Source organism: Azotosporobacter soli, assembly GCF_030542965.1.
GTDB classification, from domain to species: Bacteria; Bacillota; Negativicutes; order SG130; family SG130; genus Azotosporobacter; species Azotosporobacter soli.
The window spans coordinates 57,672-113,936 of sequence record NZ_JAUAOA010000001.1; the positions used below are offsets into that span (position 1 = coordinate 57,672).

A 56,265-nucleotide genomic window follows, 5' to 3' on the forward strand; every position below is an offset into this window, starting at 1 on the left:
CAAGTCAGATTCGGAAGGAAAGGTTTATAAATTTAAAAATGTCACTGTCCTTGATCCATTAACTAAACCATGAGAAATGTTATTATTTCTATGAAACCGAGGCATTCAAACAAGGGGACGGTTCCTTTGTTCGATTTTTTTACTCGTCTTATCTTTATGCCTTGTATATCATGTTTAGCCCCAGCCCGGTCACTCGCGAAATCTGCCGGAGGCTACTTCCTTTTACTTCTTTCAACTGCCGTAATATCCAATTCCGCTCTTCTTAAGGAAACAGAGGAACCATCCCCTTGTTTGCGGTTCCCTTGTTTGCGTTTGTTTGCGCCTACACCCAAGAAAATAAAGGGACGCAACGTACGCGTCCCTTTGCTTCTTCCACTGCTGCTTCTGACGCCAGCTCCAATTTTAACGCGTAGAACAGTAAACAGCCGCCCCTCATTTTTGTGCGGCTGTTCTTTTCCTCGTCCTATTGTCGCTGCTTTAACAGCCAATCATTCCAGCTCAGGTCAAGTTTCGGATTTTGTTGCACATATGCATAGAATAATTTGGTGAAGGCGGCCCGTTTTTTATACGCTTCTTTTTTCCACGGATCGTTATCCGTAGCGCTACGAATGTCCTGTCCGCCCAGTAGCCACTGGCGGATCATGATATCATCATAGCTGACCCGGTTTGCGTTATGAATCATATCGATCATCGCCATAAACGTGGTTGTTCTTCCTTCTCCGGCTTCACAATGCAGGTGAACCCAGGCATCTGCCGGAAGATTTTTATAAAAAGCGAGAAATTGCTCCACATTTTCGGCGGTTGGCGGAGTATAGTCGCTGACGGGAATACGGTAGTATTTTACGTTGTTTCGCGCTGCGAGCTCACGTTCGCTCAACGTCTGCTGCACTTGCATCATGTCGACCGCAACGACCGACTTGTCCTTGCCCAATGTAGCCACTTCAACCTCTTGCTTCGCAACGCCTGCCAATAGTTTGTTTTCTTCCGCCTCAACCACGGCAGCGGTTTTTCCGAAATTAATACGCTTATAGGCGCTGTACCAGCTCATGCCATTTCCGTTCAAGTACCCGTGCGCTTCACCGCGCAAGTCAAGAATCACGACGTCTTTTTCCGGCAATGAATATAGTATTTTCGTCAGCTCCGGCTGCGAGAAGAATCGACTGCCGGAAATACGAAGCGCATCAAGTCCTCTGCGCGTCGGCATGTATCCGTCCGCTGTGCCGAGCTTAAACGGATCCTGCGCGCGGCGGAAATTCTCCGGCACGTTGAATGAAATCGGCCGGTCGAGCTTTAAAATTTGCAGACCGGGGGCTGGTTCGGCAGCCAGCAGAAGCGAATTGTCGCTGAATAAAACTGCGCTCAAAACAAAAAATGAAAAGACAATGTTACGAACTAATGAATAATTCATCACGATCCTCCTTCAGACGTTTCTTGGCAACCTCTTTCTCTTCACGTGATTATATTGTAGTGCAACTAAGCAAACAAATGAACATTGTTTGCGAAATATTCTTTTTATTCCAAGCAATATTCAAAACCTAGTTGCCACTCCCTCCTGTTTGACAACTAGTAATATTGGGGTCGTGCGAAAAAATGGTTCACGGCATACTGCCGTGAACCATTTTTTTAGAGTTCTTATGCTATTATCAGTCACTGGGTTTTTTGAATACAAATTCTGAGGCCTTGCTTTTTATGCTTTTTTTCAAGTTTGAAAGGACGGAGCGATTTTGGCGACTTTGTTAGGTCTGTTGACTTTTCTCTACTTAATAATGTGCATCTTCATACGACATTGAAACTGTCCATGTATTATCGTCATTAAGCAATAAAGAAAACGCCAAATTTTCCTTCGCATAAACTAGTTCAATATGTCCATCTCTCATAGGTCTCTCTTTTTTCTGCCATCCTTGTTCCTTAAGCCGTTGATTATAGTATCCAATCACCTCTTCTGTCTTCATTGGATACTTATAACAACTAAAAATCCATCTCATAATTATTTTTCTTTCTAACCGATAAAAAACTACTTCTGCTCCTGGCGGCTGTTGCAACGCCTGATATTCTGCAACAAGCCGTGTTTCGCGAATTTTCCCCTCTTCACTATGCCAAACAAAGTACATCCATACGATCATCACCAAAAACCCGATGCTGAGTAGTTTTACTAATTTCATTGGCCCTCCAAATTAAGCATCCCCAACCCTTGAGGTCTAACATTAGAAGAAGAGAGGATGACCCCAAGACCATTCCTTTTTTCTTTCCCCAATTATCCTTTCAGCAACACTTCACTTATTAAAAATCTCACAACTCTTTCCTGAAACCCATCCACTCAAACCATATGAAGATGATATTACATAATAAGAATATTGCTCTCTCAATAACTTTTCTGCTAGTTCTTCTATGGTATTATAGTCCATTGGCCAAGAATAGTTTTTTTGGTTTTTCAACAAAACCTTATTGTCTTTCACAAATTGAATAATATCACATTTATTTATATCAAATATAATACTGCCGCTTAATTCCGTCTGAAAAAATGAACTAAGACATCCAAAAAAACAATGTCTATATTTCCTGTCAGCTTATTATTTTTTGTGTTCATTATAATTTTTTGATTTCTAAGATTGACCTCATACGATACTATTTCGTTATCGTGTATCTTAAACACATTATCACTCCCAGAAATTAACTTATCACTGTCTTTGAGTTTTAGCCCCTGGCGCTGAATAAGACGTTGTAAAATCACGAACCTCTACGTACATGATTTCATGACCACTGCTCTCCTGTCAAATCAACAACGCACCGCGCTCTTTATAGCGCGCCATTAAAAACTCCGACTCGACGCTGACTATGCCTTCGATTTTGCGCAGGCGCTGCAGGTAGCGTTCGACATGATCCTGATCGTCAAACAGCGCATGGACATGCAGGTGCGGGCGGCCGCTCATCTGATATACGTTGGTGATTTCTTCGCAGGCCAATAGTTCGGCGGCAATAGCGTCCATCCGTTCCCAGGTCACGTCGATGTTGAAGTAAAGCGACAAACTCTTGCCCGCTTTCAGCGGATTTACGACGATCGTAAAATGGCTGATGATGCCGTTTTCTAAGAGACGGCTTACCCGCTCGCGCACCGCGGCGCGCGTCAGGCCGACCAGACGTCCAAGTTCCGCATGGCTTAAGCGTCCGTTTGCCGAGAGGTACTGTAAGATTTGCCGGTCGATTTCATCTATGTTTTCAAAACGCATTCTTTTTCGCCCCTTTACTTTACATTGTAAAATATTAATAAATTTATTGAACGATTGTATATCTTGTATTATACTTGTGTTCATAAAACAAGTACAGACCTCATGCAAAACAAAAAGAACAGGAGCCAATATTATGACCATTATCGCTTTTAAAATTCTACTGATCTCGATGTCGGCCGGCATCATGGGCGCGATCTTAGGGCTTGGCGGCGGCATCATCATGACTCCGGCGCTGACGTTTCTTTTCGGCGTCGACATACAGCACGCGATCGGCGCGAGTCTGATTTCCGTCATCGCCACGTCGAGCGGCGCGGCGATCGCCTACATCCGCGACGGCATCACCAATATCCGCGTCGGCATGTTCCTTGAAATCGCGACCACCGTCGGCGCGATCTGCGGCGCGGTGATCGGCGGCTTAATTGCGCCGACCTTGTTGTATTCGATCTTCGGCGTCTTTCTCATTTATTCGGCGCTGATGATGCTGAAAAAAGTAAAACAGGAACTGCCCGGCGAGGTCGAACTGCATCCGTTGGCGAAAAAGCTGCGCCTGCAGGGCGACTATTATGATAAGGTACTCGGCCGCCGCATCGCCTACAATGCGGCAAACGTCTACAGCGGCTTTGGCGTGATGTACGGCGCGGGCGTGATCTCCGGCCTGCTCGGCATCGGCAGCGGCAGCTTCAAGGTCATGGCAATGGACATGTTTATGCGTCTGCCGCTTAAAGTATCAAGCGCAACGAGCAATTTCATGATGGGCGTGACCGGCGCGGCCAGCGCGGCGATCTATCTCTTTCGCGGCGATATCGACCCGATCATTTCCGCGCCGGTCGCGATCGGCGTATTGATCGGCTCTACAATCGGCGCACGACTGATGCAAAAGATGAAGAGCCGGACGATCCGTAAACTGTTCATACCGGTTCTGCTTTATCTCGGCATTCAGATGATGCTGCAAGGATTGGGGGTTTCATTATGACGACAACAGTATCCGCCAGCCGCAAGGCAGACCTTTTCGTCAGTTATACATTGCGCCTCGGCGTACTGGCCAGCGCCGCGGTCATCATCGCCGGTCTTCTCGTCTTCTTTATCAGCGGCGAAAGCGGTTATCCGGGCCATGAATATCCGACGCAAGGCGCGGCCATTCTCGCCGGAGCGCTTGCCGGCAAGCCGTTCGGCATCATCATGCTCGGTTTGTTGATGCTGATTCTGACGCCGGTTCTGCGCGTCGGCACGTCGATCCTGATCTTCATTGCCGAACGGGACTGGGTCTACACGATTATCACCGCGATCGTCTTCGTCATCCTGCTTGCCAGTCTCTACTTCGGCAAGTGACCTACGCCCGCTGTACTGAAAGCGATTTGCTTCAGCGCAGCGGGTCTTTTCTTTTTCTCTCAATTGATTTTTTCGATAACTTCACCTGTTTTATTAAATAGCAAAAGGATTTTTGCGACAATTCGCGAAATTCAAATACTAGTAAGGCATTGACCGACAACGCGACGGGAGGATTTGGCTTCATGGATTATCAGGCGCTAAAGATGCAAGACAGTGAGATCCGCAACCGCATTCTGCTTAATGAGTTGGAGCCGGAAAAAAGACAGGTGCTAAAAAAATATGCACTGCAGTGCAATGCTAATTTATATTGGGAGCGGCCCAAAGATAAATATCCGCAAAAGATTTTTTTCAGCCACAAGTTTGCCAAAAAATCTTCGCTCGTACGGATTATTTTTTATATTTACCAGCTTTGCTTTGCGAAGGTAAAATATTTTGAACGCAACTGGGATGATTTCACGCCGCTTATTCATGATTGGCGCAAAGGTTTTATCGAATGTGAATTGTACGATATGGAATTTGTCCGTCATAAATACACCGGCATCATCTTCGACTTGCGCAATTTGCAAAAGATCACCAGCATCACCGAATTTCTTGCGCTGTGCGCGTATCTCGACGAGCAAAAGAAACGCGCCGTCGCTTCCTAAAGACATGGCATACGCTCGCATTATCGTTTATGATTAACAGGAAGAGCTTTTTCTTCAGGCCCAGATAAACGAAAGTGAGGCGGACACAATGAAAATTGAGCACATTGCGTTATATACGCAACGTCTGGAAGAAATGAAAAATTTTTATACGCGCTATTTCTCCGGCCAGTCCAATGACAAGTACGTCAACGCCCGCAAAGGTTTCAGCTCGTACTTCATTTCCTTTTCTTCCGGCGCCCGCCTGGAATTAATGCAGCAGGAAGGCATCACGCCTGCCGCAACCAACAACAAACAGCGGCTCGGCCTGATCCATTTTGCTTTTTCCGTCGGCAGTCGCGCAGCAGTCGATGCACTGACCGAAACGTTGCGTACGCAGGGCTTTAAAGTCACCGGCGAACCGCGCAGCACCGGCGACGGCTATTACGAAAGCTGCATTGCCGATCCTGACGGTAATCTGGTTGAAATCACCGAGTAAATGATAAATGCGAGCCGCTCCAGTCTTGGACGGTCTCGCATTTTTTAATCAACCACGCCCTCTCATTTGACATTCCACTTAAAAAACTTTAAAATTACAACTGAAGATAGGAACGCGACAACTGCATAGTTCAAAAGACAGGCGCCCAGAAGGGCTTACGAACTGAAGAATAACTGCCTGCCTAGCAATCGCCGCTGCTGCCTAAGGGAGATAGGAAGGAGGTCATGTCTCGGTTCTGAAGGATCGGTCGTCTGTTGGCATGCATCCTCAGCAAAGGCTGAGTTTTTTTATTTTGTCGGGACGGCTTGCACCGCTTCTTAACCACACTAGCAACAATTCATTAGTTTGGGGAGGAATTTCACGATGCAATGGTTTCATGATTTAAAACTGTTTTCAAAATTGATGTTGGCCGTATTGGTTGCGGTGGCTTCCATGGCCGTAGCCGGAGCTTTCGGTTACTATTACACGCACGCGGTCAGTCAAAATATGGACCGCATGTATGAAGAACATTTACAGCCGATCAAACAATTGAATGAAGTACGCGCCAATTTTATCATTGTTCACGTGATGGTCGGTCAATTGATTGACGAACACCTGTCGCCGCAAAAACAGCAACAGCTGCAAGCAAAGATTCAAGACTTGTCGGCGCTTACGAATACGACTTTGGCGACCTATGAAAAGGGCAACCGCTCCACCGAAGAACGAAAGCATCTGGAAAAGCTAAAAACGGCCATTGAAGCGTACCGCAGTAGCCGGGAAAAAGCGCTCGCGCTTGCCAAGAGCGGCAAGAACGCCGATGCCGTCGCTTACATGAATCAGTACGTAACGGAAGATTCGATGCAGTGTACCGAGATCTTAAATGAACTGGTCAATATCAGCGCGCAGGCCAGCGAAAAAATGAACGAACAAAGCAAAGCCGCCGCGCAAACGGCGGAGCGGGTTCTCATTTCCGTGACCTTCGCCGCCCTGCTGCTCTTGACGAGCGGCGGCTGGCTGATGGCCCGCAGCCTGGCACGCCGTTTGGAAAGAGTCGGCGCAGTACTCGAAGGAATTGCCGAGGGTGATCTGACCAAAGACGTCGCGGTTTCCGGTCGCGATGAAATCGGAGAACTGGGACGCCACCTTAACGCGATGCGTAAACAACTGCATGATTTGGTAAAACAAATCTCGCTCTCCGCGCATCAGGTGACCGGCGCGGTGCAAGACATCAACCACAGCTCAGAATTGTCCGCGCAGGCGGGCGGCCAAATCTCTCTCGCCATTTCGCGCGTCGCCGAAGGCGCCGAAGATCAGCTGCGCCAAACCGACGAAACGCTGCATGCGGTCGAAGACATCTCGAACGGCATCCGTCAGGCCGCCGCAAACACGCAGGTGATCAGCCAGGCGGCCGACCGCACCGGCAACGCCGTTTCGCAGGGCGTGCAGGCGGTCGATAAGGCGGTCGGTCAGATGGATCTGATCCGCTCGACCGTCGATCTTTCGGCGCAGTGCGTCGCCAAGCTCGGCCAACGTTCGGAAGAAATCGGCCTGATCGTCGATACGATTTCCGGCATCGCCGGACAGACCAATCTGCTCGCGCTCAACGCGGCGATCGAAGCGGCCCGTGCGGGCGAGATGGGACGCGGCTTTGCGGTCGTCGCCGAGGAAGTGCGCAAGCTGGCCGAGCAATCGCAGGAATCGACCAAGCAGATTGCCCAGTTGATCGGCGATATCCAGACCGATACCAACGCGGCCGTCAGCGCGATGGAAAAAGGCACGCAGGAAGTCTCGACCGGCTACCAGGTGGTGCAGGGAGCGGGCCATTCGTTCGAAGAAATTTCCGCAATGATCGAAGAAATGGTCGGTCAGGTTTCCGAAGCGTCGCAGGTGATGGATACGATCGCCAAGCGCAGCCAGCGCGTGGTGACCGCGATGCAGGCGATCGACAAAGTCAGCCGCGCCAGCGCCGGACAGAGTCAGGAAGTCTCCGCAGCCACGCAAGAGCAATCCGCCTCGCTCGAAGAGCTGGCCTCGCTCAGCGAAGGCCTGGCCAGTATGGCGCAGGAGATGGAAAAAGGCATCCGCGCTTTCCGCGTCTAATTTCACTAAAACAAATGAAAACCAGGCGATTTCCTGCTGCAGGATCGCCTGGTTTTCTTCTTTCGTTTCTATATTCTCATCAATGAACCAAGCGCGATTTATTGCCCGAACGGCAGCGCCGCATCATACTGCGCTTCCACCAGCATCCGCCCATCAAGACGTAGATAGCCCCATTGTCCTTTTATTTTCACAGCTGCCGCACCGGCGTGAAAATTGCGCAGTTCCTCATAGGCCGCATTAGGAGGAATGATGAATTTTCCTCTCGCATCGATCACGCCCCAAGCGCCGCTTTGCTTGACCACTGCAACCTGTTCGCTAAACGGCTGCGCCGCTTCGAAACGTCCCTTGAACGGCAGATACCCCTCATGATTCATGTAGCCCCACTCGTCACCCAACTTGATTGCGGCCAAGCCGCAGCTGAAATTTCCGCCGTCGCTAAACAACAAGCGGCTGATCCGCTGATTTTGTTTATTGATGTAATTCCACTTTTCATCCTTTTTGACAACGGCCAGACCTTCGTTAAACGCGCCGAGTTCATCATAGACAGCCGGGATCACAAACTCACCCTGACGATTCACATATCCCCTTTTTTCCTTAATGATGACCAATGCCAGACCGTCTTTAAATTCGCCGGCCCCATCATACGTCAGCGGCACGATCTGCTTTCCCGTCTTATCAATAAAACCGCGCCTTACTATTTTTTGCGTCAAATCCAGCGGATTCACAATCACGCTGCCGCTGGCTACTTTCGCCGCGGTTAACAGGACGCCGCTCCAGGAAACATTGCGCTGCTGCACACGCACTTCCGCCAACCCATTCGTAAAAGGATAGACCTGATCGTAGGGCGCTGCGATTGCCAGATTCCCCTGCCGATCAATATATTGGCAGCCGTTTTCTTCTTTCACCACCGCTAAACCTTCTGTGAACGGCTGCAGATACTTGCTAAACTTTTCCGCTATCACCATTTTTCCTGTCTTATCAATGAATCCCCACTTGTCATTCAACTTCACCGCCGACAACGCTTCGGAAAAATCAGCGGCCTCCTTATAAAGGTAAGGCAAGACCGTTTTTCCCTGAAGATCGATATAACCCCAGCGATCATTCTTTTTTACCCGCGCCAAGCCTTCGCAAAATACGCCTGCATCCGTAAATGGACCGGCGAGCCTATTCTTTTCATAGGCTTTGTAATAATTCCACTCCTCGCCCTGCTTCGCTGCCAACAAGCCATTGCCAGCCGCTCTGACTTCGTCATATTCCAGCGCCAACGCTATTTTGCCGTTTCGATCATAGACGCCTTTTTTGCCGTTCAGCGTCACGCCGACAAAACCGTCCGATAGCGGCGCAATGGAGTCAAACAATAACGGCAGTATTATTTTTCCCGTTTGATCCAACAGGCCATGCTTACCGGATTTCTGCACCTCACTCAGTACCTGATTTTGACTGTTTTCCGCTGCGACAACAGGCTGTATCGCTTCTTCCGCTGCCAAGGCAAAAGCGCCGCTACAGCACAGCCACGCCGCAACGATTGCCATTCCCATCAACAAGCCGATCTTAGCACGCAAAATCAACCGCCCCCTCTTTTCCTTTATATGGAAATCATATCACGCATCGCCTTTCTTTGCCATCGTCGTAATAATAAATAAGAGCGTCCGTCATTGCTGACGGACGCTCTTATTTATTATTACGCTTTTCTTCTTACTTGCTTTCAATGAAACGGATCAGCGCTTCCACCGTTGCTTTGCTAGACGGCGGGTTTTGTCCGGTAATCAGATTGCCGTCGGCAACCACATGAACCGCAAAATTATCTTTCTTGCTGAACAGGCCTCCCTGTTCACGCAAACGCGTTTCCAGCATGAACGGCACCAGGTGGTCGAGCGCCACCGCGACTTCTTCGCTGTTGGTGAAGGAAGTGATGTTGCGTCCTTCGACAATCGGACGGCCCTGCTCGTTCAATACGCCGACCAAACCGGCCACGCCGTGGCAGACCGAAGCAATGCCGCGTCCCTCTTTGTTCAGCTTGCGCAGCGCGATTTTCAGATCGGCGCTGGCCGGAAAGTCAAACATCGTGCCATGTCCGCCGGAGAGGAAAATGCCGTCAAAATCGAGCGGGTTGATTTCGCTCAGCGCAAGCGTGTTTTCCAGCAACGCCGCTTCGGAAATTCCTGCAATGCCGTCTTCGATCGAGCGCGCGTCGAGCGGCGATTTGCCGCCTTTCGGACTGGCTACGACGACTTCATAACCGGCGCTTTTCAACGCACGGTACGGTTCGAGAAATTCTTCCAGCCAGAGGCCGGATACATGTTGATCATCGATTCTGTCATGATTGGTAACCACTAAAAGTACTTTTTTATTCGCCATTTTTTTAACCCTCGCATTCATTTTTGTTCTTAAGTGACCATTCGTCTTTAATTTGTCAAAAAAATTTGTCACAGGATTTGTTGTCCGGATAAGGCGTTTCGCCTTATCCGGCATCCCTTCGCTCCGCTACGGCAGCAGCAGGCGATGAAAGAGACTTTCCAAATTCGTTCTGACCGGTTCGGCCGATTTTTCAATCTTCATGCGCAGCAAGCTGCCCTGCCAGCAATCCCAAACCAAATCAGCCAATTGCTGCGCGGACAAATCCTGCCGGACTTTCCCCGCCTGTTGTCCCGCCGCCAATCGTTCGGCCAAAATTTCTTTGAATTCGCGTACCGCTTCCGCTAACGCCATGCGGCATTCTTCACTGGCTTCGCTGATTTCCGCAGCCAGGTTGCCGAGAAGACAGCCTTTTTTTACCGCCGCACATTCATAGCGTTCGGTAACTTCTACGAAGACCGTGCTTAAAGCCTGATAAGAACCCTCCGTCTCTGCCGCCGCCAGCATATTTTTCCATCGTCCAATGCTCGCTTCCGTATAAAAGCGAATGACTGCAACGCAAAAGTCTTCTTTACTATTGAAATAGTTATAAAAAGAACCTTTGGGCACATTGGCCAATGTGGCGATCTCTTGGATACCGGTCGCATTGAATCCTTTTTGCTCAAAGAGAGCGAGGCCGACTTCCAGGATAGTCTGTTTTGTTTTTTCTAAGTCTGCACTTTTTTTTCTTGCCATGGCTTTATTATACAACTGGTCATATTGTTTATCAAGTCTTTTTTACATTTTTTTATGATGCGGTCGTAAGACTGTTTGCCAGCATACCGATTACAATCACCAACAAGCCGATGCAGCCCAGCGTCGTCGGGAGCGCATCGCCCAAAAGCAGGCAGCCGCCCAGCAGCGAAAAAACGACTTCGCCCGCTTGCGTCGCTTCGATCACCGCCAGTTTTTTTGCATTGTGCATGACCATTGTAGTCGCTTTGAAAAACAAAAGCGTCGCCACGACACCGGAAAAAAGCGCGACGATCAACGATTGCATCGCCTGCGACCAACTGAAGAGCCCGCTTTGCAAAAGCGCCGCGCCAGCGGTGAGCAGCCAGAACGGCATACTGCAGAGCGTCATGCCGAATACGCGCTGCGTCGTGTTGAGTTCATCGCGGCACAGCAGCATCATTTTCCGGTTGCCGAGCGGATAGGCGACCGCCGCCACCAGTACCGCCAAAATATAAAGGTAATTTTGCCCCATGTTTTCTCCTGCCGCTTTTTCCATCTGCAGGACAAAGACGCCGATCAGGATAAAAGCGGCAATCGCGAGATTTTTTCCCGGGATGCGCACGCCCCAGAGCGGACTCAGCAAAATTCCGGCCACAATCGTACATTGCCAAAGTCCGGCGATCAGCCAGGATTCGCCGTAATTGGCCGCAAAGGTCAGCGGCAGGTAAAAGAGGCCGAAACCGACGCTGCTCCAGAGCAGCCAAGCCGCCGGTTCATTCTTTATCGCCCGGTAGACTTGCGTTGTTTGCCTGCGCCGATATACAATCAGAAAGAGAAAAGGCAACATGAACAGATAGCGCAGCGCCGCGCTCCACAGATAACTGTCGCCGGCCGCGTTCATGCTTCGATTTAAAATAAAAGTCACCGCAAAAAATAAAGATGCCAAAATTCCGTAGCCGATTGCCTGTTTCATTTTCGCCTCCGCATTTTTATTTTTGTTCATCATAACATACAAAACTACATCATACAATACAAAAGGATGGTTTCACGCATGGATGATATTACCTTACTCGTCGGCCGCAATTTGAAAAAACTGCGCAGCAAACACGACTTGAGTCTTGACGCGATCAGCGAAGCGACCGGAATCAGCAAGGCCATGCTCAGCCAGATCGAGCGGGGCAAATCGAACCCGACCGTGTCGACGCTTTGGAAAATCGCCACCGGTCTGAAGGTTCCGTTCTCGACGTTTATGGAACAAAGCGACCTCAGCTACGAAATCATTTCCGCGGATACGCTCACGCCGGTTTTGGAATGCGACGGGCTGATGAAAATTTATTCCTTTTTCCCCTTTGACGCCAACAAGCATTTTGAAATTCTTTCGATTGAACTGCAGCCGGGCGCGACGCATCATTCGCCCAACCACGCCGAGGGCGTCGAGGAATATATCTTCGTTTTTGCCGGCACGCTGCAAATCGGACTGGGCGCGGAAAAAATCACGCTGCAAAGCGGACAGGCGTTAAAGTTCCTCGCCAACCAACCGCACGCATACGCCAACACGCAAGACACGCTGTGCCGCTTTCAAAATTTGATTGTTTATCAGAAATAAGAGAGGCTGTCTCAAAATAGGTTTTCCGCCTATTTTGAGACAGCCTCATTCTTTTTGTTTTATTCAGGTTGCTTAAAAGGAGTCTGCTTAGCAAATCAAACTTGATCATGTTGTATTCATTCTGAGTTTTAGCTCTATCCGCAACAGTGGTTTTTCCAGAACGAAAGGGCTTCGTGGCAGACATGGCCGAAATAGCCTGCACCAGCCACCATTCCAGACACAATGCGCCATCCGGGCGCAGTGTCTGCTCGCGGCGTCCATGCCGCGAGTACTGTCTGATTTGTCTATTTCAACCTGTCTGCCGATATACTCGCCCTAAACGTTCTCAAAAAACCACTGCCGCGGGGCTTGGTAGGCCGACGTAACAACGCGAAAGGATTGCTTCGCAAAATCCTGATGATGTAAGAAAACTTCGTAAAACGCTTATCGAGTTAATACGAATAAACGCTGCATCATTGATGCAATTTTATCTCTTCCAATAAATCATCGCACAGCAGACTTTCTTTAAAACGTGCGCGATTGATTTCAAGATCCACGACCTTGGCAATTTCTTTTTGCTCTTCCCCTTCGGCCAGCATCTGGCCGTCGGGATTTACAATCAAACTTTTCCCGATAAACTCCGCATCCATATCCGCTTCCTGTTCAAAGCCGATGCGATTGCAGAGAACCAGCGCCGTCCTGTTTTCAAGCGCTCTCACCCGCGCAATCTCCTGCGTTGTCGCTGCGCCGAAATTCGCCAGTACGCAAAGCAGATCGGCGCCTTGCAAAACAAGCTCCCGCGACATTTCCGGAAACCACAGGTCGTAGCAGACTTGAACGCCGAGACGAATACCGGCGACGTTAAAGACGGGGCGTTCGTGCCCGCGGCTAAAAAACTTTTTCTCATAGCGGGTGAGATGAATCTTCCGGTATTTGCCGACATAGCCGTTACGATCGACCACCACGACGCTGTTAAAAAGTTCGCCGTTTTCTTCTTCCGCGACTCCGGCGACGATTGCGCACGAATAGGTTTTCGCAATTTCGATCAGTGAATTCGTAGTCGGTCCGCCGGGAATCGCTTCCGCATACGCAAGGGCCTCTGCTTTTGATTCATATAAATAACCGGTTGTACAAAGTTCCGGCAACACCAAAATATCGACTACCGCCTGCTTCAGAACTTTCACTATTTTTTTCAGGTTTTCCGCTTTATTTTTTCGCAGCACCTGTTGTTGAAAAAAAGCCACTCGTTTCAAACCGTCTCCACCCATCGCCGTTTTTCTTTACTATATCACAGCAAGCGATAAAAACGGTATGGCGTAATTTTAATGCGCGGCAACAGACGCATTTTTCTTGTGCAACACATTGCCAGGCATAAATAGCGCGATAACGGCAAGCGCCAACAAAATCCAGGCGACAAAATGGTACGCGTCGCGGTACGCCAAAATGCTGGCCTGATGCATCAATTCCTGATAAATGTGCCCCAGCGCGGCATTGGACGCCTGCGCCGCGGGCATACCCGACTGAACATAGGTTTGCACATACGCGGCCAGCGCGCTGGCGTAGCCGGGATCGGCACTGGTCAAATGCTGTACCAGCGCCGACTGTTCGACTTGCTGGCTATGAATCAGCTGATTGGTCACCAGTGAAATGCCGATGCTGCCGCCGAGATTGCGCATCAGCGAAACAATCGCCGACGCATTGCTGCTGTCTTCGGCGCTGACTTCGGAAAACGCCAACGTACTGGCGGGAACAAAAAGAAACGGCAGCCCGATCGTCTGCAGCATCCGTACCAGCACAAACGTCGCATAATCGGTCTGCGGCGTCACCATGCCGGTAGCCCACATGCCGACCGCACTGATCAGCATGCCGAAAGAAATCAGATACTTGGCCTTGACTCGCGTGACCAACTTTCCTACCACCGGCATCATCAAGAGCGTCACGGCGCCCGCAGGCGATAAAACAAGTCCGGCTAACGTTGCATTGTAGCCATAATTCGACTGCACCAGCATCGGCAAGAGCGTCGCACTGGAATAGAGTGCAAAGCCGACAAAGAAGATCATGATGCAGGGCATCGAAAAACTCGGTTTGGCAAACAGACTCAGTTTAACGATTGGTTCCTTTTGCTGACGCAGCCAGAGAATGGACAGAATCAACCCGGCGGCGGCAATCGCTGCAAAAATCAGGATAAAGGAGCTGTCAAACCAGTCTTCCTGCTGTCCCTTGTCGAGAACGATTTGCAGCGCGCCAAGTCCCAGCGCAATCAAACCAAGACCGATATAATCGACCGAGCCTACGTCACGCTTTTGCGCGCTCGGCGGATCCTCCACCAGTAACTTCACCAGAAAGACCGCAAGCAAGCCGATCGGCACATTCATAAAAAATATCCAGCGCCAACTGAAATTGTCGGTGATGTAACCGCCGAGGCTCGGCCCGAGAATCGGCGCGAGCAGCGTCGTGATCCCAGTGATGGCAAAAGCCATGCCCAGTTTGGCCGGTGGAAAGCTATCCTTGATGATCGCTTGTTGCGCCGGTTGCAAGCCGCCGCCCGCCAAGCCCTGCAGCAAACGGAAGACGATCAGCATCGGCAGCGAATTGGCGATGCCGCACATAAACGAAGTAAAGGTGAAACCGATGATGCAGGCGATGAAAAATGCCTTGCGTCCCATCAAACCGGACAGCCAGCCGGAGAGAGGCAGGACAATGCCGTTCGAAACGAGATAGGAGGTTAAAACCCAGGTACTTTCCTCCGAACTTGCGCCCAGCGAACCGGCAATGCTGGAGAGCGCAACATTGGCAATCGTCGTATCGAGCACTTCCATAAACGCGGCAATCGAAACGACCAGCGAGACAAGAATCGGATTGGACGATGTTTGTTCGGCTTCCGTCATAACAATCTTCCTGCCTTGGCCGTGTGTACCGTCGGAATGACCGACATGCCCGGCCCAAGGTGAATACCGTCGTCCGGCAACGTATCGAGCGTAATTTTGATCGGCACCCGCTGCACAGTCTTCACAAAATTTCCGGTGGCATTTTCAGCCGGGAATAAAGAAAAGCGCGCGCCGGTTCCGGCCTGAAAGCTGTCGATTTTTCCCTGCAATTTTACGTCTGGGTAGGCATCGATCACAATATCGACCGTTTGTCCGGGGCGCATTTGTTCGAGTTGCGTTTCCTTGAAATTAGCCGTTACCCATAGCTCCGTTCCAACAAGCGAACCCAGTTGCTGACCGATTTGCACATAATTTCCCGCTTCTACGCTGCGTTTCGTGATCCGTCCGTCAATCGGCGCAACGATCTTCGTGTTCGCCAAATCGGATTCCGCCTGCGCCAGATCGGCTTCCGCCTGTTTCACCTGCGCCATCGCTTGCGCACTGCTGCCTTGCGCTGCGCCAACTACGCTGCCTGCCGTATTCGCAGAGCGGTAATTAGCCGCCACTTTGTCGAGCGAAGCGCGATCCGATTGCTCGGAAGCCACCGCCTGATCCAACTGTTGACGCGAGCAGGCGCCGGTCGAAAACAACTGTTCCATACGCTGCCGATCCGCCGCCGATTTTTTCCAGACGGCTTCGGCCGCGGCAACCTGCGCTTCCGCCGAATCGACATTGGACGGCGCGGCAACCACGGTCGTCTTCAAATTGTTTTGCGTGACATCCGCCGCCGCACGCGCCGCCGTCAGCGCCGCCAACGCACGGTCACGCTTGATCAGATAATCGGTCGGATCGATTTCCAAAAGGACATCGCCCGCTTTTACCATTTGATTGTCGTTAATATTCAAGGTTTTGACGTAGCCTTGCACCTTCGGCATGATTACGATATTGCGTCCTTCAATCGCCGCATCATCAGTTGAAATTTCACCACGGTGAAGATAGGAATAGCCGCCTCCGGCGGCAGCCGTTATGAGTAGAACAATAATTATTTTCATCAGTTTTGGCGATAGTTTCATCTTACATCCTCTTTTCCGCTTCCGTTCTCTTCTATTTAAACAAACAAACGATTGTTTGATGCATCCTGTAAAAAAAAGCCGTCGCCTCGGTTTCACCTGGCGGACGGCATAATGCCGCGTAGATAGAGTGCAAATGCATGCGTCGTGTATTCGTTGTTGGCCTCTGCACCAAGCGGCAGGAATTTTTGCAATAGCGGTTTGGCAATAAAAAAAAAGTTCAAGATTCCGGCCAATGAAACGGCGGCGTAGGTAATGTTCAAATCCGCACGGAAATCGCCGCGCTCGATCCCTTCTTGCAACGCATCGGTAATAAATTGATAGGCTTGCGACAAATGCTGTTCTATAATCGGTCCGCCATAGCCGGTCGGATTCGTTAGTTCGCCATTCATAAAGCGGGAGAGAAAGGGGCTGTTGGCGTGAATTTGTGCAATATTTCCGGCATACAGCGTAAGGCGCTGCACCGGTGAAATATCTTTCTGCTCACGTACGAATGCCACCGCATTCAAAATCGGCGCTAATTGTTCCGTCAAAACCGCCTGATAAAGCCCTTCCTTACTCGCAAAATAATAGGATATCGCCGAGACGTTGATTTGAGCCTCTTTCGTCACTTCCCGTACCGAAACACCGGCAAAACCTTTTCTTGCAAACAGTGCAGTGGCCACTTCAATGATTTTCTTCCGGCTGTCCAACTCCATGCAAGCACCTCTTCTCAAGCAAACGATTGTTTGAATTGATCGTATCATACTTATCTTCGCTTGTAAATCCTTTCATACAAGAAGAAAAACCGGCTATATTGCCTCACTTTAAGCAACATAGCCGGTTTTTGTCATTTGACTACTCGAAAAGCGCCGGGTTTAACGGCCATTTTCCATAGGTGCGCGCGGCATCCATCAAAGCGATTACATTTTCCGTCGGCGTACCGAGCGACAAACCGCAGCCGCTGGAGAGCATGAAGCCTTTCGGGCTGCCGTACGTCTCGCGCAAGCATTCTTTCGCTTCGCGCATCACGTCGTCCGGCGTTCCCTTCCAGAGCGTGTACGGTTTGACATTGCCGGCTAGGCAGGCTTTGTCGCCGACCTGTCGTTTGGCCTCGGCCAGATCGATCTGATTGTCGAGGCTCAGCACACTGGCTTTTGCATCGACCATATCCTGCCACAGTTTGCTGGTGTCGCCGCAGATATGGACGAACGGCCCGCTGCCGAAGCGTTTAATAATATGTTCGGCATACTGCGTCAGATAGGGTTTGGCGAATTCGCGAAAATGCCGTTCGCTGATCAGGCTGCCGGACGCGGTCGGTTCGGCAATGCTCGGCTTGATGCCCAGTTCCCAAAGCGCATCGATAAAACGGATCACGTTATCGGTGGCAAACTGCAGCAATTTATGCACGTTCTCGGGCTGGCGGCGTATGTCTTTAAGAAAATTGTCGGTGCCGCGTACGGCAGCGGCGGTCGTGATCGGGCCGCCGACCGAACAGCCGACGCCGGCCCGGTCTTTGACGCGCTCCTGCATAATGCGCAGCGCCTTCAGCATCAGCGGCAAACGCCCTGACTTCGCCGGATCGATCAACTCCATGCTTTCCAGCTGCGCATAGTCTTTTAAGACCGGTTCGGAAACGAACGGCATACTGCGTTCCGGAAAGGTCAGTTTCGTACCGATCGCTTCGGCAATTCCAAACAAGCCGGGTCCGGAACCGACCGAATCGCATTCGTACGTTTCAAACGCATGCACCTGCGCTTCGGCCATCAGTTCGGCCGAATGATAATAGCGCGACATATCGCCGCCCATAAAAAAATAAGCCTGATCCGTAACCAGCGGCATACAGGGTATCCGGTCGATTGCTTCGCCGCGCGCAAAGGCCGCCATCCGTTCTTTCGGCGTCATTTCATCTCGCCAAGTCATTTTCATTTTGTGACCTCCTGTTTTTTTCGCAACAAGCGGTAAATTTATAGAAAATTACGATATACTATATAGAGTAATTGTATGTTAATCGGAAAAATCCTTCCCGGTTGGACAAAGTAAGAAAAAGAAGTGTCAACAAAAACAAAGACGAGGGGGACAATCATCATGTCGAAAAGTAATGCCACCTTATTGCAGGAATTATCGGATGCGGTCGTCGAGATGGAGGAAGACCGTGCAGTGGCTGCGGCACATGCGCTAATCGATGCGGGCGTTGACGCCGCACTTGGCATTGAGCAGGGCTTGGCCGACGGTATGGAGCGGGCCGGAAAATTGTTCGAAGAAGAAGAATATTTTATTCCTGAACTATTGCTCTGCTCGGATGCAATGTATGCCGGTTTGGAAATATTAAAACCGCATCTAAAAAAGACGACGGCTAAGAAAGCGAAAGTCGTAATCGGCGTCATCAAAGGCGATACGCATGATATCGGCAAGAACATCGTAAAGATCATGCTGGAAACGGCCGGGTATGAACTGATCGATCTGGGACGCGATGTGCCGCCCGCCGATTTTGTCAGCGAAGCGGTGGCAAAAGAAGCGCAGATCATCGCGGTCGGCACCTTAATGACGACGACAATGTCCGGCATGGAAGAAATCATCCGCTTGCTGACGCAGAAAAAAAACCGTGATAAATTCCAAGTCCTAGTCGGCGGCGGGCCGATTTCGCAGGCCTTTGCCGATTCGATCGGCGCTGACGCCTATGCGGTCAACGCCGCCGACGCGGTACGCAAAGTCCGCGCACTGTTGTCGGAAAGCGAACTGCCCGAGGCATCGATATGTTAACGCCGAAAGAACGACTGCTTGCCAAGCTGAATGGCCGGAAAACCGACAGACCGCCGGTTATCTGTACCGGCGGCATGATGAATGCCGCGATTGTTGAAATCATGCAGCAAAGCGGACATACGCTGCCCGAAGCGCATACGGATGCCGCCTTGATGGCGGATCTGGCCGGCGCAATCTATGAACAGACCGGTTTTGAAAACATCGGCATTCCGTTTTGCATGACGGTCGAAGCCGAAGTGCTCGGCAGCGACGTCACCTATGGCACGCTGGAGTGCGAACCGAAGATCACCCGCGAGCTGTTCGCCGCGCCGCGCGACGTGACGCCGAAAAACATCGCCGCTATGCTGGCCGACGGTCGCATCGCCACGGTGGTCGCGGCAGCTGATCTGTTGGCCAAGCGCTACCCTGATGTTCCGGTGATCGGCAATATTACCGGGCCGGTAAGTGCAGCCGCTTCGCTGGTGGACCCGGTCGAACTGTTGAAACAGTACCGCAAGGATCCGGCCGAATGCCACCGCGTGATGCGTTACATCTCTGACCTCTTGATCGCTTTTGCCCGCCAAATGGCGGAAAGCGGCGTCAATGCCATTTCGATCGGCGATCCTACCGCAACCGGGGAAATCCTCGGGCCCAAAATCTTTCGCGAGTTTGCCGCTTTTTATCTCAACCAGGTCATCGATGCGCTGCATGCCAGCGACATTCCTGTCATCGTCCATATCTGCGGCAACATGAACACAGTACGGCCGCAGCTTCCGACGCTGCATGCCAACGCCATCAGCACCGACGCGATGGTCAATCTGAAGCAACTGAAAACGGATTTTCCTGAAATTACGACGATGGGCAACCTCAGTACCTATCTGCTTGAACTGGGTTCGGCCGCGCAAGTGGCCGAGCAGACGCGGCGACTGGTGGCGGACGGCATTGACATCATCTCGCCGGCCTGCGGTCTCAGCACCTCCACTTCGCTCGAACTGATTCGCGCGATGACCGGCTCGGTCAAGGAGGGCTGACGTTGGCGGAACTTATTTTTCTCCAGAACGGCAAGCACACGAGCGTGAGCGCAGCGCCCCAGGAAACGATTCTGGCCGCCGCCCGAAAAGCCGGTTTGCTCTTGGAATCACCCTGCAACGGCAACGGCACCTGCGGCAAATGTCGCATCACGCTGACGGATGCCTGCGGTGCGAAAAAAAACGTGCTTGCCTGCACCACGCTTGCGGAAACGGATGCCACGATTTCTTTTATCGACCGCGCCGATGGGCATGCGCTGCAAATCAAGCAGGATGGCCCGGTTCAAACGTTTCAACTGGACGGCGCGATACGCAAAACCTATCTGCCGCAGCAGAACCGGACGGTTGTCCATCACTTTGAGCAATCCATTGCCGAAGAAGTCGGCGATACCTGTAAGGAAGCCTATGGTCTTTTGGTCGATGTCGGCACAACGACGCTCGTGGCTGCCGTCGTCGATCTGCTCAGCGGCGAAGAACTTGCTTCGACCGGAGCGCTGAATCCGCAAAGCAGGTTGGCCCAGGATGTCTTGTCGCGCATCCGTTACGCCTCGTCAGCAAACGGCTTAGCCGAAATGCAACGTCTGCTCATCGCTGAACTGAACCGCATGCTGGACAACTTGACGGCGCAATCCGGCATCCTTCGTGAGCGCATTTACGAAGTGGTGCTAAGCGGCAATACCTGCATGCTTCATCTGGCAGCCCGCATCAACCCCCAACCGCTGGGCGCTTCCCCGTACACCCCCGGCACAAGCGGCGATGAATACCGCCTGGCAAGCGAGCTTGGCCTCGTCGTTTCTCCCGCTGCCAAGGTCTATCTGCCGCCGATCATTTCCGCCTATGTCGGCGCCGACATCACGTCCGGCCTGCTGGCAACCGATTTAGCCGCGCAACGCGGCATTCAGCTGTTTGTCGACATCGGCACCAACGGCGAAATCGTCTTGGCTGTGAACGGAACATTGTCCGCAACTTCGACTGCCGCCGGGCCGGCTTTTGAGGGCATGAACATTTCGCAGGGGATGCGCGCCGCGCCGGGCGCAATCGAAGCGTTTCGCCTCACTGCCGACGGACAGCGCGAGGTACGTACGATCGGCAACCAGCCTGCGCTCGGCCTTTGCGGCAGCGGTCTGCTTGACGTGGCGGCGCAATTGGTGCAGCATAAGCTGATCGGCAAAACGGGCCGCTTCAATAAAGAAGCGCCTGGCCTGTCTTCGCTCGACGGCAAATTAACCTTTACCGTCAGCGGCGACATTCGCCTGACGCAGCAGGACGTCCGCCAGCTTCAGCTGGCGAAAGGCGCGATCCGCTCCGGCATCGAGGCGCTGCTCGCTGCGCAAAACATCGCCGCCTCTGCGGTTGATCGCGTATTAATCGCCGGTTCCTTCGGCTATCATCTAAACGAAGAAAGTCTGCTCGCGATCGGCTTGCTGCCGGACGCCTTTCGCGGCAAAGTCGACTTTATCGGCAACACTTCAAAAAGCGGTGCGCAGGTTTTGCTGCTCAGCCAAGCAGCTCGTCGCCAGGCAGCGGCAACAGCCGCCAGCGTATCCGTACTCGAGCTCGCACAGGAAAAAGACTTCGATAAACTGTTCGTCAGCTGTCTTGCCTTTTAATTTATCTTCTGCCAAACTTGTCTGAAACGGAGGAAACAGCCATGTCCGACAAAGAAACGTCAAACGCTTGCTGTCCGGCCACTTGCTGCGCTTCGCCTGCGGAGACTCATTTGCAAAACTGCATGGTTTGCGGCGGCCAATTACTTTATCAAAGTCATGCCGAAGAGAAAACCTGCAACTATTGCGGCGCACTTTCAGCGACGTCTGTGTTTTGTCCCGACGGCCATTATGTTTGTGAAGCCTGCCACGGTGCGGGCTACTACGCTTTCTTGCAGCAGTACGCACTAAATACAAGCAGTCGCGATCCGATGTCCATTGCCGAAGCGCTTTTGCAGAGTCCGGCCTTGCCTTCACTCGGCGGCGAGCATCATCCGCTTGTCGCAGCAGCACTGCTCGGCGCGTTGAAAAATCACGGCGAATTTCTCCTGCCGGATGGCACAAGACGCTGCATAACCGATGCAGATATCTTGGAAGGCATGCGCCGGATGAAGCAGATTCCTTCCTGCAGTTGCGCTTATCATGGAGCCTGCGGCGCAGGTTTGGCTGTTGGCACAACGTTCAGTCTTCTGCTTGGCGCAACCTGCGCGAACGACATGGAACGGACGCTCGCAATGCGCGCTACTAATGCCGCCCTTGCCGCGATTGCGGATTGCGGCGGTCCCGCCTGCTGCAAGCAAAGCGTGCGGACAGCCATTCTGAGCGGCGTCGGCTTACTGAAAGAATTATTTCGCATTCATCTCCCGCTTAGCCGCAGTCGCTGCTTTCATCAAAAAGACACCTCGCATGGCTGCAAAGGAATGGCCTGCCGTTTCAGTCGGTAAGAGAACTTACTCTTAAATCAGTTCTTGCCCGCCAGCCTTCCCGACTTGTTGCTCAGACGCGAAAAGGCCATACGCCCTCTCTCTGCAGCGCTGCAATAATCGATAGGCAATGACAAGCGTTATCGCCTCCGTCAATGGCATCGTAATCCAGATGCCCAGTTCGCCAAGCAAGCGCGGCAAGAGAAGTATGAAAAGCGCGACCAGAGCCAGGCTGCGCAGTACCGATATCGCTGCCGCTGTTTTTGCCTGGCCGATCGAAGTGAAGAAAACCGTCGCAATGATGTTATACCCGGTCAGAATAAAGGCGGTGGAAAACCAACGCAGCCCGAGTTGGCCAATCTGAATGAGTTCTTCGTTGCCGTTGGCAAAGAGGCCGATTATCGCTTCGGCAGCGACAAACGACAAGCTGCCGAGTACGCCGCCGACAAGGATCACCGCCTTCACGGCCATTGCCAAAAACGCGTTTATCTTTTCCCTATTTCGTGCGCCAAAGTGGTAACTGATCAGCGGATGAACGCCGATTGCAATTCCGGTAATGACCATGCTGTGCAAAAACAGCACATAACCAATAACGGTCAGCGCAGCCACGCCATTCACGCCGAGCCGCTCCAGCAGCACTATATTGTATAAAAAAGTGGTAAGCGAAACAGAAATCTGCGCAATAAATTCCGCCGTACCGTTTAACGCTATATTTTTCAAGTCCACCCACTTAACCTGGCATTTGCAAAAGCAGTACGCTGATTTTCGCCTGACAAAATAAGCCAAGCCGACGATAAACGGCAGCAGCACCGCCAGGCCAGACGCCATGGCAGCGCCGCGCATTCCCCAATCCAATCCGACAACAAACCAATAATCAAGCACGATATTAAGAATGTTTCCAGCCACGCCGAACAGCAAGGCCAGCTGCGGTTTGCCTTCGGCTCGGATAAACATCGAGAAGGCCATATTCAGCATAATAAAAAGGTAAAAGTACTGCAAAACACCGAGAAATTCCAACGCGTACTGCTTCGTGATGCCGCTCGCGCCTAACGCCAGGACAACCTCATCCAAAAATGCCGCCAAACAACTGACCAATACGACGTTGACAAGCGCGACGGCCGTCAGCGAAAGCGTGAAAAAATAATTAGCCCTCTCCGTTTGCCTTGCACCGCGGCTCTGTGTAGCGAGCGTTACGCCGCCCACGCCGAGCAAAAGAGTGACGGCCAAGAGCAAATATAATATCGGCAAGGTAAAATTCACTGCGGCAAGTCCATGCTCGCCCACTTTCCAGCCAATAAAAAAGCCGTCTACGATCACAATAAACGACGTAAGAAACATCGTTATAATACAGGGAATGGTATACTGCAAAAAAGTTTTAACTACACTTGTTTCCTTGCTTATCTTTACTTCCTTCATTCGAATCCCCTCCGCCAGCAATCTTTTCCTATGAGCAGTCTATCTTTTTTGCCGCCGGGATTCTTCTGAATTCGGGCTTTTATTTTAACCGTTTTTGATGGGAATGCAAATTTCCAGGCTGATCTTGCCGTCTTCGTCTATGCCGGACCGGTATATTTCCAAAGTCGGCTTATCCTCTAATTCATAACGGCAAAACGGCAGCCACAAGGAAAAAATTTCATTGAACGTCAAGATCAGCTTTGCCGCTTCGTCCTGAAACGCATAGCATGCATACAAGCCTTCTTTAATGTTGTGCTCATCATATCCTGCCGTTTCCTCGAGCGCGACACACATATCATAGATGCAACGGTCTTCATCCACCGTCAGCAGCGGATCATCATAAGAAATGCCGATAAAGCATGTGTTTTCCTTCAGCAATTGTTTTTCTTCCAGTTCCGTGCAAAAACTGCACCATGCAGTCTCCAGGTCGCGCGTATAATTGCAAATGACCCGCTTATAGGAGAGATTCAATTCTGCGATTCGTTTCAGTTTTATTTTTTTATCCAGTTCTTTAAAGATATGCTCATTCTTTTTCAAATTCTGAATGTGTTGTATGACAATGGAAAATGAATCTTTTAACGGCATTTGCTGCTCTCGCCGAAACGCGGATGCACTTACGCCAAAATATTGCCTAAAAGCCGACGCAAAGTTAGAAGAACTGTAGCCGGCCTCGACGGCAATATCAGTTATCGACTTATGCGGTGCGGTCTTTAGCATGAACGCGGCCCGCTCCAACTTCATTCGTTTAATAAACGAATAAATATTTTCTCCAACGCTGCCCTTGAACACGCGATTAAAATGATATTTTGAAAAATAGCCTTGTGCGGCAATTTCTTCTACGCTCAAGTTTTTATCCAGATTCGCATAAATGTAATTGATCGCTTTATTTATGTTCATCATATGGCGGCTAGACAAAAAAGAATCCCCCCTTGTAATTTTCCTGACGCGAGTGACTCACAAAAGAAAAATGGCAAGACGTCGATTACTTCGACCGCCTTGCTCTTTTTTATATTATCTTATCTTTGTATGCATTATATTCGCCTAATTTTTTGTCAAACTCCAAAACATGGCGATCCAATTTTTCCACCACTTGCGCCAAGACGATGCCGCAAAGCCGGTTTTCCGCTTGCTCCTGCAGTACCGTTGTCAGCTCCGTCAGCGAACGTTCGTGTTCACGCCGGTGCTCTTCATAATCAGGAAACTCCTTCTCCTGCATCCAGCTTTCCTCATGTTGGTAATGTTCTTTAATTTTTTGCAGCAAGTCGCTCGCCATTTCGGCCGGAATGCTGTTCAGCGTTTTTTCTTTGGGGTCGTTCAACAGCGCTCTTGCCAACGCCGAAACTTCTTTAAACAAGCGTTCATGCTCTTCATCGATCGATTCGATGCCAAGCACGTACTCTTTTCGCCACTCTAAGAGCCCCATTGCAATCAACACCCTTTGCAAAATTCTTTCGCCGTTCTCTCTTTATTTCGCCAATCTTTTCCAGATTCCTATCCACGCCGCTTACTTTGTAAAATTCCCCTTTGTCTTTCAAAAAGCATACTTTTATCTGACGCCAACCTATAAAGCGAAAAAAGAAAAGCAGGACGCCGATTTTCAAGCGCCCTGCTCTCTGCTCTACAGCTTTTCTTTTTAGCGATACACGCGCAGCCTCGTTTCCAGCGGCTGAAATTCTTTTTCGCCCGGTTGTGCGGTTGGCTGGCCAAAAGGCATTTCAGCCAACAGTTTCCACTCGGCCGGTATATTCCAGCGTTCTTTTACCGCATTATCAATCAGCGGATTGTAATGTTGCAGCGATGCGCCCAAGCCTTCGCCTTCCAGCGCGGTCCAGATCACATGTTGCAGCATGCCGGAAGACTGTAGCGACCAGATCGGGAAATTCTCGCTGTAAAGCGGGAATTTGTTTTGCAGCCCCTCGATCACGCTCATATCTTCAAAATAGAGCACCGTTCCATACCCGGCGGCAAAGGAATCGATCTTCGCTTCCGTCGCGGCAAAGCTGTCCGCTGGGACCACCTTGCGCAGCGCATCCTTTGTCAGATTCCATAGCGCATCGTGCTGTGCGCCGAAGAGCACGACCACGCGCGCGCTTTGCGAATTAAACGAGGACGGCGTATGTTTGACCGCTTCTTCAATCAGCGAGCTGATCCTCTCTTCGCCTACCTTGATCTCTTTGCCGATGCCATAAAACGTCCGGCGTTCTTTCACTGCTTGCATAAATTCACGTGTCATTTTCTTTTCCCCCTTTATTTTTTACTATATATTAGTCTTTGGCCATTTCAATCACTAGGAAATGTGAGTCCTCGCTGCTGCGAAGCGCCAAATCTTCTGCGACGCTTTCCAGCGCGTCGCGCGCTTTAAGCTCCACGCCGTTGACTTCAAGGTTTCCTTCCAGCAACAGCAAATACGCTTGCCGCTCTTTTTTCACCGACACATTCAATGTTTTTCCGGCGTCTAGCGTTGCCGCATACAGATTGGCGTCCGCGCCGATTTCCACCGGAGCCCCGCCGCCTTGCGGCGCTGCCAGATGCAAGAGACGATTTTCTCTCGCCTGCCACAAAAAGCGTTGATCGCCATAACGCGGTTCGAGTCCGGTCTGCTGCGGCACGATCCAAATCTGCACAAAACGCAGCGTGTCCTTACCCTGGTTGTATTCACTGTGCAGCACGCCGCTGCCGGCGCTCATATATTGAATCTCGCCCCGCCCGATCGTATTGCGGTTTCCCAAACTGTCGCCGTGCGTCAGTTCGCCGTCCACGACGTACGAAATGATCTCCATGTTCCGGTGCGGATGCATGTCGAATCCGCCACCCGACGTCAACAAATCGTCATTCACGACGCGCAGCGCGCCGAACTGCATGCGCTCCGGATTATGATAATCGGCAAAGGAAAAATGAAATAGACTTTTCAACCAGCCGTGGTCGGCCTTGCCGTGCTCCGCTGCCGGATATCGTTTTAGCATCGCTGCCGCCTCCTTCGCTCTCCTTTTAGCACTAATTAGTGATATTCATCTAACAAAATAGCTTACACGCCGTTCAACTTTTTCAGCAGCATGCTGAGTTGCTCCTTTTCAGCAGCAGCCAAATTTTCCAACGTCTTATCAAGATCCGTAAGATGAACCGGGAAAATTTCTTCAAGTAATGCCTGTCCGCGTTCCGTGATGCAAACGAAACAAGCTCTGCGATCTTCCGGATCGCTACGCCGACTAACCCAGCCGTCTTGTTCGAGGTTTTTTATAACCACCGTCATATTGCCGCTGGTCGACAACGTCTTTTCAATGATCTCGCCGATCTTCAGATCGCCCAGATGGTAGAGCGCTTCCAGTACGCCAAACTGCGCCACCGTCAAGCCGTAAGCGGCCATCAGTTTTTGCGTGTTGCGATTCAAGCGAAAGTACGAACGGTAAAGTCCCACCACAACGCGCAAATTCATTTGGTTGGCTTCGCTATATTGTTTGCTTTTCTTGTTCATGCTTCAACAATATCACTAATTAGTGATATTGTCAATTGCTTTTCTTTTCCAGTTCTGATTCGTATAAACTACCTATCCATGCTATAATTTTACTTGATTTTTATGACTCGCCTTGCAGCAGCTTTTCCGTTGCAAGCATTTGATAAGAGGAGGCATGCACGATGAAACAGACGCAACTACAATTTCCGGACGGCTTTTTGTGGGGCGGCGCCGTCGCCGCCAATCAGTGCGAGGGCGCTTATAATGAAGACGGCAAGGGACTGTCGACGCAGGACATCGCGCCGCGCGGCATCATGGGGCCGATTACCGCCGAACCGACCGCCGACAATATGAAGCTGATCGGCATTGATTTTTATCATCGTTATAAAGACGATATTAAGCTGTTTGCCGAACTCGGCTTCAAGACATTTCGCACCTCGATCGCCTGGTCGCGGATCTTTCCGAACGGCGACGACGCTGAAGCGAATGAAAAGGGACTCGAGTTTTACGACAATCTGTTTGACGAATGTCTGAAATACGGCATCGAGCCGCTGGTCACGATCTCGCATTACGAAACGCCGCTCCATCTGTCAAAAACCTATGACGGCTGGGTGAATCGCAAGCTGATCGGCTTTTATGAACGGTATGTGCGGACGATTTTTGCCCGCTATAAGGACAAGGTCAAGTACTGGATCACCTTCAACGAAATCAATTCGGTGCTGCACGCTCCCTATATGAGCGGCGGCATCTTCACCGACAAAGAAAAGTTGTCGCAACAGGATTTGTACCAGGCGATCCACCATGAATTCGTCGCCAGCGCTTTGGCCGTTAAAATCGGCCACGAAATGCTGCCCGGCGCGAAATTCGGTTGTATGATCCTGGGCGTGCCGAACTATCCGCTGACCGCACACCCGGCCGACATGCTGGCGACGCTGCGGCAGGACCGGGAGATTCTCTTCTTCTCCGACGTTCAGGTGCGCGGCGCTTATCCGCGTTATATGGAACGCTATTTCAGAGAAAACGGCATTGCGATTGCGATGGAACCCGGCGATGCTGAAATTTTGCAACACACCGTTGATTTCATCTCGTTCAGCTATTACATGAGTTCGTGCGCGACCGCTGATCCGGAAAAGAAACGCGGCCCGGGCAACATCCTCTCCGGCGTTCCGAATCCGTATCTGAAAGCTTCAGACTGGGGCTGGCAGATCGATCCGCAGGGACTGCGTTATTTTCTCAATCTTTTATATGACCGCTATCAGCGTCCGCTCTTCATTGTGGAAAACGGCCTAGGCGCGGTCGACGAACTGGTCACCGATGCAAGCGGCAAGCAGACCGTACTCGACGATTACCGGATCAAGTATCTGCAGGATCATTTGCTTCAAGTCGCGGAAGCGATCGCCGACGGCGTCGAGCTGATCGGTTATACCACCTGGGGCTGCATCGATCTTGTCAGCGCTTCGACCGCGGAGCTGCGGAAACGCTACGGCTTCATCTATGTCGACCGTCACGACGACGGCAGCGGCAGTCTGGCACGCTACAAGAAAAAAAGTTTCGCCTGGTATCAACAAGTCATCGCCAGCAACGGGCAAAGCCTGTTCGAAAAAGAATAAAAGCCAAAAGAAAGGCGGAGCGTCATTTGATGACGTTCCGCCTCAGAGTATAAAGAGAAGGACTAAAAGGATGAAAGGAGACGGTAACACGAAGAAGCGAAGCGGGCCGATGTATCGGCCCGGCGAGAAGAAAGGAAGAAGAATAAAAAATCTTCCTGCCTTCCTTTCTTCAACTCTTCGTGTAAAAACGGCCCCTTTAATTTCGTTTTGTCGACAGTCTCATTTTTGATGACTTTTCCGCTCCGCCTTGCGCAGCACATTGGCCGCATAGACGCCGGGCTGCTGCATCCGGTTTTGCGGATTGGGCGAATGCGCCGCAATCGCCGCCACAATGTCTTCGCTGAAATAGCCCTGCTGCAGCATCGCTTGCGCAATTTTTCCGTCCACTTCGGCGTTCACTTCGCTGCCCATGTAGCGCGCCGTGAACAGCGTGATCTCGCGCTGATACTCCGCCAGCGCCGCCTGCGCCTGATCGACCGGCAGCACGACCGGCGTTGCGTCTTTTGTTGCGCCCGCCGCCTTCTGCCGCACTTCGGGCGGCAAGCCTTTGGCTGTCGCTATATCCACTTCATACAGATTTGAATCCTCGCTGAAGCTGGCGCCGGTAAAGTCAGTCTCCGCCATGCTTACATTGCGAAATTCATTGACGCTGCTTAAAGAGGCGTCTTTAAAATTCGCACCGTCCAAATTGCTGTCGGAAAAACTGCCGTAGGCAATTTCAGCCTGTTCAAAGTCGGCATCGTTTAGCTGCGTTTCTTTGAACATCACATTTTCAATCTTGGCCGTTGCCAGAATTGATTTGTCCATCTTGCAATCGACGAACGCCACCGAATACATCGATGAATTGGCCAGCGACGCCTCGGTAAAATTGCAGTTCATCAGTTGGCTTTCGCTAATGCTCGAATCGGCCAGATTCGCCTTTTCAAAGTTGATTTTCTCGCCGGAAAACCAGCCGATTTTCGTGCCGCTCAAGTCAGCGCCATGCAAATTAACGTCCTTAAAAACATTGGCATCGCTGTATTCGATCTCGCTGCTTTTTAAGGAAGCGTTGGCCAGGTTGCTTTCTTTGATGCCGACGCCTTCAATGCGAACATGTGACAAATTGACTTTCTGCATCGCACAACCGATGAATTCGACATTGACCAAATCCGCTTTTTCGAAATTCACGCCGATTAAGAGGCAATTTTTAAACTCACCGATTTCAATCACCGTACTGCTTAAATCGACGTCATTCAGATTGCAATCTTCAAAAATAATGCTGGCAAATTTTTTTCCCGATAGATCCAACCCGTTCAAATCACAGTTTTTAAAATGAAGTTGCACTCCATTTTGATGCGCGGCAAACGATTGGTTAAAATCGGCCTGCGTTATTTTTTTTAAAGGAATACGTCTCCCCATCTTCCTTCAACCTCCCCTATCCTCCGCTGTACCGCTCCGTCTGAAACCATTTATCTGCGTACTTTCTTTTTCTCTGTCTTGTCTTTCGTCTTTGAAGCCGATCAAACGACCCACCTGGGTTATTTCGCTACGCAGCTCCTTTTCCCCTTTATCTAGACTGATATTAAATCGTCCTTGTCCGGCAAAACAAATAAAGGCAGAAAGAGCAAGGCTTCCGGCGAAGGAAGCCTTGCTCTTTCTGCCTTTATCATACGATCGGGCCGTTCCTCTTTATGCGAGACCAACCGACTGCAACACTTGCGTGAGATTCGCCGCGCTACTCTTCAATCGTTCAATTTCCTCTGCCTGAAGCGGCACTTCGAGCCTGCGGCTGACGCCTCGCGCATCGACGACGCAGGGAAGGCTGAGCGCCACATTGCGGATGCCGTATTCGCCCTCAAGCGTCGTAGAGACCGGAAAGACGGTCTTTTCGTCGTAGAGCACCGCACGCGCGATCCGGCAGGCGACCATCGCAATGCCGGAGTTGGTGCAGCCTTTGTTGTTCAAGACTTCATAGGCGACTTGAACCACTTGCGAACCAACCTTTTCCTTGTCAAGCTTATCCGGCGCAGCAAAATAGTCGTCCAGTTTTTCGGCCGGAATGCCGGCCACATTGATCAGGCTCCAGGCCGGGAACGCCGAATTGCCGTGTTCGCCCAACATATAGCCGTGCACATTTTTCGGATCGACGCAGTAGCGATCCGCCAAAATCCGTCTAAGGCGGGCGGTCTCGAGCGTCGTACCGGTGCCGAGGATTTTTTCTTTCGGATAGCCAAATGCATTTTGCGCATAAAACAGCGTCACATCGAGCGGATTGGTGATCATGATGATCACCGCCTCTTTCGTATACTGCGTGATTTGCGTCATCACGTCCTTGATCGTCTTTACGTTCCGCTCGGCCAAGAGCAGGCGGTCCGTTTTTTCGCCCGGCATGATGCTTGGCCCCGCCGCGATGATGATCACATCGGCATCCTTGCATTCTTCAAAGCCTCCGGCATGCACATGTACACTCGGACTGTAGGTGAACGGCGTTCCATGCGCCGCATCGAGCGCCTCGCCGATTGCCTTTTTTTCAATGATGTCAATTAGTGCAATATCCGCCGCCAAATTAAAAGACAGCGCACAGTTTAATACCGCCGTGCCGACATTCCCCACGCCGACGATGGCCAATTTGTTTCGTTTCTGCATCGTATCCACTCCCTGCTTACTTTTTCCCCTATTGTCTTAGGATATACTGCTTCTATTCAGGCGTCAAACGCCAGGATAGTCTAATATTGCTCAATTTCATCATTTACATGTTTTTTCTTCTTTTTTGTGTTATAATTCACTAACGTAATATTTCGTCTTTATTATTTTTTCATTGTCCTCCCCTCAAAAACATTTTAAGTGTTTTGTCAAACTAAAATCAAGAAGAGGTGTTGCTTTTGAAACCGTCTCAATTCCGCTGGAAATTAGCCGCTTTGATGTTCCTGATCAGTTTTATCGCCTATATGGACCGCGTCAACTTATCGGTCGCCACCCCGCTCCTAATGAAAGAATTTGCCTTCACTAAAATGGACATGGGTATGATTCAAACGGCCTTTTTTATCGGTTATTCGATTATGCAGATTCCCGGCGGCATCATGGCCGAATATTTTGGTCATCGCCGCATTGTTGCGATCGCGGTCATCTGGTGGTCGTTGTTTACCTCGCTGACGATCGTCGGTCACAGCCTCTTTTCTTTTATCATCATCCGCGCCCTCTTCGGCATGGGCGAAGGCCCGGTTTTTCCCGCTTTCAGCAATTTTGTCTACAAATGGTTCAACAAATCGGAAAAAGGTACTGGCATGTCTTATACGCTGGTCGGCGCTTTCATCGGCCCGGTCTTCGGCCCGGCCGCAACGGTCGCCCTGACGCTCGCCTGGGGCTGGCAGGCCTCGTTCCTCGTCTTCGGGCTAATCGGACTGCTTCTCGCCGGAGCCTGGTATTATTTTGCGCCCAATACGCCGCGTTCCAGCCGTTTTGTCAACGAAGCCGAACTGCAGCACATCGAGGACGGCGTGGATACGCAGGAAGCAGAGAAAAAGGAACTCGCACCCTGGAAAGACTTCCTGACTTCGAGTCAATTCTGGGCGATCGGCATTCAATATTTCATCACCGACTACATCATGTACGTCTTTTTGGCCTGGCTGCCGCTTTACCTGATGGAAGCGCAAAATTTCTCACTGGCTAAGATGGGCATGGCCGCTTCACTCCCCTGGGCGCTCTTGTGCATCTTCACCTTCGGCAGCGGCTATCTCAGCGACAAGCTGATCGCGCGCGGTCTCGCCAAATCGAAGGCACGCACGCTGTTCGGCTCGGTCGGCCTGCTCTTTTGCTGCATCGCGCTCTATCTCGGCGCGGTTGCAACCGATCCGTATATGAACGTCCTTTGGCTGACGCTCTCACTCGGTTCGCTCGGTTTTACCTTTAGCGCCTCCTGGGCGGCCTGTATCGACATCGGCGGCAAGTTTTCCGGTTCGGTGTCCGGCTGGATGAATTTTTGGGGCAACGTCGGCGGCATCGCCGCACCGACCGCAACCGCCTGGATTGCGACGAACTACGGCTGGCAGGCGGCCATCTTGGCTACCGCGGCGTCCGCAGTAATCGGCATCCTGGCCTGGTTAGCCGTAAAGCCAGATATCCCGCTCGTTCGCAAAGAACAACCTTCCTGGGAAAAAGCCGTGTAAAAAGCAAAACGCCTCAGCGGTTTTCCATCAGGAAAACTGCGAGGCGTTTTTTTCTCTCAGTCCTTATAAAAAAGATACGTCGCCAACAGCATCAACCCAAGCGCTACGATTCGGCTGCCGTTTACCGGCGTGAGCGCATTGCCGAACAGGCCGAAATGGTCGATGACCGTGCTCAAAAAAAGCTGTCCGGCAATGGTCGCGATGATCGCCGGCGCAACGCCGATCTTGGGCACGGAGAGCACGATAATAAAGATATACGTCGCGCCCAGCAGACCGGCAAACCATTTCCATTTCGGCAGCGTCAATAACGCCGCAAAATTTCCCTGACCGCCGAAATAAACCGCCGCGGCCAGCGCTAGCGTACCGACGCCATAGGCAAGACAGGCCACTTCGAGCGTACCGATTCTTCGTCCGACTTCGCTGTTCACGCTCGCCTGAAACGCAAGCGCCGCTCCGCCGATAAAACAAACAAGCAGATACAATCCGTTCATCCCATCACCGCTTTGCATTTATTTGGCGTTGCAATGCTATTTCTTTTTTTCCAGCAACGCTTTTACTTCATTGTTATATTCCGTCGTCAATCGATTGATTTCCTGCTGTTTCCGATTGATTCCGTTTAGCTGTTCCGGCGTCAGACTGTCGGTCTCCAGTGCCTGAATCAGTTCGTCAAACATGCCGAGCGTGATATTCAGTACGCTAAGCGCTTTGTTATGAATTGCAATCACTTCCGGCGTTTTCGGCTCGTAGGCTTTTTGTTTTTCGGCGATCGCCAGCATTTTTTGCATGCCTTCATTCAATATTCTCAGTTTTTCCGCTTTGTCCGCTGCAACGTTCGCCTTAGCGATAAACTCGGCGCTGAAGCTGCTCATCTCTTTATTGGCGCTTTGTTCAAATTTCACATACGCTTCCAGATCGCTTTTCACCGGATCATTGAAACAACCACTGCAAATTGCCATAATTATAAGTGCCATGACTACTAACAATTTCTTTTTCATTGCTTCCTCTCCCGTTTCGCTTCGTTTGCTGCAGCGACAGATACCCTCGCGCTGCTGTTTTTCCGTTCTAAAAATAACACGCTAAATGATACCTTATCTGTCCTCTTTAAGCAATAAAGCAATTTGCTCGTCTTGTGAAAATAATACTTTCGTCCTACCTTTCGAGGTCTATGTCTCTCTATTGCCAAACCGCCTTCTATGCTATCATTAAAAATACATTTATTTTCAAAGCTAGAAAGGAGACATAGCATGACTATCTCAAATATTGTCGGCATTGTTATCGGCGCAGGCGCAGTCTTCTATTTTGCAAACAAGCGACGTCAAAAACAAGCCGCCGAAAAAGAAAACGCTGCCAAAGAAGAAAACTAAGCAAGCGCAGCAGAGACGGAGTCAGACCGGCATAGACCGTTTGACTCCGTCTCTTTTCTTTTATCGTCTCAGCGGCAGTCCTGCGTTTCGATTTGGATCGCCTGATAACGGATCTGAAACGATTCTTTGATCAGGGTGCGCGCCTGCCGCAAAATCGTTTGCCCGTCTTCTCCTGGTTCGATCAGCAAGTGGCAGGCAAGCGAATCCACGCCGGACGTCAGCGTCCAGATGCGCAGTTCATGCACCGCAACGACGCCGTCAATCGTTGCGATCCTGTTTTCAATCTCCTTGGCATCCAGATGAAGCGGCACGCCTTCCATTAAAATATGCAGCGACTCTTTGATTACACGCCAAGCGCCTTTCAGGATAATCAGCGCCACGATCACGCTGATAATGGGATCGGCCAGATACCATTGATAATAATACATCAGCAAACCGGCAACGATTGCGCCTACGGAACCCAATGCGTCTCCGACGATATGCAGGTATGCACTGCGCACGTTGATGTTGTTCTTTGCATCGCCGCGTCGCAAGAGCACCGCCGCGCTGACCAGGTTGGCCGCCAGACCGATCGCCGCGATCAGCATCATCATTTCGCTGGCCACCGCCTGCGGCTCGAGAAAACGTACATAGGCTTCTTTGCCGATCAGAACGGCAATGATAAATAACGCCAGTCCATTAAAGAGCGCCGTCAATATTTCGCTGCGCTGATAGCCGAACAGATTGCGCGCCGACGGCGGCTTGGCCGCAAACCAAACGGCAAATAGACTGAGCGCCAGTGAAAGTAAATCGCTTAGCATATGTCCGGCGTCGGATAACAGCGCCAAACTGTTGGTCGCAAGGCCGCCGAAAAATTCGACGAACATGATACCTCCGGTGATCAAAGCGGCAATCAGCAAGCCGCTTTGATTGCCGCTGCTCCGCCTGTCCTCATGATGATGCAACAAAACCACCTCTTCTCCTAAAATACTTCCCGGTTAATTTTTTGCAATAAAGAATGGAGTTGCGTAACTTCCTCTACCGACAACACCGCTGCGATCTGCTCCGTCAGCTGCACATGGTAGCGGTGATGTTCGAGAAACGCCTGCTTGCCTTTTTCCGAAAGAGAAATCAGATTCACTCGCCGGTCTTCTTTTAACGCTTCGCGCCGCGCATAGTCTTTGCGCTCCAGACGGTCGACCGTCACCGTCGTCGTTCCTGTCGTGACGCCGAGCTTCTCGGCCAGCGTCTTCATATTCATCCGGCCATGCTCGCCAAGAATTTCAATCGCATGCGCTTCTGATACCGACAGGTCACTGGCCCGGATCACCGAGCTTTCCCAGGTTGAAAAGCCATTATAAAACTCGAACAACTGCTCTGTAAGTTCTTCCATTGCCAACGCGGTTCACCGCCTTATTCCTTTGATTCTAGATTTATTTTATATTCAAATTGTTTGATCGTCAAACTTTCTTGGTTTAAAAACAGCAACGCGCTCGTTTTTGACCGCGTTGCTGTTTGTCTGCCGCTTCTATTTATACTGCCAGGCGCAGCAGCGTTTCTCCAGTTCATCAAGCAGCGCGAAGAGCACCAGCCCCATGCTGCTCAGCACGACAATGCCCGAATACATCTCGAGATAATCGACGCGCATCCAGGCATCCATGATGAAATAGCCCATTCCGTACTGCGTACCGAACGTCTCGGTAAAAAACAGCACCGATATCGCGGTCGCCATCGCAATGCGCAGCGAGGTCAGAAATTTCGGCAGCGACGCCGGAATCAAGATCTCGCGCAGGATCGCCGCATAGCCTGCGCCCAACGAATAGAGCGGATAATAGGTTTCTTTCGGAATGCCTTTCACACTGTCGCGCACCGCGATCACGACCTGAAAGACGATGATAAGAAATATCATCAAAATCTTCGACGTTTCCCCTAAGCCGCAAAGCAGCATCAGAACCGGCAGCATTGCAATCTTCGGCACCGGATAGGTCAGATAAACAAGCGGCGACAGCGCCCGATCCCAACTGGGGAAGTAGCCCATACCAAGGCCGAGCGGAATGCCGATCAGCACCGACAGGACAACGCCGGCGACGATCCGCCATAAACTGTACACGCTGTGCAGCGCGATTTTCGCGAAAAAAATTCCGGCCAGATTCTCCAGCACGACCCAGGGCGACGGGATGATTGGCTGCTGCAACGCGGCGGCGACCGCATACCAAACGCCGAAAAAGATTACGATGCCGTAGAGATGCCAAATGCCCGTTATTGGTTTCTTCATTTTGCCCAGTCCTCTTTCACCGTCTTGCGCAGCGACGAACAAAGCGCAAAAAACGACGGCTGATTTCGAATATCGTCCAAGCCGAAGAGCGGATTGTCGATCACCTTATGAATTCGTCCCGGCGACGGCGACAGGACGACGATCTTCTGGCCCAGATAAACCGCTTCCTCCACCTGATGCGTGACCAGAACGGTCGAAACCGCATGTTTGCGCCAAACGCGCAGAAACAAATCCTGTATCTCTTCACGGCTCATCGCATCGAGCGCGGAAAAAGGTTCGTCCATCAGCAACAAATCCGGTCGCAGCAAAAAACTGCGCGCCAACGCGACCCGCTGCTGTTGTCCGCCGCTCAATTCGCCGGGATAACGCTTTTCAAGGCCGCTTAAACCAAGCTGCTGCAGCAGATTTTCGAGACGCCGCGGCGTTTCGTCGTTCCACTGCCGTTTCAATTTCACGCCGAGGCAACTGTTTTCATACACATTGCGCCACGGCAGCAAGCCATAATCCTGCGGAATAAAACCGATTTTCTGCTGTTGCGGCCGGACCGCCTGACCGTCGATCTCGACGCTGCCCTGGTATTGCGTGATAATGCCGGCCAGTACCTTGAGTAGCGTCGATTTGCCGCTGCCGGACGGGCCGATGATGGCGCAGGTTTCCCCTGCCGCCAGTGCGAAATCAATCGCGTCCAGCGCGGTATGCAGCTCACCGTCCGCCGGGTACGACACCGTCAAATTACGAATCTGGATCATCTGCTTACCTCACAAACCGGTCGTCAACCAATTCCTGATATGAATACGTCGTCGTCAAGAGCTGCCGTTCCTTTAACCAGGCACCGACCGCCTCGATATCCTTCGCCTGCGGCGCGCTCGGTTTCTTGTATTGCGGCAAAACCAATGCATCCTTTACCTCTTTGGGAAAGCCGCCTTTTTCAATCAGCAAGTCGATATAAGCGCTCATCGGTTCTTTCTCCAAATAGGCGACCGCTTTGGCATAAGCGCGGTATACGGCGCGGATCTCCTGTTCCTTATCGTTCACCGACTGGCGCGTAAAGAGCATCACGCCCGGATTGATTCCCAGTTGATCCGAGCTTTGCAAGACCCGCCCGCCGTTCTTAACGGCGACGCTGGCCAGAGGTTCCGGCAGCGTCGCTGCCGCGATTTTGCCGTTTTGCAGCATTTCAAGCCGGGTCGGTATTTGCGGAATCGCGATTTTGTTGAATTCGCCGGACGACAGCTTACCTTCGGCCGCCACCTTGTCGGTCACATATTCAATGATCGTGTTTTTCGAGATTGCAACGTCTTTGCCCTTCAAGTCCTGTATCGACGCAGCCGTTTCATTCTTGCCGACAATCAGCTTGTAGCTGCCGGTCGTCAGCGAGGTAATCACGGTATCAAAGCCGCCTTTCCTGGCAAAGTTCTCCGCCAGCATGTCCGAAATCACGCCGTCCAGATTGCCGCTTTGCAGTGCGCTGTCGCGTTCGACCGCACTCTTGAAGAATTTCAGCGTCACCGTGACGCCTTCTTCCTTAAAGTAGCCTTTTTCCTGTGCAATAATGAACGGAATCGAATCCACATCCGGCATCACGCCGATCGTGACGCTTTTCGCGCTCGCAGCAGGCTTCTGTTCCTTATTCGCATCGCCGCAGCCGCCGAGCAGCGCCAACGCGCTAACCGCCAGGAGCAGCAGGATCATTTTCTTCATTCGTTTCGCCCTCTTTCTTTTTTCGCACGTTTTTTCACACTCGTTTTATCGTAACAAGAGCGCTTCAATAAGTCAAACGCGATTCAACGCTGCCAGTTCTGCAACTCGACGATGTTTCCTTCCGGATCGCGTGCATAGACGACCGTCAGCACGCCGAGCTCGCCGTAATCCTTCTTTACCAGCGCCCCGAGTTGGCTTCCGCCATGTTCCAGCAGATTGGCCAACACGTCTTCGACCGAATCCACCTGAAACGCAAGATGTCCCAGGCCGCAGCGATTGACCGCGCCAAATGCACCGGACTCTTCTTCCGGCTCATAGCTGAATATCTCGAGCGTAGTCCCTGCGTCGCAGCCCGGCAAGCGCAGATGCATGCCCCGAATCGTCGCATTACTCAGCGTCGTCAATTGATCGACCCACTGCCCGGACAGATTTCTCTCCGGCGGCAACGCTTCGCAGTCGAAGACCGCGACATAAAAATCGACCAGCTTCCGCCAGTCGCGGGCAATGATATTGGTGTGCACGTAACGGATGTCGTTTTTCATCTTTTCCGCCTCTTTCCGTTTTTTCTTTTTCTTTTATCCTATCATAAAAAATTTGTTGCGTTTTATTTTTTCAGCGCATCGAATGCAGCGCAGCAACTTTCTCGTTTCCTTTACTTTGCACCGCGCAAAAAAAGAACAAGGCTCCGCCGAAGCGAACGCCTTGCCCTTTTTTCACTGACCGCTCAAGACGCGGTCGAAATATTGATTCGCCTGTTCGATATACACCTCGTCCGGCAAAAACGACTGCGCCAGCGCTTCTTTCGTTTCCTTTGACAGCGCCTGTCCCTGCACGAGTTCGCCGCCTGCTTTGTTCAGCCATTGCAAATAGGTTGCAACGGACGGCAACTCCATACTCAGCATGCCGCCTTGCGAAGCATAAATTTCATCGAGCTGTTCCGTTTCCATATGCAGTGCGACCCGCTGCACCCAGTGCGACATCGCCTGAAAGTGCGAGCGTTCCGGAAAACCGCAATTTGACAGCATCACCAATCGCGGCGCTTTTGCTCCCGCTTTCTTAGTATGGCGCGACTCACCGCTCGCAGTTTTGGCAAAATGCGGATCGCCGTTGACGATTAAGCGATCCATGAACACCTTCAGCATACCGGAAATCGTGTGAAAATAAAGCGGGCTAGCCAGAATCAACACATCCGCGCCTTCGATCGCCTCAAGGACTCCTGCCATGTCGTCTTTGATCGCGCAGCGGCCCGGCGTTTTCAGCCAGCAGGTAAAACAGCCAAGGCAGTGCTTGATTTCTTTTTCCGCCAAGAACACGTTTACCGTTTCCGCGCCCGCCGCTTGCGCGCCTTTTAATAACGCATCCGCCATGATCTGCGTATTGCTGCTTTTTCCTCGCGGACTTCCGTTGACCACAACAATTTTCATTTTTCTTCCCCCCTCTTTTAGATCAGCTGGTAGAACAGCCCATGCCTGGAACAGTGAAAATACAAGAGTCCGTGATTATATTTGTGAAACCAGAATTGAAGATTCCACTCCGGATATTGCTTCACAATAAACGCCTTATCACCGGTGACATAGGCCGCAAACGAAATATAATGCGCCTTCGTCATCTCATGCTGCGACGAAACATACACTTCGCCATCTTGCGGTTCGATCTGCAAACGGTGGCTTTCGTCCGCTTTTGCCGCAACCAGCGCATCTAGCCGCTTGCCGCAACAGGAAATGTTCGCCTCGCCGGTCGCGGTCATTAAGTTTTTGCATTGTGGGCAGACGTAAAATTTTAACTTCTTCATATTTCCTCCTACTGCCTCATTGGGGACGAGTTCGCCCGCCAACATGTCTTCGATATTGACGCCCAGCACTTGCGACAGTTCCGGCAGCAGCGACACGTCGGGGCAGCCCAGGCCGCGCTCCCATTTGCTGATCGCTTTATCGCTAATGTTCAAGAGATCCGCCACTTGCTTTTGCGTCATATCTTTTTCTTTCCGCAAACCGTAAATCAGTTTGCCGATTTTTTCGCAATCCAAATTCATCACCTCGCTCCTTCAGTGTAGACGGCAGTAGGTTACCACGCAATAAACGAACCGTAGAGTTTCTTTTCTACTTTTCCCCTCTCTCTAACTTCTAACTTTGCGCTGCAAAAACCTGTTTAATTTTTCACCAAAGTCAAAAAGTCAAAGATTTCTTTTGTCCGCATGAGCTATTTTTTTAAAAACAGTTTTCTTCGCGTTAAATAAAGAAATTTGCGCTGTATCGTCCATTGCAGAGCGCTTTTATTTTTCGTATTATAATAACAAGATTAGCACTCGCCGGTCGAGAGTGCTAATAAAGCAAATTCTGTACAGGGAGGAGATCATCATGACAAATCTGATTCGTAGAGAAGAGTACAATACCCCTTCTTTATTCCGAAAAGGGATCAATGACATGTTTGAGAACTTTTTCGGTACGGGCGTATTGTCACCGCTTAGCAACCTCTCGCAGTCTGGTTGGGCAACGGTCGTGCCGATCGACGTGATTGACAACGGCTCCGAGTATCGGCTGAAAGCAAACCTGCCGGGCCTTGAAAAGAAAGACGTCGATATCCAGTTAACGGACAACGTTCTGACGATTCGCGGCTCTTACGAGCAAAGCAACGAAGACAAGAACAATCGTTATCTCCTGCAGGAACGGCGTTCGGGTTCTTTTTCCCGTTCCATCGCGTTCCATGAGGAAATCGTCAGCGATAAAATCACCGCCTGCTTCAAAGACGGCATCCTCGAAGTCACAATTCCGAAAGCAGAGCAAAAGCAAAATCAATCCATTAAGATCGAGATTGCCGACTAATAGGCTGCCCCGACAAAAGGGCTGTCTCAACAGGATTTTTACTATCCTGTTTGAGACAGCCCTTTTAAAATACGTTTTTCAATAGCGGTCTTTCTGATTAAAAAAAGTCATGTCTGCATAGCCCGCATGTATTTTCCCCGCATGCTTGACGTCTTGCGGAATAAAATAACGCTCGCCTTTGCAAAAAACTTGTTTTACGCCGTCGATCGTTAGCTCGATCTTCCCTTCCAGGACAATGCCCCATTGTGCGGCATGAGAATGTTCCGGCAGCTCGACGTCTTCGCTGAATTCCATGAAAATGATTTGATGCGTCTCGCCTTGCGACAGATAGGCCGTCAAGCCTTTTAGCGGAATATTCGCTTTCGGTAACGCAAGAATCGGTTCAGGAAAAAGACTCATCTCTATTCGCTCCCCATCGATTATTTTTCCAGCGCTGTCTTCGCAATCTGCATCGCCGCCGCTAAGAGAGGATGTTCATCAATGCCATGCTCGCGGTACCCTTGTCGGATAATTTTTAAATACGCGGCGTCCGGCATTGCGGGCGTCGACGCATAAGGCTCCGCCATCCGGTATAACATCGCACGCTCTTCGCCTGCGTCCGTCACAATCGAAACCAGTTCTTTTCCGTACAGCGTCGGATAATTTTCATATACGTCGAGTGCCCTCTCGCACTCTTCACTGATCTTCCACAGCACTACCGGTACATGGCCGTGTTCGTCCGGTTCCACATTGGCAAAGCCTTCCCCATCGCCGCAAAACGTCAAGCGGTAACCGCGCAGTTCTCCCTGTCCGGTCACGCGCGCCTGCGGACAACGTTTTTGCATTTCCGCCACATTCATATTGCTGCCGAATGCGGCATAACTCCTCCCGTTCATGCTCCCATTTCTCCCCTTCCTTATACTTTAACGTAGGCAAAACCGCCGCCCAAGCGGGTTGTTTCCAGCCATAAAGCCAAATCAAACGTAATCGCTCGTCCGCTGTCGTAGCAGGTAGCCCGCCATTCGTCTCTTTTTAACTCCAGCCCCACCAGAACCGTCCAATGCCAACTGTCCATCGCGGTCGCTTTTCCCTTATGCAGGTTTAAAAAAGCGACCGGACAATCGGCGGTGAACGCGTCCGTTAAAAACGCAGTCACTTTTTCGATCGACGGTCGTCTAAACGAAGCCGCCGCAACGGACAGACGGCGACAATTCCAAGTCAGTTCATGTTCGCGCAGCAGGCGATTCATGCCGCGGCAAAACGCCTTTGTACTATGCAGTCCGAGCAGCCGCCCCGGCGTGACAAACCGCCAGACCTGTTCCATCGTTTCCGTAATTGCCGGGATATCGTGATCCCGATACGGCAGCGCTTCGGCTTCGCGCCGGTTCAAATACGAGAGCAGCATCGACGCCGTCGTCGGACCGCAGCCTCTCGTTTGTTGATAGGACGTCTTATACCATTCCTGATTATAACCGTATAACGGCCCTGCTTCGCCTGCAATCTGCAGCCAATCCGGATGTTTGATCTTCATCTTGCACCTCCTTGCCGGCCTTGCTTCACTCCGGCTCCGAATGCTTTTCGCTTATTATATCTCATTCTCTGCAACAAAACATCGTTTTGCGCAAAAAAACACCGGCAAATTCGGTCTATTTTTCTTAAAGAAAATCATCCGAACCTGCCGGTGAAATTTTTATTCCGGACGGCGAATCACATCGATTACCGTACCGTCCCGGTACTCGACGACGCCGACAATTTTATCGCTGACCGGAACCGAATCCGGCACGCCAGTCAATTCCAGCGCCTTGCGCTGCAGATCTTCAATCGCCATCACTTCAAGCGGCGAATCCTTGAGCCGCGCCAAAATATCCTGGCGGCGCGGATTGACCGCCACGCCGTAGTCGGTGACAATCACATCCACCGTTTCGCCTGGCGTGACCACGGTATGAACGCGTTCCCGTACGATCGGCAAACGACCGCGCAAGAGCGGCGCACAAACCACCGTCAGCTTAGCGCCTGCCGCGGTATCCGACTGCCCGCCCGATGCGCCCATCACCATGCCGTTCGAATCGGTCAAACCATTGACGTTAAAGTCCACGTCGACTTCGGTCGCGCCGAGAAACACCATATCCAACCGATTGACCAGCGGCCCTTTCGTATGCGGATTGGCATATTGCGACGCCGAAATTTCCAAGTGGTTCGGATTCTTTTTCAACGATTCCACCGCCGCCAGATCGAAGCTTTGCGCATCGAAAGCCATGCGAAACAAGCCTTCTTCCATCATTTGCGCAAATACGCCGCCGATGCCGCCGAGGCCAAAGCCGCCGCTGATCTTATGCGCCAGCATCTTTTCCTTAATGTAACGGGCCACCGCCATCGACGCGCCGCCGCCGCCCAGCTGGAAGGAAAAGCCGTCTTGAAAGAGACCCGAATGTTCCATCACCGCAGCCGCCCGCTGCGCGATCAACAGCTCGCGCGGATCGGTCGTAAAGCGCAGCACCTTGGTGGCAATCTTTGCCGGATCGCCGATGCTGTCGACTTCCACGATGAAATCGACCTGATCCTGCGGAATACTGATTGGAAAAATCGGCTGCTGTACCAGATTGTCGGTAATCGCCACCACCTTGTCGGCATGCGCGGCGTCCACCATCGCATAACCAAGCGAGCCGCAGGCCGATTTACCGTGCACGCCGTTAATGTTGCCGTAAATATCGCAGGTCGGCGCGCCAAGAAACGCCACATCGACAACCAGTTCGCCGCTGGCCAACGCGCGGGGACGACCGCCGTGCGAACGGAAAATCGTCGGCTTTGCCAAACGTCCGTGCGTAATATAGCGTCCGACCTCGCCCCGCCCGCCGCTGGTCTGGATTGCCGTGACAACGCCCTGCTCCAACAAAGGAATCAAGATATCGCTGTTTTCATGCAGCGAACTCGGCGCGAGCGTCAAGTTGCGAATCCCTTTGCGCGCAATCGCGGCAAGCACTAAACCCGGCACATGATCGCCGCTGCGAAAATGATGATGAAAGGATATCGTCATGCCGTCCTGCAAGCCAACCGCCTCAATTGCCTGATCGATCGAACGGAGCAGTTTTTCCGAATGCGGCACATCGAGCGCGATCTTTCCGCCGCTGCGCCGTCCGCTGGGCGCTGTGGCAAACGGCCCCCGGTACGGTTTTACCGGACCATAGCCTTCGATAAAATCGGGTAAATTTCGCTTTGCCTCGTTACTCATCGGCGTCCTCCTTGTTCATGCCCACAACCGCCGCGTAGGCAATGATTCGCTCGGCCCGCGTAATAATCGGACCGTCCACCATTTTTCCATCCACTGCGATGACGCCGGATTTTCTCTCCAGCGCCAGCTTGATGCCGTCAAGGATGCGCCGCGCCTGCGCCACTTCCTTGGCCGTCGGCGTATAGACCTTGTGCATCAGTTCCACCTGGCGCGGATGGACGCAGGATTTTCCGTCGAAGCCCAATTGCTTAATCATGCGGGCTTCACGCAAAAATGCCTCATCGTCATTTAAAATCGTCGAAACCGAGTCGATGGCATGAATTTTCGCGACCCGCGCCGCAACGACGATCTGCGAACGGGCATACGCCAGCTCCGCGCCATCCGCGCTGCGCGTCGTGTTCAAGTCGGCGATAAAATCCTCGCCGCCCAGTGCGATCGCCGCCATCCTCGGATCCGCTTTGGCGATCGCACAGGCATTGACCAATCCCTGCGCCGATTCAATCGAGGCCATCATCTTGATCGATCCGGCCGGATAACCGTATTTAGCCTCGGCCCGGCCGATCAGATCGGCGATTACCTTTATTTCTTCCGGGTATTCGGCCTTGGGCAGACGAATCATATCCGGCTTCGCTTCCAAAATACAACGCAAATCATCATGGCCAAACGGCGTGCTGATATGGTTGATCCGCACCGCTACTTCGCAAGGATAGCGAATGTCGCGCACCGCGCTGGCAACAAGATCGCGCGCCGCATCCTTTTCCGTCACCGCTACCGCATCTTCCAAATCGAAAATGATCGAATCCGCGCCGTAAATACCGGCGCTTTGCAGCTTGCCCGGATTGTTGCCGGGCACATACATCATCGTCCTGCGCAGCCGATTCATGCTTTCACCTCTTCCTCTAGCGCGCGGTTCAGCGCCGTCTTCAGCCGGGCGCGAATCGTACAGTCCAGCGCCCCCTTGTCATTGGCGTATACCTTTGCCGCAGCAACGCCTGCTTCCTGCAGCGCCGTTTCCAACACCTTGCGAATTTGTCGGCCAAACTGCCGCAACACCGGACTCTCCAGTTCAATTTCAATCCCGCTGCCCGCTTCCACCGGCGAAAGCGTGATCATGATATCGCTCGACTCTACGGTTCCCGCTTGGGCAACACGCCTGATTACAGCCAAACCAATCCCTCCCTTGTTTTTCTCTCTCCTCCTGTTGTATCATGAAAGCACTCATAGGTCTAATATCATTATCACTATCTTCGGCATAGTATTTATACTATGCCAGAGTGTAGACAATTGAAAAAGAGAGTGCGATAACACGAAGAAGCGAAGCGGGCCGATCGCATCGGCCCGGCGGGAAGAAAGGAAGAAAAATTTAAAAACTCTTTCAGTCTTCCATTCTTCGACTCTTCGTGTAAAAAACGTCCCACTTGAATTTGTTTTGTCGACAGTCTCTCATAGCATTTATGCTATGTCATTATTTTGAAAGGAGTTTGCCCGCATGAATCTTCGCCAAATGCGTTACATCCTGGCCATCGCCGAAGAACAAAACCTTTCCGCCGCGGCCAAAAAGCTCTACATCGCGCAGCCATCGCTCAGTCAGTTGCTGCAAAAAGTCGAAGAGCAGCTGGGCACGCTGCTCTTCGATCGCAGCGCAACACCGCTGCGTCCCACCTATGCCGGAGAGCTGTATCTGTCCGCCGCACGAAAAACACTCGACCTGAGCGACCAACTACGTAAGCAGCTTGACGATATCGACAATTTAAAGCAAGGCCGCATCACACTCGGCATTTCGCCGTTCCGCAGCATTCATTTCCTGCCGCGCGTCCTGCCGACCTTCCAGCGCCGCTACCCCGGCATCGAAGTCCGTTTGCTGGAAGGGCAGATGGATGAGATCGAAGCCTTCATGGCCAAAGGCGTCACCGACCTTTCGCTCATGACTTTACCGGTGCAAAACGAACTCTTCGCTTATGAGGCGCTGCTGCACGAAACGATTTTGGCCGTGTTGCCGTCGGATCACCGGCTTTGCCGCCAACTTGCGTCGACCACTTCAGGCACAGAGGCGCAGCTGCCGCTTAGTGCACTGCGCGATGAACCATTCATTTTGTTAAAACCCGGCCAGCGCATGCGACAATTCAGTCTGGAGCTTTGCCGTCAGGCCGGTTTCACGCCCCGCATCGTCATGGAAACGGAAAACATCGAGGCCGCGCATGCTTTGGCCGCCGCCGGGCTCGGCGTCACGTTAGCGCCCGACACGCTGCAGAGCGTCCGCACACCGACGCCGCCCTGCTATGCGTCGCTTGGCGATCCGCCTCCCAGTCGCACGTTAGTCATCGCCTACCGGAAAAACGCCTATCTCTCGCAAGCCGCGCAAGCCTTCATCGCGGTTGCACAAGAAAGCGTCGGCAAAGGATAAGGAAAAGAGCTGTTGCCAATCCTGCGACAGCTCTTTTCCTTTTCACAACAGCATTCTCCAGCATCACGCAGGCAAGACATTTGAACGAACCAAAGTTTCATTAATTTACACTCTTATCGCATTTATTTGCTTTGTTGCGCATTTTTGTAAGCGCACTTCGTGAAAAAAGCGTATAATAAGTTCATTCGCAAACAACAAGACTGGGAGTGATGATTTACATGGACAAACTGAACTCATTTATTGCACGAATCACAAAACTCTTTCCCGTTTGGGTCATTCTCTTCGCCGCTGTGGCGTTTTTTTCGCCCGACCCGTTCAAGCCGCTTGGCAAATACGTGCCCTATTTACTCGGCCTGATCATGCTCGGCATGGGTCTTACGATGAGTTTGGAAGACTTCAAACTGGTTCTTACCCGGCCGAAAGATGTTCTGTACGGCGTCGTACTGCGCTGCCTGATCATGCCAGGCGTCGCCTTTTCCATCGCCAAACTGCTTGATTTACCGCCTTCACTGGCCGCCGGTCTGATTCTGGTCGGAGCCTGCCCAAGCGGCACCGCTTCCAATGTGATGACTTTCATCGCCAAAGGCGACACCGCGCTATCGGTGACTGTCTCCAGCATCAACACGATTCTCGCGCCGCTTCTCACGCCGTACATCTTCCTCTTTTTTGCCGGTACGCTGATTCCGATTGATGCGGGCGCGTTGTTGTTCGACATCTTAAAGATCGTCCTCTTCCCGATCAGCATCGGCATTTTGCTGCGCATGTTTGCCGGGCAATTGGTCGAGCGCATCGCGCAATTGATTCCGTTCGTTTCCGTCGTCTCGATCATCGCGATCATTGCCATCGTCGTCGGTCTCAGCGCCGCCAAACTGGCAACGGTCGCGGGCATTGCTTTTGCCGCTGTGGCGCTGCATAACGGTCTTGGCCTTACTCTCGGCTATAGCACGTCACGCTTCGTCGGAATCAATCACCGCAAAGCCAAAGCGATTTGCTTTGAGATCGGCATGGAAAATTCCGGTTTGGCGGTCGCGCTGGCGATCGCCCATCTCGATCCGATCGCCGCGATTCCCGGCGCCATCTTCAGCGTTTGGCACAATTTCACCGGTTCCCTGTTAGCCGGTTACTGGGGAGCGCGCGACGGAAACGAAGCGCCCCGCTTAAAGAACCGCGCCGGTTAAGTTAACGCTTACCTCTCCTCAACTAAATAAGAAGGGGCTGTTGTAAAACGAGATTATGCTCTCATTTTGCAACAGCCCCTTCTTATGCCTTGCAGTTAACCTGCATCCGAAACAGCTTCCTTGACCTGTTTTTTCGCCATATGCTTTAGCAGCACAAAAATCCCCACCAGAATCAGCAAGCTCCCGGTAAAGAAAAATACCGGCCGGATGCCAAACGCCGAACTGATCAGTCCGCCAATCAACGGCCCGGTCATCGAGCCGAACTGGTTGGCGGTCGTCGTAAGGCCAAAAATCCGGCCTTGAAATCCGGCGTCGCTCGACGTGACCGCGAGCGTATTGATTGCCGGATAGACGCCGACGACAAAGAGACCGAAGAAAAATTGCAGCAGCGCAAAGCGATACAAATCCGGCGCAAAATATTGTCCTACGTTAAAGAGTCCCGCACCGATAAAGCCGATTGTCAAAATGCGAAAAAAACCTTTCGCCTGCCCCAGCCTGCCCCACGTCGGCGCGGCGATCGCCCCTGCAATGCCCGCCAGACTGTAGATAATCCCCGCCGCCAGCGCCGCGCCTTCCATTTGTCCCTGCAGTTGCGCGACATAGAGGGTAATCAGCGGTTGAATCGCCATCGTTGCCATCTGGACAACGAACATCAGCGCCAGCATTTCCATCAAGCGCGCATTGCCGAACGCCGTTTTAAAATCTTCCCGTATCGTAGTGCTCGGCGCAACCTCTTTCTCCGGCGGCTCGACGACAAAATGACGTACCGCCAGCGTACCAAGCGAAATTACCAGCGCGGCAATGACGAACGAAGCGCGCATGCCGAAAAGATGCGACAATACGCCGCCTGCCAATGGGCCGATGATCGTGCCGATCAACAATGTCGTTTGCATCAAACCGAGACTGGACCCCAACTTCACCGACGGAACCGACGTCGCAACGATTGCGAGCGATGCCGGGACAAAACCGTTGGCAACCCCTTGCAGGATTCTGACGCCCAGAAGCTGCAGCGGACTTTGCACAAACGCGCCTAAAAAATAAACCGCCGCCAGACTAAAGCCGGCGCGCAGCACCATGCGTCGTTTGCCGCTCTTGTCGGCTTGTCGTCCCCAATAGGGCGCCAATAAAGCCGCAACTAAAAATGTCGCCGAGAAAATAACGCCCGACCAAAGATTCACATTCTTCTCGTCAACCCCAATATCAAGCAAATACAGCGGCAAAAAAGGAATTACCATCGTATAACTTGAAGCGGACAGCATCGAACCCAGCGCCAGCGCCCAAAGATTTCGCCGCCAATTCATAAACATGCCTCCCCATTCTTCCCTTGCTTCCCCCACCGACGCGTTTGCAGCGCGATTGATCCGGCGCGGATTATAAAAACAGTTTCTGCGTAATAGATGTATCGTAACAAACTTACGCAAAGCGATGCAACTGCGACCTGTCGCCATATTTACGGCTACGGCACGTCAAGACCGCCTCTGGCTTCATTAGAAAGCTTTCCCAGAAACTTACAAGCTTATTAACGTTTTTTTGCTACAGCCCTTGCTAACAATTTCAAGCACAATTTTTTTCTAAGCAATAGCAAAAATAAAAAGAGCAAGGCTTTTCATTTTGCAGGCCTTGATCTTTTCACTGTTGCTCATTCTATTTTTTCGCTGCCGCATAATCCTGATCCAATTCCGCTTGCGTAACCAAAACATTAGAGAGCGGTCCGATTTTCATACAAGTTTGCGGACAGAAGAAACTGACCATGTCGATGGAGTCGACCTCGACCATTTTAGCATCGCAAACGTGGCATTTCGCGCTCCATTCTCCCGAAACTTCACGCGGCAAGTCCAAAATCCGACGCAAAACCTTGTCAAACGTTTCCGAGCGGTAGGGTTTCACGATGAATGCATCGATGCCTAGACGGACAATTTCTTTAATCACATCTTCCGAATTCGTGCCGCTGCACATGATGATCTTGGCATCGGGCTGCGTCTTCTTCACTTCTTTCAATACCGCAATTCCGTCAATCCCGGTCATGATGATGTCCAATATAAACAGTTCGAAACGTGTCGTCTGCATTTGGACAACCGCCTCTTCACCGCTTGCAGCCTGTTTTATTTGTTGATTTTCAATGCCGGCCCGATTTAATTCTTTGCCGATCAATGTTCGCGAAAAGCCGGAATCATCAACCACCAACACCTTTATACCCGATTGCGTTTCCACTTTAAATCACTCCTCTCTCGCATAGTCAGTTTATCGTCTTCTCGCGAAACCTGCAATACGTCTTTTACAATATTGACCGCCTGCGCAAATGGTCGCACAGGCGGTCTCCTATTTTTCAAATCACACCTGAAACTTGCTAACCTCCGTTCGCAAATCCATTGCCAGATGTGCCAACGCCTGGCTGGCAGCGGCAATTTCCTGCATTGAGGCCGATTGTTCTTCGGTCGCAGCCGATACGGTTTGCGCACCTTGCGCGCCGTGCTTGCTCAATTCGTCAATTTGGTTGACGGAGCCGACAATTTGCTGGCTGCCGCTCGCCATTTGCTCAATCGCACTCGACATATCCTGAATTTGTCCCGATACCTGCGTTACCAGTTTGGCAATTTCAGCAAACGCGACGCCGGATGCATTAACAGTTTGCGTGCCCAGTTTGACTTCCTGCGATCCGCTCTGCATTGCAACGACGGCTTTTTCGGTATCGATTTGCGTTTCGCCAATTAACGTCGCGATTTGCTTGGCTGCACCTTCCGACTGTTCGGCCAGCTTACGCACTTCTTCCGCTACGACCGCAAAGCCGCGCCCCTGTTCCCCCGCGCGCGCCGCTTCAATCGCGGCATTGAGCGCGAGCAAATTGGTTTGTCCGGCAATGCCGGCTATCGTATCGACAATTTGGCCGATCTCTTTTGACCGTTCCCCCAGCTTGGCAACGATTTCAGCCGATGCGGCCACGGTTTGTTCGATCGAATTCATTTGTCGCACCGCTTTATCAGCCGATGCATTGCCGTCTGTCGCCTTCGTCGCAGCCAGCGAAGATTGCGTCGTTACCTCATGCGCATTGGCGGCAAGTTCCTCAATCCCGGCAGACATTTGCCGAATCACGACGGACGCATCGCCGGTCACGCGCAACTGTTCGGCCATTCCCTGCGCCACTTCGGCAATCGATCCGGCTACGTGCGTAGCGGCTTGCGCCGATTGATCGGCGCTTGCCGTCAACTCTTCCGAAGAAGCCGCCACCTGTTCGACCGAACCGTCAATTTTCTTCATCAGAGCCTGCACCTTATTGCGCATCTCAATCAGCGAATCGGCCACTTTGCCAATCTCATCGGCCCGCATGAACGGGCGTGGCTTATTGCGAAAATCACCGCCCGCCAGTTCATCACAGACCGCGACCAACGCGGCGAGCGGCTGCGTGATGATTTTTGTTATGTACCAACCGCTGACGCCCAGGACGATAAACGCAATGAGCAGCGTTGCGACGCTAATTTGATTGGCCCTTGCAAACGCTCTTTGATTTTCTTCGTCCATCTTCTTGGACAGTTCCGTGTAATAATCGCTAAACTCACGCATTGCCTCGATGTACTCGGCCGCCGGTTTATCAACATTGGCGACATAGGCTGCATACGCTTCCGCATTCTTATTCTGCAGGGCCAAATCAATCACCTTGGCCCTGGCATCACGGTACTTTCCTCTGACATCGACCACCTTACCCAGCATAGCACGCGCCTTGGCATCGAGTGGCATTTTTTCGATTTCATCGAGATTGGCCGCCGCCCGTTTTGCGGTGTCGTCAATGATCCCCTTGAGCTCTTTGTTCTTATTTTCATCCGTCGTCAGCATTAATTCCATCGTCGCGCCATTCGCGCGCGCAATGTGCATCCGGTTTTCGTTCAAATCCTTTATCGGCAGCAAACGCTCTTTATAGAGAGTGTTGATCGTCGTATTCGACTCCTGCAGGTAATAATAACCGGAATAACCGATAACCCCTAATGCGATAAAAGCCAGCAAAAGTAAAACGCCTAATTTGTACATCACTTTCATGTCATTAAAAAATTTCATTTGCATTGACTCCTTACTTTTTTGTATATAAAAAGACTGCCAGGGACATCACCAATTGAGCGATGCAACCTGGCAGTCATGGATATTGCTATCGTTAGACCCACGGCTTTGCGTCCTTATCTTTCGATAAGTTTGCCTCTTCAATTTCCGTTGTGCCAAAAGCGGCTCTCCCCCGCCTTCACACCTCCTTATTATACCACCAATCGACTTATTTCGCGCATAAAAACAAAAAAAGAGAGTAAGTTAACACTTCTTACAAAAAGTTAACTCGATCCCTTTTTTCACAATTCTTATGCATTGTTATTTTTCGTGCTTCTGCTCTGCAAGCTGCAAAAACGCACCCAGCTTTTTATCGCAGACTAAAATATGCTCTTCCAGCCACTTTTTCATTACCATCAGCGCATCAAAGGAAAAGCCGCCTTTACCTTGCTGCGATTCCGCTAAAATCCGCTGCGCCTCGGTCATTAATATTTCATGCTCCCGTTTATGTTCAGCAATCTCCGGATAATTATATTGCTGCATATAACCTTCCTCTTCCTGAAGGTGGTTTGCCGTATAGGCGACCAGCTCCGCCAAAGCGGCTTCGGTTATCTGCCGCTCCTTTTCAATATCTTCGCAGCGCAAAATGTTAACTACCAAGTCATTGGCCAGTTCGATGATCCTGTTATGCTGCTTATCCAGCACCGGCACCCCGATATGATAAACCACATCCCACTTCAACATCAAAAACGCCTCCCCATTTTTCCTCGCAGAAACCGTTTTCCTCATCTTTTATCTATTCCGCATATGCGAAAGCAAAACCTGCCAACATTTTTCAAAACCACTGCACTGCATGCGTTATTTTTTTTGCAGTTTGACAAAGTCGATAGGCTTGAACAGGACAGCAACATTCAGACTGCTGCCGGAATCTATTTACAATGGTTGGTGAGACTTTCTCTCCGCAATGTAGCACAAGTTGCAAAATCCGCAACAACGCTGAGGATAAACGCTCTACTTTCGTCGACGGCGGCAAAGACGGCAGTACAGCGGGAATTAACCGCGAGTAATCCAAATCACCCTTATTTTTTTCATGAAATAAGTGAAGAAAAACGAGCCCCTTTCGATCACTTGGGTCGAGAGAGGCTCGTTTTTTAATGAAAGAAATTGATTTTCGCTTCAAGTTTCCGGCAATGCCGTTTGCTCTGCAATCCGCTAGCGCCAGTCTAAAATTTTTCTCACCTGTTCTTCGTTCTCGGCGCGGCATAAACGTTCCATTTGTCCGGGACAGGAAAGAAGCGTACCGATCTCGTCAATCTGGCTCAAATGTTCTGCTGTATCCTGCGCCGCCAGCGCTACGACTAATCGTACCGATTCGCTTGCTTCAAAACCGAATCGCACCGGCTTTTTTAGCGTAAGCACCCCTACGCCGTTTTTTTTAACCAGTTCCGGGTCGCGAAGATGCACTACCGCCAGCCATGGTGCAATGACCATGCAAACTTCTTCACCATAATTTTGACTTACCGCATCGACATAGCGCGGCGTGACGCAGCCAGAATCGACCAACAGTCGCCCCGCTTCCTTTACCGCCTGACTTCGGTTCGCTGCTGCAACGCCGAGTTTCACAAGGCATTGGGATAATCTCTTCATACTCTATTCCCCCCTTTATTTTCCCAGTGATAAAAGAAAGGCAGCGATCCTCTTGCCTGGGATCGCTGCTTTCTCAATCTTCCTACCTCATGGTGCGTTTACGGAAATAACTGGATGCGATATAATAACTATATGTATCTCTATATCGTTTTACTGCAACGTCAGTAGGATTTGGCTCTAGCCCAGATACTTTTTATATTTTGCTCTGCCAATCGAGCCGCGTTTGTGCTGCATTTATTATTACTTCGCATGATGCACACCCTCAGTCAACGAATCGCTTTGCTTGCCGGCGACGATTCGTTTTCCATTCATGCCTCACAGTGCTGCGTTAATTGCTCTCCATTTTAAAATGACCGATTCTTCTTGCCTTGTTTTCTAAAAAGGTATTTCCCCTCTCCTTTCTTTAAAAATCCCTTGCGCAAAATCTACTAATAGTAGGCTTTGACTTTATTTTAAACTACTTTAAGTAGTTCGTCAAGGAGTGATTTCTATGTTTCAAAAAGAAATATTAGCGCAACGCTTAAAAGAAGAACGTCTTGCCCATAAACTGACCCAAGATCAAGTGGGGCAGCTGCTCGGCGTCGTCAAGCAAACCGTCGGCCATTGGGAAACCGGCCTGCGCCTGCCCACCATCGATAGCTTAGTCGCCATGGCCGACTACTATAATGTATCGCTCGATTATCTTACCGGCCGAAAAAACGACCCTGCCCGCACCAAAATCAAAGCAGCATCCTCATTCAAGTATCCGCCGCTTGCCAAAGAACCTCGTTCCGTCGCAGAAAACTCAAATGCAAGTGAAGAGAAAAAGAAGGATCAACTTTATTAACGACAACATACAAAAAGCCGCCCCCTTTGATCACCTTGGTCGAGATGGGCGGCTTCTTGTATTTATCCTCTTTCTTGCGAATCTATTTAAGATTTTGCGCAAAAGCTTCCACTCTATTTAATCCGTCTGTTTTTAAAACGTCTTCTTTGTCATGTAATCCCGGCACGATGACTACGCCCCGGTCCTGCCAATTTTGAAATTGAGCAATTCGTTTATACGATGCAACAATACCGTCAAATAACGCTTCATCCGGTACGCCGCCGCTGACAAGCATTGCGCATTCTTTTATCTTGAGCGGTTTTTCCGCAATCAAATACGCATACATCTTATCAATCGCCGCTTTCAGTTTGGCCGGAAAGGAAAACCAATACATCGGCGTGGCAATCACCAACATATCCGCTTCCTCAAGTAAAGGAGCCAGCGTATTAAAATCATCGGGAATCGAACAGGCGCGTCCTTTGCTAAAGCACATTTTGCAGTCAATACAGCCTTTTATGTTCTTATCCGATGTTGTATAGATTGTCGTCTTATGTCCGGCCTGCTGCGCTCCGGAAATAAACGCATTCGTTAATTTCTCAGTGTTGCCGTTTTTCCTTGGGCTACCTGTTAGAATCAGTATATTTTTCGCCACTGCTTCTCATCTCCTGTCTTTTGTTTTCATTTCCTGTGCACAGGATTCATGCTATAATACTATTCACTAATACACCCATTAGCAAGTATGCACTTATTTGTGCCATAGTTCCCTTTTATATACCAAGCAAAAGGAGCTTCACTATGATTCGATTTTTAAATAATGAATATCACTGTCCGTTGGAATTAACCTTAAGCATCATCGGAGGCAAATGGAAAGCCTTGATTTTGTGGCATTTAGGCGAAAACACGCTGCGCTTTAGCGAATTAAGAAAGACTTTACCACAGATCACGCAAAAAATGTTGACGCAACAGCTGCGCGAATTAGAAGCGAACGGCTTAATCACGCGTTTCGTTTATACGCAAGTACCGCCCAAAGTCGAATATTCTCTTACCGACACAGGCAAAACATTGTTGCCTGTTTTAGCTTCGATTACCCAATGGGGTGTTGGCTATGCCAAAAATGCGGATCCAACTTGCGAAATTCCGCCCTGCCCGCACGACTGAACGAAGAAGAGCACGCGTTGATCAGCAACCCAGATGTGCAACAACGCTTCAACTCGCCTCTTGTTTTTCGCACGCGAAACATTTTCCTTTTTATGGAATATGACGTATAATGGAAATACGCATATCTGAAAATTTATCGCAAAGGAGTGTTTCGCATGAATCTTGATTTTGCCAAATTGCCAGCCATCGGCTCCTCCGGCATCGCCCAACGGACAATCGAGCACGCAGACTCCTCCTTGTACCATGGTCACGGTAAACTAAAAGACCTCTTGGCAAGCCCCGTCTATATCGACCTCATCATTCGCGCTGCCGTCAGCGCCGTAGACCCTCACCTGCCGGAGGAATTCGCAACGATCGGAACCAGCTTCGAATTTCGCCATGAAAAACCGACCGTAGTCGGCATGTCCGTCACCATAAAGGCAACACTGACCGCAATCGAAGGAAGCAATTTGACGTTTTCCGTGACAGCCGCCGATGAGCTCGGTGAAATCGGGCGCGGTACGCACACGCGCAGCATCATCCAAACCGATCGC

60 protein-coding genes and 1 riboswitch (1 of these 61 cut by a window edge) are annotated in these 56,265 nt (G+C 51.1%); of the genes, 18 read left to right on the forward strand and 42 right to left on the reverse strand.

All coding sequences use genetic code 11. From position 1 onward, the window contains the following. Positions 1–463: 463 nt before the first annotated feature. From QTL79_RS00235 to QTL79_RS00245, 3 genes are all read right to left on the reverse strand, one after another. Positions 464–1,408: a phosphatase domain-containing putative toxin gene (locus tag QTL79_RS00235; protein ID WP_346352915.1), complete on the reverse strand. Its 945-nt coding sequence runs from the start codon at positions 1,406–1,408 to the stop codon at positions 464–466. Positions 1,409–1,760: 352 nt separating this feature from the next. Continuing rightward, positions 1,761–2,162 carry a hypothetical protein gene (locus tag QTL79_RS00240; protein ID WP_346352916.1) on the reverse strand — a complete coding sequence of 134 codons (402 nt, stop codon included), beginning with the start codon at positions 2,160–2,162 and terminating at the stop codon, positions 1,761–1,763. Between the two features lie 609 nt (positions 2,163–2,771). Next, positions 2,772–3,227 (reverse strand): Lrp/AsnC family transcriptional regulator, encoded by a 456-nt coding sequence (locus QTL79_RS00245; RefSeq protein WP_346352917.1) that lies wholly within the window; start codon positions 3,225–3,227, stop codon positions 2,772–2,774. A gap of 133 nt (positions 3,228–3,360) precedes the next feature. Between QTL79_RS00245 and QTL79_RS00250 the strand changes: the two genes are divergently transcribed. The 5 genes from QTL79_RS00250 (at position 3,361) to QTL79_RS00270 (ending at position 7,754) form a co-directional block, all read left to right on the forward strand. Next, entirely contained in the window at positions 3,361–4,200 is an 840-nt protein-coding gene (locus QTL79_RS00250; RefSeq protein ID WP_346352918.1) for a sulfite exporter TauE/SafE family protein, read from the forward strand. Beyond that, positions 4,197–4,556, forward strand: coding sequence for a DUF1634 domain-containing protein (locus QTL79_RS00255; RefSeq protein WP_346352919.1), 360 nt, complete (start codon positions 4,197–4,199; stop codon positions 4,554–4,556). Before QTL79_RS00250 ends, QTL79_RS00255 begins: the two co-directional genes overlap by 4 nt. Before the next feature lie 182 nt (positions 4,557–4,738). Beyond that, positions 4,739–5,200, forward strand: coding sequence for a hypothetical protein (locus tag QTL79_RS00260; RefSeq protein ID WP_346352920.1), 462 nt, complete (start codon positions 4,739–4,741; stop codon positions 5,198–5,200). A gap of 88 nt (positions 5,201–5,288) precedes the next feature. Then, entirely contained in the window at positions 5,289–5,675 is a 387-nt protein-coding gene (locus QTL79_RS00265) for a VOC family protein (RefSeq protein WP_346352921.1), read from the forward strand. Between the two features lie 363 nt (positions 5,676–6,038). Beyond that, positions 6,039–7,754 (forward strand): methyl-accepting chemotaxis protein, encoded by a 1,716-nt coding sequence (locus tag QTL79_RS00270; RefSeq protein WP_346352922.1) that lies wholly within the window; start codon positions 6,039–6,041, stop codon positions 7,752–7,754. Between the two features lie 98 nt (positions 7,755–7,852). Here the strand turns inward: QTL79_RS00270 and QTL79_RS00275 are convergent, their stop codons facing one another. From QTL79_RS00275 to QTL79_RS00290, 4 genes are all read right to left on the reverse strand, one after another. Continuing rightward, positions 7,853–9,316 (reverse strand): WG repeat-containing protein, encoded by a 1,464-nt coding sequence (locus QTL79_RS00275; RefSeq protein ID WP_346352923.1) that lies wholly within the window; start codon positions 9,314–9,316, stop codon positions 7,853–7,855. 133 nt (positions 9,317–9,449) lie between these two features. Continuing rightward, positions 9,450–10,112 (reverse strand): type 1 glutamine amidotransferase domain-containing protein, encoded by a 663-nt coding sequence (locus QTL79_RS00280; protein ID WP_346352924.1) that lies wholly within the window; start codon positions 10,110–10,112, stop codon positions 9,450–9,452. Positions 10,113–10,238: 126 nt separating this feature from the next. Next, a complete protein-coding gene (locus QTL79_RS00285) occupies positions 10,239–10,844 on the reverse strand; it encodes a TetR/AcrR family transcriptional regulator (protein WP_346352925.1) in 606 nt (201 codons plus the stop codon). A 52-nt stretch (positions 10,845–10,896) separates the two neighbouring features. Then, on the reverse strand, positions 10,897–11,796 hold the full coding sequence (locus tag QTL79_RS00290; RefSeq protein WP_346352926.1) for a DMT family transporter: 900 nt from the start codon (positions 11,794–11,796) through the stop codon (positions 10,897–10,899). Between the two features lie 78 nt (positions 11,797–11,874). Between QTL79_RS00290 and QTL79_RS00295 the strand changes: the two genes are divergently transcribed. Next, on the forward strand, positions 11,875–12,429 hold the full coding sequence (locus QTL79_RS00295; protein WP_346352927.1) for a helix-turn-helix domain-containing protein: 555 nt from the start codon (positions 11,875–11,877) through the stop codon (positions 12,427–12,429). Positions 12,430–12,881: 452 nt separating this feature from the next. Here the strand turns inward: QTL79_RS00295 and QTL79_RS00300 are convergent, their stop codons facing one another. The 5 genes from QTL79_RS00300 to QTL79_RS00320 all read right to left on the reverse strand — a co-directional run bounded on the left by QTL79_RS00300 (position 12,882) and on the right by QTL79_RS00320 (position 18,253). Then, positions 12,882–13,652: a carbon-nitrogen hydrolase family protein gene (locus QTL79_RS00300; protein WP_346353255.1), complete on the reverse strand. Its 771-nt coding sequence runs from the start codon at positions 13,650–13,652 to the stop codon at positions 12,882–12,884. 78 nt (positions 13,653–13,730) lie between these two features. After that, complete coding sequence (locus QTL79_RS00305) at positions 13,731–15,296, reverse strand: DHA2 family efflux MFS transporter permease subunit (protein WP_346352928.1); 1,566 nt, start codon at positions 15,294–15,296, stop codon at positions 13,731–13,733. Beyond that, positions 15,293–16,348 carry an HlyD family secretion protein gene (locus tag QTL79_RS00310; protein ID WP_346352929.1) on the reverse strand — a complete coding sequence of 352 codons (1,056 nt, stop codon included), beginning with the start codon at positions 16,346–16,348 and terminating at the stop codon, positions 15,293–15,295. Before QTL79_RS00310 ends, QTL79_RS00305 begins: the two co-directional genes overlap by 4 nt. A 92-nt stretch (positions 16,349–16,440) precedes the next feature. After that, positions 16,441–17,043, reverse strand: a complete 603-nt coding sequence (locus tag QTL79_RS00315; protein ID WP_346352930.1) for a TetR/AcrR family transcriptional regulator — start codon at positions 17,041–17,043, stop codon at positions 16,441–16,443. 139 nt (positions 17,044–17,182) lie between these two features. After that, the gene (locus QTL79_RS00320) at positions 17,183–18,253 is read right to left on the reverse strand and encodes a uroporphyrinogen decarboxylase family protein (RefSeq protein WP_346352931.1); all 1,071 of its coding nucleotides are present in this window, start codon (positions 18,251–18,253) and stop codon (positions 17,183–17,185) included. A 159-nt stretch (positions 18,254–18,412) separates the two neighbouring features. Between QTL79_RS00320 and QTL79_RS00325 the strand changes: the two genes are divergently transcribed. From QTL79_RS00325 to QTL79_RS00340, 4 genes are read left to right on the forward strand one after another with little or no spacing between them, the layout of a single operon-like run. Next, a complete protein-coding gene (locus QTL79_RS00325) occupies positions 18,413–19,087 on the forward strand; it encodes a corrinoid protein (protein ID WP_346352932.1) in 675 nt (224 codons plus the stop codon). After that, a complete protein-coding gene (locus tag QTL79_RS00330; RefSeq protein WP_346352933.1) occupies positions 19,081–20,097 on the forward strand; it encodes a uroporphyrinogen decarboxylase family protein in 1,017 nt (338 codons plus the stop codon). The genes QTL79_RS00325 and QTL79_RS00330 overlap by 7 nt, the downstream gene beginning before the upstream one ends. A 2-nt stretch (positions 20,098–20,099) precedes the next feature. Next, complete coding sequence (locus QTL79_RS00335) at positions 20,100–21,704, forward strand: ASKHA domain-containing protein (RefSeq protein WP_346352934.1); 1,605 nt, start codon at positions 20,100–20,102, stop codon at positions 21,702–21,704. 41 nt (positions 21,705–21,745) lie between these two features. Continuing rightward, positions 21,746–22,525 carry a DUF5714 domain-containing protein gene (locus QTL79_RS00340; protein WP_346352935.1) on the forward strand — a complete coding sequence of 260 codons (780 nt, stop codon included), beginning with the start codon at positions 21,746–21,748 and terminating at the stop codon, positions 22,523–22,525. A gap of 12 nt (positions 22,526–22,537) precedes the next feature. On the opposite strand, the gene QTL79_RS00345 is transcribed toward QTL79_RS00340, so the two are convergent. The 6 genes from QTL79_RS00345 to QTL79_RS00370 all read right to left on the reverse strand — a co-directional run bounded on the left by QTL79_RS00345 (position 22,538) and on the right by QTL79_RS00370 (position 27,431). Further along, positions 22,538–23,920, reverse strand: a complete 1,383-nt coding sequence (locus QTL79_RS00345) for an MATE family efflux transporter (protein ID WP_346352936.1) — start codon at positions 23,918–23,920, stop codon at positions 22,538–22,540. An 84-nt stretch (positions 23,921–24,004) separates the two neighbouring features. Further along, positions 24,005–24,874: an AraC family transcriptional regulator gene (locus QTL79_RS00350; RefSeq protein ID WP_346352937.1), complete on the reverse strand. Its 870-nt coding sequence runs from the start codon at positions 24,872–24,874 to the stop codon at positions 24,005–24,007. 91 nt (positions 24,875–24,965) lie between these two features. Beyond that, complete coding sequence (locus QTL79_RS00355; protein WP_346352938.1) at positions 24,966–25,382, reverse strand: bacteriohemerythrin; 417 nt, start codon at positions 25,380–25,382, stop codon at positions 24,966–24,968. A gap of 210 nt (positions 25,383–25,592) precedes the next feature. Then, the gene (locus QTL79_RS00360) at positions 25,593–26,192 is read right to left on the reverse strand and encodes a nitroreductase family protein (protein WP_346352939.1); all 600 of its coding nucleotides are present in this window, start codon (positions 26,190–26,192) and stop codon (positions 25,593–25,595) included. A 31-nt stretch (positions 26,193–26,223) separates the two neighbouring features. Continuing rightward, positions 26,224–26,922, reverse strand: a complete 699-nt coding sequence (locus QTL79_RS00365; RefSeq protein ID WP_346352940.1) for a pirin family protein — start codon at positions 26,920–26,922, stop codon at positions 26,224–26,226. A 62-nt stretch (positions 26,923–26,984) separates the two neighbouring features. After that, positions 26,985–27,431, reverse strand: coding sequence for a MarR family winged helix-turn-helix transcriptional regulator (locus QTL79_RS00370; RefSeq protein WP_346352941.1), 447 nt, complete (start codon positions 27,429–27,431; stop codon positions 26,985–26,987). 161 nt (positions 27,432–27,592) lie between these two features. Here QTL79_RS00370 and QTL79_RS00375 point away from each other — a divergent pair, with 161 nt between their 5' ends. Further along, positions 27,593–29,020: a glycoside hydrolase family 1 protein gene (locus QTL79_RS00375; RefSeq protein WP_346352942.1), complete on the forward strand. Its 1,428-nt coding sequence runs from the start codon at positions 27,593–27,595 to the stop codon at positions 29,018–29,020. A gap of 219 nt (positions 29,021–29,239) precedes the next feature. On the opposite strand, the gene QTL79_RS00380 is transcribed toward QTL79_RS00375, so the two are convergent. Together QTL79_RS00380 and QTL79_RS00385 are read right to left on the reverse strand one after the other, a co-directional pair. Next, positions 29,240–30,418, reverse strand: a complete 1,179-nt coding sequence (locus QTL79_RS00380) for a pentapeptide repeat-containing protein (RefSeq protein WP_346352943.1) — start codon at positions 30,416–30,418, stop codon at positions 29,240–29,242. 270 nt (positions 30,419–30,688) lie between these two features. Next, a complete protein-coding gene (locus QTL79_RS00385) occupies positions 30,689–31,645 on the reverse strand; it encodes an L-lactate dehydrogenase (RefSeq protein WP_346352944.1) in 957 nt (318 codons plus the stop codon). A gap of 236 nt (positions 31,646–31,881) precedes the next feature. Between QTL79_RS00385 and QTL79_RS00390 the strand changes: the two genes are divergently transcribed. Continuing rightward, positions 31,882–33,165: an MFS transporter gene (locus QTL79_RS00390; RefSeq protein WP_346352945.1), complete on the forward strand. Its 1,284-nt coding sequence runs from the start codon at positions 31,882–31,884 to the stop codon at positions 33,163–33,165. Positions 33,166–33,221: 56 nt separating this feature from the next. Here QTL79_RS00390 and QTL79_RS00395 read toward each other — a convergent pair whose 3' ends face one another. The 10 genes from QTL79_RS00395 to QTL79_RS00440 form a co-directional block, all read right to left on the reverse strand. Then, positions 33,222–33,656: a DMT family transporter gene (locus QTL79_RS00395; RefSeq protein ID WP_346352946.1), complete on the reverse strand. Its 435-nt coding sequence runs from the start codon at positions 33,654–33,656 to the stop codon at positions 33,222–33,224. Positions 33,657–33,692: 36 nt separating this feature from the next. Then, complete coding sequence (locus QTL79_RS00400) at positions 33,693–34,160, reverse strand: hypothetical protein (RefSeq protein WP_346352947.1); 468 nt, start codon at positions 34,158–34,160, stop codon at positions 33,693–33,695. A 437-nt stretch (positions 34,161–34,597) separates the two neighbouring features. Next, entirely contained in the window at positions 34,598–35,473 is an 876-nt protein-coding gene (locus tag QTL79_RS00405; protein ID WP_346352948.1) for a cation diffusion facilitator family transporter, read from the reverse strand. 17 nt (positions 35,474–35,490) lie between these two features. Then, entirely contained in the window at positions 35,491–35,901 is a 411-nt protein-coding gene (locus tag QTL79_RS00410; RefSeq protein ID WP_346353256.1) for a MarR family winged helix-turn-helix transcriptional regulator, read from the reverse strand. A 135-nt stretch (positions 35,902–36,036) separates the two neighbouring features. Then, the gene (locus QTL79_RS00415) at positions 36,037–36,783 is read right to left on the reverse strand and encodes an ABC transporter permease (RefSeq protein ID WP_346352949.1); all 747 of its coding nucleotides are present in this window, start codon (positions 36,781–36,783) and stop codon (positions 36,037–36,039) included. Further along, positions 36,780–37,532, reverse strand: a complete 753-nt coding sequence (locus QTL79_RS00420; RefSeq protein WP_346352950.1) for an ABC transporter ATP-binding protein — start codon at positions 37,530–37,532, stop codon at positions 36,780–36,782. Before QTL79_RS00420 ends, QTL79_RS00415 begins: the two co-directional genes overlap by 4 nt. Positions 37,533–37,536: 4 nt before the next feature. Further along, positions 37,537–38,484, reverse strand: a complete 948-nt coding sequence (locus tag QTL79_RS00425) for an ABC transporter substrate-binding protein (RefSeq protein WP_346352951.1) — start codon at positions 38,482–38,484, stop codon at positions 37,537–37,539. Between the two features lie 83 nt (positions 38,485–38,567). Further along, positions 38,568–39,026 (reverse strand): VOC family protein, encoded by a 459-nt coding sequence (locus QTL79_RS00430; protein ID WP_346352952.1) that lies wholly within the window; start codon positions 39,024–39,026, stop codon positions 38,568–38,570. 171 nt (positions 39,027–39,197) lie between these two features. Next, entirely contained in the window at positions 39,198–39,908 is a 711-nt protein-coding gene (locus QTL79_RS00435; protein WP_346352953.1) for a flavodoxin family protein, read from the reverse strand. A gap of 17 nt (positions 39,909–39,925) precedes the next feature. Then, positions 39,926–40,516 (reverse strand): helix-turn-helix domain-containing protein, encoded by a 591-nt coding sequence (locus QTL79_RS00440; protein ID WP_346352954.1) that lies wholly within the window; start codon positions 40,514–40,516, stop codon positions 39,926–39,928. Positions 40,517–40,841: 325 nt separating this feature from the next. Here QTL79_RS00440 and QTL79_RS00445 point away from each other — a divergent pair, with 325 nt between their 5' ends. Then, entirely contained in the window at positions 40,842–41,306 is a 465-nt protein-coding gene (locus QTL79_RS00445) for an Hsp20/alpha crystallin family protein (RefSeq protein WP_346352955.1), read from the forward strand. Between the two features lie 78 nt (positions 41,307–41,384). Here the strand turns inward: QTL79_RS00445 and QTL79_RS00450 are convergent, their stop codons facing one another. The 6 genes from QTL79_RS00450 to citD all read right to left on the reverse strand — a co-directional run bounded on the left by QTL79_RS00450 (position 41,385) and on the right by citD (position 45,681). Then, entirely contained in the window at positions 41,385–41,705 is a 321-nt protein-coding gene (locus QTL79_RS00450) for a cupin domain-containing protein (RefSeq protein WP_346352956.1), read from the reverse strand. A gap of 20 nt (positions 41,706–41,725) precedes the next feature. Further along, entirely contained in the window at positions 41,726–42,181 is a 456-nt protein-coding gene (locus QTL79_RS00455) for a gamma-glutamylcyclotransferase family protein (RefSeq protein WP_346352957.1), read from the reverse strand. Between the two features lie 20 nt (positions 42,182–42,201). After that, positions 42,202–42,816: a hypothetical protein gene (locus QTL79_RS00460; RefSeq protein ID WP_346352958.1), complete on the reverse strand. Its 615-nt coding sequence runs from the start codon at positions 42,814–42,816 to the stop codon at positions 42,202–42,204. A 159-nt stretch (positions 42,817–42,975) separates the two neighbouring features. Further along, positions 42,976–44,514, reverse strand: a complete 1,539-nt coding sequence (citF, locus tag QTL79_RS00465; protein ID WP_346352959.1) for a citrate lyase subunit alpha — start codon at positions 44,512–44,514, stop codon at positions 42,976–42,978. Further along, on the reverse strand, positions 44,507–45,397 hold the full coding sequence (locus QTL79_RS00470; protein WP_346352960.1) for an aldolase/citrate lyase family protein: 891 nt from the start codon (positions 45,395–45,397) through the stop codon (positions 44,507–44,509). Before QTL79_RS00470 ends, citF begins: the two co-directional genes overlap by 8 nt. Next, complete coding sequence (citD, locus tag QTL79_RS00475; RefSeq protein WP_346352961.1) at positions 45,394–45,681, reverse strand: citrate lyase acyl carrier protein; 288 nt, start codon at positions 45,679–45,681, stop codon at positions 45,394–45,396. The genes QTL79_RS00470 and citD overlap by 4 nt, the downstream gene beginning before the upstream one ends. A gap of 322 nt (positions 45,682–46,003) precedes the next feature. On the opposite strand from citD, the gene QTL79_RS00480 reads away from it, so the two are divergent. Both QTL79_RS00480 and QTL79_RS00485 read left to right on the forward strand, forming a co-directional pair. Beyond that, positions 46,004–46,918 carry a LysR family transcriptional regulator gene (locus QTL79_RS00480; protein ID WP_346352962.1) on the forward strand — a complete coding sequence of 305 codons (915 nt, stop codon included), beginning with the start codon at positions 46,004–46,006 and terminating at the stop codon, positions 46,916–46,918. A gap of 218 nt (positions 46,919–47,136) precedes the next feature. After that, the gene (locus QTL79_RS00485; RefSeq protein WP_346352963.1) at positions 47,137–48,096 is read left to right on the forward strand and encodes a bile acid:sodium symporter family protein; all 960 of its coding nucleotides are present in this window, start codon (positions 47,137–47,139) and stop codon (positions 48,094–48,096) included. A gap of 95 nt (positions 48,097–48,191) precedes the next feature. Here the strand turns inward: QTL79_RS00485 and QTL79_RS00490 are convergent, their stop codons facing one another. The 5 genes from QTL79_RS00490 to QTL79_RS00510 form a co-directional block, all read right to left on the reverse strand. Continuing rightward, positions 48,192–49,397 carry an MFS transporter gene (locus QTL79_RS00490; RefSeq protein WP_346352964.1) on the reverse strand — a complete coding sequence of 402 codons (1,206 nt, stop codon included), beginning with the start codon at positions 49,395–49,397 and terminating at the stop codon, positions 48,192–48,194. Between the two features lie 343 nt (positions 49,398–49,740). Beyond that, on the reverse strand, positions 49,741–50,307 hold the full coding sequence (locus QTL79_RS00495) for a response regulator (RefSeq protein ID WP_346352965.1): 567 nt from the start codon (positions 50,305–50,307) through the stop codon (positions 49,741–49,743). A gap of 120 nt (positions 50,308–50,427) precedes the next feature. Further along, positions 50,428–52,143, reverse strand: coding sequence for a methyl-accepting chemotaxis protein (locus QTL79_RS00500; protein ID WP_346352966.1), 1,716 nt, complete (start codon positions 52,141–52,143; stop codon positions 50,428–50,430). 60 nt (positions 52,144–52,203) lie between these two features. Continuing rightward, positions 52,204–52,290: riboswitch (cyclic di-GMP riboswitch) on the reverse strand. Positions 52,291–52,443: 153 nt separating this feature from the next. Next, positions 52,444–52,866, reverse strand: coding sequence for a bacteriohemerythrin (locus QTL79_RS00505; RefSeq protein WP_346352967.1), 423 nt, complete (start codon positions 52,864–52,866; stop codon positions 52,444–52,446). Between the two features lie 468 nt (positions 52,867–53,334). Then, positions 53,335–53,769, reverse strand: a complete 435-nt coding sequence (locus QTL79_RS00510) for a PTS sugar transporter subunit IIA (RefSeq protein ID WP_346352968.1) — start codon at positions 53,767–53,769, stop codon at positions 53,335–53,337. Between the two features lie 490 nt (positions 53,770–54,259). On the opposite strand from QTL79_RS00510, the gene QTL79_RS00515 reads away from it, so the two are divergent. After that, positions 54,260–54,595, forward strand: coding sequence for a helix-turn-helix domain-containing protein (locus tag QTL79_RS00515; RefSeq protein WP_346352969.1), 336 nt, complete (start codon positions 54,260–54,262; stop codon positions 54,593–54,595). Between the two features lie 82 nt (positions 54,596–54,677). Here the strand turns inward: QTL79_RS00515 and QTL79_RS00520 are convergent, their stop codons facing one another. Beyond that, positions 54,678–55,226 (reverse strand): flavodoxin family protein, encoded by a 549-nt coding sequence (locus tag QTL79_RS00520; protein WP_346352970.1) that lies wholly within the window; start codon positions 55,224–55,226, stop codon positions 54,678–54,680. 143 nt (positions 55,227–55,369) lie between these two features. Here QTL79_RS00520 and QTL79_RS00525 point away from each other — a divergent pair, with 143 nt between their 5' ends. Next, entirely contained in the window at positions 55,370–55,732 is a 363-nt protein-coding gene (locus tag QTL79_RS00525) for a winged helix-turn-helix transcriptional regulator (RefSeq protein ID WP_346352971.1), read from the forward strand. A gap of 155 nt (positions 55,733–55,887) precedes the next feature. After that, positions 55,888–56,265, forward strand: the 5' portion of a protein-coding gene (locus QTL79_RS00530) for a thioesterase family protein (RefSeq protein WP_346352972.1). The gene runs 57 nt beyond the window's last position; the window shows 378 of its 435 coding nt (coding positions 1–378); its start codon is at positions 55,888–55,890; the stop codon falls past the right edge of the window.

Bases quoted from the DNA above. Each gene is read 5' to 3' on its own strand.
- QTL79_RS00430 (WP_346352952.1), bottom strand. From the start codon at position 39,026: ATGAAAAACGACATCCGTTACGTGCACACCAATATCATTGCCCGCGAC.
- QTL79_RS00370 (WP_346352941.1), bottom strand. From the start codon at position 27,431: ATGAACAAGAAAAGCAAACAATATAGCGAAGCCAACCAAATGAATTTG.
- QTL79_RS00235 (WP_346352915.1), bottom strand. From the start codon at position 1,408: ATGAATTATTCATTAGTTCGTAACATTGTCTTTTCATTTTTTGTTTTG.
- QTL79_RS00245 (WP_346352917.1), bottom strand. From the start codon at position 3,227: ATGCGTTTTGAAAACATAGATGAAATCGACCGGCAAATCTTACAGTAC.
- QTL79_RS00470 (WP_346352960.1), bottom strand. From the start codon at position 45,397: ATGAATCGGCTGCGCAGGACGATGATGTATGTGCCCGGCAACAATCCG.
- QTL79_RS00340 (WP_346352935.1), top strand. From the start codon at position 21,746: ATGTCCGACAAAGAAACGTCAAACGCTTGCTGTCCGGCCACTTGCTGC.
- QTL79_RS00285 (WP_346352925.1), bottom strand. From the start codon at position 10,844: ATGGCAAGAAAAAAAAGTGCAGACTTAGAAAAAACAAAACAGACTATC.
- QTL79_RS00360 (WP_346352939.1), bottom strand. From the start codon at position 26,192: ATGACACGTGAATTTATGCAAGCAGTGAAAGAACGCCGGACGTTTTAT.
- QTL79_RS00355 (WP_346352938.1), bottom strand. From the start codon at position 25,382: ATGGGGCTCTTAGAGTGGCGAAAAGAGTACGTGCTTGGCATCGAATCG.
- QTL79_RS00435 (WP_346352953.1), bottom strand. From the start codon at position 39,908: ATGAAAATTGTTGTGGTCAACGGAAGTCCGCGAGGAAAAAGCAGCAAT.
- QTL79_RS00320 (WP_346352931.1), bottom strand. From the start codon at position 18,253: ATGAAAATGACTTGGCGAGATGAAATGACGCCGAAAGAACGGATGGCG.
- QTL79_RS00480 (WP_346352962.1), top strand. From the start codon at position 46,004: ATGAATCTTCGCCAAATGCGTTACATCCTGGCCATCGCCGAAGAACAA.
- QTL79_RS00295 (WP_346352927.1), top strand. From the start codon at position 11,875: ATGGATGATATTACCTTACTCGTCGGCCGCAATTTGAAAAAACTGCGC.
- QTL79_RS00325 (WP_346352932.1), top strand. From the start codon at position 18,413: ATGTCGAAAAGTAATGCCACCTTATTGCAGGAATTATCGGATGCGGTC.
- QTL79_RS00420 (WP_346352950.1), bottom strand. From the start codon at position 37,532: ATGATCCAGATTCGTAATTTGACGGTGTCGTACCCGGCGGACGGTGAG.
- QTL79_RS00445 (WP_346352955.1), top strand. From the start codon at position 40,842: ATGACAAATCTGATTCGTAGAGAAGAGTACAATACCCCTTCTTTATTC.
- QTL79_RS00375 (WP_346352942.1), top strand. From the start codon at position 27,593: ATGAAACAGACGCAACTACAATTTCCGGACGGCTTTTTGTGGGGCGGC.
- QTL79_RS00305 (WP_346352928.1), bottom strand. From the start codon at position 15,296: ATGACGGAAGCCGAACAAACATCGTCCAATCCGATTCTTGTCTCGCTG.
- QTL79_RS00400 (WP_346352947.1), bottom strand. From the start codon at position 34,160: ATGAAAAAGAAATTGTTAGTAGTCATGGCACTTATAATTATGGCAATT.
- QTL79_RS00510 (WP_346352968.1), bottom strand. From the start codon at position 53,769: ATGAAGAGATTATCCCAATGCCTTGTGAAACTCGGCGTTGCAGCAGCG.
- QTL79_RS00425 (WP_346352951.1), bottom strand. From the start codon at position 38,484: ATGAAGAAAATGATCCTGCTGCTCCTGGCGGTTAGCGCGTTGGCGCTG.
- QTL79_RS00290 (WP_346352926.1), bottom strand. From the start codon at position 11,796: ATGAAACAGGCAATCGGCTACGGAATTTTGGCATCTTTATTTTTTGCG.
- QTL79_RS00365 (WP_346352940.1), bottom strand. From the start codon at position 26,922: ATGCTAAAACGATATCCGGCAGCGGAGCACGGCAAGGCCGACCACGGC.
- QTL79_RS00265 (WP_346352921.1), top strand. From the start codon at position 5,289: ATGAAAATTGAGCACATTGCGTTATATACGCAACGTCTGGAAGAAATG.
- QTL79_RS00255 (WP_346352919.1), top strand. From the start codon at position 4,197: ATGACGACAACAGTATCCGCCAGCCGCAAGGCAGACCTTTTCGTCAGT.
- QTL79_RS00525 (WP_346352971.1), top strand. From the start codon at position 55,370: ATGATTCGATTTTTAAATAATGAATATCACTGTCCGTTGGAATTAACC.
- QTL79_RS00455 (WP_346352957.1), bottom strand. From the start codon at position 42,181: ATGAACGGGAGGAGTTATGCCGCATTCGGCAGCAATATGAATGTGGCG.
- QTL79_RS00315 (WP_346352930.1), bottom strand. From the start codon at position 17,043: ATGGAGTTGGACAGCCGGAAGAAAATCATTGAAGTGGCCACTGCACTG.
- QTL79_RS00415 (WP_346352949.1), bottom strand. From the start codon at position 36,783: ATGAAGAAACCAATAACGGGCATTTGGCATCTCTACGGCATCGTAATC.
- QTL79_RS00515 (WP_346352969.1), top strand. From the start codon at position 54,260: ATGTTTCAAAAAGAAATATTAGCGCAACGCTTAAAAGAAGAACGTCTT.
- QTL79_RS00310 (WP_346352929.1), bottom strand. From the start codon at position 16,348: ATGAAACTATCGCCAAAACTGATGAAAATAATTATTGTTCTACTCATA.
- QTL79_RS00395 (WP_346352946.1), bottom strand. From the start codon at position 33,656: ATGAACGGATTGTATCTGCTTGTTTGTTTTATCGGCGGAGCGGCGCTT.
- QTL79_RS00250 (WP_346352918.1), top strand. From the start codon at position 3,361: ATGACCATTATCGCTTTTAAAATTCTACTGATCTCGATGTCGGCCGGC.
- QTL79_RS00460 (WP_346352958.1), bottom strand. From the start codon at position 42,816: ATGAAGATCAAACATCCGGATTGGCTGCAGATTGCAGGCGAAGCAGGG.
- QTL79_RS00260 (WP_346352920.1), top strand. From the start codon at position 4,739: ATGGATTATCAGGCGCTAAAGATGCAAGACAGTGAGATCCGCAACCGC.
- citF (WP_346352959.1), bottom strand. From the start codon at position 44,514: ATGAGTAACGAGGCAAAGCGAAATTTACCCGATTTTATCGAAGGCTAT.
- QTL79_RS00450 (WP_346352956.1), bottom strand. From the start codon at position 41,705: ATGAGTCTTTTTCCTGAACCGATTCTTGCGTTACCGAAAGCGAATATT.
- QTL79_RS00380 (WP_346352943.1), bottom strand. From the start codon at position 30,418: ATGGGGAGACGTATTCCTTTAAAAAAAATAACGCAGGCCGATTTTAAC.
- QTL79_RS00345 (WP_346352936.1), bottom strand. From the start codon at position 23,920: ATGAAGGAAGTAAAGATAAGCAAGGAAACAAGTGTAGTTAAAACTTTT.
- QTL79_RS00330 (WP_346352933.1), top strand. From the start codon at position 19,081: ATGTTAACGCCGAAAGAACGACTGCTTGCCAAGCTGAATGGCCGGAAA.
- QTL79_RS00505 (WP_346352967.1), bottom strand. From the start codon at position 52,866: ATGTTGAAGTGGGATGTGGTTTATCATATCGGGGTGCCGGTGCTGGAT.
- QTL79_RS00270 (WP_346352922.1), top strand. From the start codon at position 6,039: ATGCAATGGTTTCATGATTTAAAACTGTTTTCAAAATTGATGTTGGCC.
- QTL79_RS00500 (WP_346352966.1), bottom strand. From the start codon at position 52,143: ATGAAATTTTTTAATGACATGAAAGTGATGTACAAATTAGGCGTTTTA.
- QTL79_RS00410 (WP_346353256.1), bottom strand. From the start codon at position 35,901: ATGGAAGAACTTACAGAGCAGTTGTTCGAGTTTTATAATGGCTTTTCA.
- QTL79_RS00280 (WP_346352924.1), bottom strand. From the start codon at position 10,112: ATGGCGAATAAAAAAGTACTTTTAGTGGTTACCAATCATGACAGAATC.
- QTL79_RS00485 (WP_346352963.1), top strand. From the start codon at position 47,137: ATGGACAAACTGAACTCATTTATTGCACGAATCACAAAACTCTTTCCC.
- QTL79_RS00385 (WP_346352944.1), bottom strand. From the start codon at position 31,645: ATGCAGAAACGAAACAAATTGGCCATCGTCGGCGTGGGGAATGTCGGC.
- QTL79_RS00490 (WP_346352964.1), bottom strand. From the start codon at position 49,397: ATGAATTGGCGGCGAAATCTTTGGGCGCTGGCGCTGGGTTCGATGCTG.
- QTL79_RS00240 (WP_346352916.1), bottom strand. From the start codon at position 2,162: ATGAAATTAGTAAAACTACTCAGCATCGGGTTTTTGGTGATGATCGTA.
- QTL79_RS00440 (WP_346352954.1), bottom strand. From the start codon at position 40,516: ATGAATTTGGATTGCGAAAAAATCGGCAAACTGATTTACGGTTTGCGG.